Origin of the sequence: Mycolicibacter longobardus (assembly GCF_002102265.1) — a bacterium.
Taxonomy (GTDB): Bacteria; Actinomycetota; Actinomycetes; order Mycobacteriales; family Mycobacteriaceae; genus Mycobacterium; species Mycobacterium longobardum.
In genome coordinates, this window is the sequence record NZ_LQPG01000026.1 from 55,341 (window position 1) to 113,011 (window position 57,671).

The 57,671-nt window shown below is 68.0% G+C and carries 50 protein-coding genes and 2 riboswitches (2 of these 52 cut by a window edge); of the genes, 35 read left to right on the forward strand and 15 right to left on the reverse strand.

The genetic code is table 11. The features are described from left to right. A protein-coding gene (locus AWC16_RS14005; protein ID WP_109561414.1) for a molybdopterin-dependent oxidoreductase crosses the window boundary here: on the reverse strand, positions 1-931 show its 5' portion. 872 nt of this gene lie to the left of the window's left edge; 931 of the gene's 1,803 nt are visible here — the first part of the coding sequence; it begins with the start codon at positions 929-931; its stop codon lies off the left edge, out of view. Between the two features lie 496 nt (positions 932-1,427). On the opposite strand from AWC16_RS14005, the gene eccB reads away from it, so the two are divergent. The 20 genes from eccB to AWC16_RS14105 all read left to right on the forward strand — a co-directional run bounded on the left by eccB (position 1,428) and on the right by AWC16_RS14105 (position 24,579). Continuing rightward, on the forward strand, positions 1,428-2,939 hold the full coding sequence (gene eccB / locus AWC16_RS14010) for a type VII secretion protein EccB (RefSeq protein WP_085265354.1): 1,512 nt from the start codon (positions 1,428-1,430) through the stop codon (positions 2,937-2,939). Then, positions 2,936-7,150, forward strand: coding sequence for a type VII secretion protein EccCa (gene eccCa, locus AWC16_RS14015; protein ID WP_085265355.1), 4,215 nt, complete (start codon positions 2,936-2,938; stop codon positions 7,148-7,150). The genes eccB and eccCa overlap by 4 nt, the downstream gene beginning before the upstream one ends. Positions 7,151-7,515: 365 nt before the next feature. Next, entirely contained in the window at positions 7,516-7,815 is a 300-nt protein-coding gene (locus AWC16_RS14020; protein ID WP_085265356.1) for a PE family protein, read from the forward strand. Between the two features lie 220 nt (positions 7,816-8,035). After that, positions 8,036-8,332 (forward strand): WXG100 family type VII secretion target, encoded by a 297-nt coding sequence (locus AWC16_RS14025; protein ID WP_085265357.1) that lies wholly within the window; start codon positions 8,036-8,038, stop codon positions 8,330-8,332. Between the two features lie 20 nt (positions 8,333-8,352). Further along, the gene (locus tag AWC16_RS14030; RefSeq protein WP_085265358.1) at positions 8,353-8,637 is read left to right on the forward strand and encodes a WXG100 family type VII secretion target; all 285 of its coding nucleotides are present in this window, start codon (positions 8,353-8,355) and stop codon (positions 8,635-8,637) included. A 164-nt stretch (positions 8,638-8,801) separates the two neighbouring features. Next, positions 8,802-9,701: an ESX secretion-associated protein EspG gene (locus tag AWC16_RS14035; RefSeq protein WP_085265359.1), complete on the forward strand. Its 900-nt coding sequence runs from the start codon at positions 8,802-8,804 to the stop codon at positions 9,699-9,701. A gap of 186 nt (positions 9,702-9,887) precedes the next feature. After that, on the forward strand, positions 9,888-11,399 hold the full coding sequence (gene eccD, locus AWC16_RS14040) for a type VII secretion integral membrane protein EccD (RefSeq protein ID WP_085265454.1): 1,512 nt from the start codon (positions 9,888-9,890) through the stop codon (positions 11,397-11,399). Continuing rightward, entirely contained in the window at positions 11,377-13,200 is a 1,824-nt protein-coding gene (mycP, locus tag AWC16_RS14045) for a type VII secretion-associated serine protease mycosin (RefSeq protein ID WP_085265360.1), read from the forward strand. Before eccD ends, mycP begins: the two co-directional genes overlap by 23 nt. Next, complete coding sequence (gene eccE, locus AWC16_RS14050; protein ID WP_085265361.1) at positions 13,197-14,360, forward strand: type VII secretion protein EccE; 1,164 nt, start codon at positions 13,197-13,199, stop codon at positions 14,358-14,360. The genes mycP and eccE overlap by 4 nt, the downstream gene beginning before the upstream one ends. Positions 14,361-14,392: 32 nt before the next feature. Next, complete coding sequence (gene eccA / locus AWC16_RS14055) at positions 14,393-16,183, forward strand: type VII secretion AAA-ATPase EccA (protein WP_109561415.1); 1,791 nt, start codon at positions 14,393-14,395, stop codon at positions 16,181-16,183. A gap of 327 nt (positions 16,184-16,510) precedes the next feature. Then, positions 16,511-16,810: a PE family protein gene (locus AWC16_RS14060; RefSeq protein ID WP_085265363.1), complete on the forward strand. Its 300-nt coding sequence runs from the start codon at positions 16,511-16,513 to the stop codon at positions 16,808-16,810. Between the two features lie 51 nt (positions 16,811-16,861). Next, positions 16,862-17,158: a WXG100 family type VII secretion target gene (locus tag AWC16_RS14065; RefSeq protein ID WP_085265357.1), complete on the forward strand. Its 297-nt coding sequence runs from the start codon at positions 16,862-16,864 to the stop codon at positions 17,156-17,158. Between the two features lie 20 nt (positions 17,159-17,178). Continuing rightward, a complete protein-coding gene (locus tag AWC16_RS14070; RefSeq protein WP_085265358.1) occupies positions 17,179-17,463 on the forward strand; it encodes a WXG100 family type VII secretion target in 285 nt (94 codons plus the stop codon). A gap of 194 nt (positions 17,464-17,657) precedes the next feature. Continuing rightward, positions 17,658-17,845, forward strand: a riboswitch (M-box (ykoK) riboswitch). A gap of 440 nt (positions 17,846-18,285) precedes the next feature. Next, positions 18,286-19,479 (forward strand): PPE family protein, encoded by a 1,194-nt coding sequence (locus AWC16_RS14075; RefSeq protein ID WP_085265364.1) that lies wholly within the window; start codon positions 18,286-18,288, stop codon positions 19,477-19,479. 21 nt (positions 19,480-19,500) lie between these two features. Beyond that, positions 19,501-20,214, forward strand: a complete 714-nt coding sequence (locus tag AWC16_RS14080) for an MgtC/SapB family protein (RefSeq protein ID WP_085265365.1) — start codon at positions 19,501-19,503, stop codon at positions 20,212-20,214. Positions 20,215-20,307: 93 nt separating this feature from the next. Next, on the forward strand, positions 20,308-21,231 hold the full coding sequence (locus AWC16_RS14085; RefSeq protein ID WP_085265455.1) for a sterol desaturase family protein: 924 nt from the start codon (positions 20,308-20,310) through the stop codon (positions 21,229-21,231). Between the two features lie 112 nt (positions 21,232-21,343). Next, entirely contained in the window at positions 21,344-21,883 is a 540-nt protein-coding gene (locus tag AWC16_RS14090; protein WP_109561416.1) for a LysM peptidoglycan-binding domain-containing protein, read from the forward strand. Positions 21,884-21,989: 106 nt separating this feature from the next. Continuing rightward, positions 21,990-22,628, forward strand: a complete 639-nt coding sequence (locus AWC16_RS14095) for an Rv1815 family serine proteinase (RefSeq protein ID WP_085265456.1) — start codon at positions 21,990-21,992, stop codon at positions 22,626-22,628. Further along, entirely contained in the window at positions 22,625-23,131 is a 507-nt protein-coding gene (locus AWC16_RS14100) for a VOC family protein (protein WP_085265367.1), read from the forward strand. The genes AWC16_RS14095 and AWC16_RS14100 overlap by 4 nt, the downstream gene beginning before the upstream one ends. Next, positions 23,128-24,579, forward strand: coding sequence for an FAD-binding protein (locus AWC16_RS14105; RefSeq protein WP_085265368.1), 1,452 nt, complete (start codon positions 23,128-23,130; stop codon positions 24,577-24,579). Before AWC16_RS14100 ends, AWC16_RS14105 begins: the two co-directional genes overlap by 4 nt. A 70-nt stretch (positions 24,580-24,649) precedes the next feature. Here AWC16_RS14105 and AWC16_RS14110 read toward each other — a convergent pair whose 3' ends face one another. Further along, complete coding sequence (locus tag AWC16_RS14110) at positions 24,650-26,584, reverse strand: ABC transporter ATP-binding protein/permease (RefSeq protein WP_085265369.1); 1,935 nt, start codon at positions 26,582-26,584, stop codon at positions 24,650-24,652. A 183-nt stretch (positions 26,585-26,767) separates the two neighbouring features. Here AWC16_RS14110 and secA2 point away from each other — a divergent pair, with 183 nt between their 5' ends. From secA2 to AWC16_RS14160, 10 genes are all read left to right on the forward strand, one after another. After that, positions 26,768-29,122, forward strand: coding sequence for an accessory Sec system translocase SecA2 (secA2, locus tag AWC16_RS14115; RefSeq protein WP_085265457.1), 2,355 nt, complete (start codon positions 26,768-26,770; stop codon positions 29,120-29,122). Between the two features lie 9 nt (positions 29,123-29,131). Then, positions 29,132-29,734 carry a CDP-alcohol phosphatidyltransferase family protein gene (locus tag AWC16_RS14120; RefSeq protein WP_085265370.1) on the forward strand — a complete coding sequence of 201 codons (603 nt, stop codon included), beginning with the start codon at positions 29,132-29,134 and terminating at the stop codon, positions 29,732-29,734. Next, positions 29,727-30,659, forward strand: a complete 933-nt coding sequence (locus tag AWC16_RS14125) for a DUF881 domain-containing protein (RefSeq protein ID WP_085265371.1) — start codon at positions 29,727-29,729, stop codon at positions 30,657-30,659. Before AWC16_RS14120 ends, AWC16_RS14125 begins: the two co-directional genes overlap by 8 nt. Positions 30,660-30,729: 70 nt before the next feature. After that, positions 30,730-31,062 (forward strand): small basic family protein, encoded by a 333-nt coding sequence (locus tag AWC16_RS14130; protein ID WP_085265372.1) that lies wholly within the window; start codon positions 30,730-30,732, stop codon positions 31,060-31,062. Positions 31,063-31,067: 5 nt separating this feature from the next. After that, entirely contained in the window at positions 31,068-31,838 is a 771-nt protein-coding gene (locus AWC16_RS14135) for a DUF881 domain-containing protein (RefSeq protein ID WP_085265373.1), read from the forward strand. A 43-nt stretch (positions 31,839-31,881) separates the two neighbouring features. Beyond that, positions 31,882-32,280, forward strand: a complete 399-nt coding sequence (gene gcvH / locus AWC16_RS14140) for a glycine cleavage system protein GcvH (protein WP_109561418.1) — start codon at positions 31,882-31,884, stop codon at positions 32,278-32,280. Between the two features lie 196 nt (positions 32,281-32,476). Then, a complete protein-coding gene (garA, locus tag AWC16_RS14145; protein WP_085265375.1) occupies positions 32,477-32,941 on the forward strand; it encodes a glycogen accumulation regulator GarA in 465 nt (154 codons plus the stop codon). Continuing rightward, on the forward strand, positions 32,941-33,678 hold the full coding sequence (gene ftsR / locus AWC16_RS14150; protein WP_085265376.1) for a transcriptional regulator FtsR: 738 nt from the start codon (positions 32,941-32,943) through the stop codon (positions 33,676-33,678). The genes garA and ftsR overlap by 1 nt, the downstream gene beginning before the upstream one ends. Positions 33,679-33,815: 137 nt before the next feature. After that, complete coding sequence (locus AWC16_RS14155) at positions 33,816-34,310, forward strand: bifunctional nuclease family protein (RefSeq protein WP_085265377.1); 495 nt, start codon at positions 33,816-33,818, stop codon at positions 34,308-34,310. A gap of 233 nt (positions 34,311-34,543) precedes the next feature. Beyond that, a complete protein-coding gene (locus AWC16_RS14160) occupies positions 34,544-35,179 on the forward strand; it encodes a MerR family transcriptional regulator (protein WP_085265378.1) in 636 nt (211 codons plus the stop codon). Between the two features lie 48 nt (positions 35,180-35,227). On the opposite strand, the gene AWC16_RS14165 is transcribed toward AWC16_RS14160, so the two are convergent. Then, on the reverse strand, positions 35,228-35,860 hold the full coding sequence (locus tag AWC16_RS14165; protein ID WP_085265379.1) for a TetR/AcrR family transcriptional regulator: 633 nt from the start codon (positions 35,858-35,860) through the stop codon (positions 35,228-35,230). Continuing rightward, positions 35,857-36,765 carry an oxygenase MpaB family protein gene (locus AWC16_RS14170; RefSeq protein ID WP_109561410.1) on the reverse strand — a complete coding sequence of 303 codons (909 nt, stop codon included), beginning with the start codon at positions 36,763-36,765 and terminating at the stop codon, positions 35,857-35,859. Before AWC16_RS14170 ends, AWC16_RS14165 begins: the two co-directional genes overlap by 4 nt. A gap of 126 nt (positions 36,766-36,891) precedes the next feature. Continuing rightward, positions 36,892-36,989, forward strand: a riboswitch (glycine riboswitch). A 161-nt stretch (positions 36,990-37,150) separates the two neighbouring features. On the opposite strand from AWC16_RS14170, the gene gcvP reads away from it, so the two are divergent. Together gcvP and AWC16_RS14180 are read left to right on the forward strand one after the other, a co-directional pair. Next, complete coding sequence (gcvP, locus tag AWC16_RS14175) at positions 37,151-40,003, forward strand: aminomethyl-transferring glycine dehydrogenase (RefSeq protein WP_085265381.1); 2,853 nt, start codon at positions 37,151-37,153, stop codon at positions 40,001-40,003. Between the two features lie 69 nt (positions 40,004-40,072). Then, complete coding sequence (locus AWC16_RS14180) at positions 40,073-41,101, forward strand: hypothetical protein (protein ID WP_085265382.1); 1,029 nt, start codon at positions 40,073-40,075, stop codon at positions 41,099-41,101. A 14-nt stretch (positions 41,102-41,115) separates the two neighbouring features. On the opposite strand, the gene AWC16_RS14185 is transcribed toward AWC16_RS14180, so the two are convergent. The 6 genes from AWC16_RS14185 to AWC16_RS14210 form a co-directional block, all read right to left on the reverse strand. Next, entirely contained in the window at positions 41,116-43,242 is a 2,127-nt protein-coding gene (locus tag AWC16_RS14185) for a substrate-binding domain-containing protein (RefSeq protein ID WP_085265383.1), read from the reverse strand. 68 nt (positions 43,243-43,310) lie between these two features. After that, a complete protein-coding gene (locus tag AWC16_RS14190) occupies positions 43,311-45,509 on the reverse strand; it encodes a malate synthase G (protein WP_085265384.1) in 2,199 nt (732 codons plus the stop codon). 30 nt (positions 45,510-45,539) lie between these two features. After that, positions 45,540-46,439 carry a 3-methyladenine DNA glycosylase gene (locus AWC16_RS14195; protein WP_085265385.1) on the reverse strand — a complete coding sequence of 300 codons (900 nt, stop codon included), beginning with the start codon at positions 46,437-46,439 and terminating at the stop codon, positions 45,540-45,542. Beyond that, positions 46,432-47,493: a hemolysin family protein gene (locus AWC16_RS14200; RefSeq protein ID WP_085265386.1), complete on the reverse strand. Its 1,062-nt coding sequence runs from the start codon at positions 47,491-47,493 to the stop codon at positions 46,432-46,434. The genes AWC16_RS14195 and AWC16_RS14200 overlap by 8 nt, the downstream gene beginning before the upstream one ends. Beyond that, a complete protein-coding gene (locus AWC16_RS14205; RefSeq protein WP_085265387.1) occupies positions 47,486-48,832 on the reverse strand; it encodes a hemolysin family protein in 1,347 nt (448 codons plus the stop codon). Before AWC16_RS14205 ends, AWC16_RS14200 begins: the two co-directional genes overlap by 8 nt. Positions 48,833-48,856: 24 nt before the next feature. Further along, positions 48,857-50,296 (reverse strand): GuaB1 family IMP dehydrogenase-related protein, encoded by a 1,440-nt coding sequence (locus AWC16_RS14210; RefSeq protein WP_085265388.1) that lies wholly within the window; start codon positions 50,294-50,296, stop codon positions 48,857-48,859. A gap of 181 nt (positions 50,297-50,477) precedes the next feature. On the opposite strand from AWC16_RS14210, the gene AWC16_RS14220 reads away from it, so the two are divergent. Beyond that, the gene (locus AWC16_RS14220) at positions 50,478-51,359 is read left to right on the forward strand and encodes an alpha/beta fold hydrolase (protein WP_409370669.1); all 882 of its coding nucleotides are present in this window, start codon (positions 50,478-50,480) and stop codon (positions 51,357-51,359) included. Here AWC16_RS14220 and gndA read toward each other — a convergent pair. Genes gndA through AWC16_RS14235 form a run of 3 tightly spaced genes read right to left on the reverse strand, consistent with a single transcriptional unit; the run spans position 51,356 to position 54,230 of the window. Further along, positions 51,356-52,804 (reverse strand): NADP-dependent phosphogluconate dehydrogenase, encoded by a 1,449-nt coding sequence (gndA, locus tag AWC16_RS14225; protein ID WP_085265390.1) that lies wholly within the window; start codon positions 52,802-52,804, stop codon positions 51,356-51,358. The two genes, AWC16_RS14220 and gndA, sit on opposite strands and share 4 nt — an antisense overlap. 56 nt (positions 52,805-52,860) lie before the next feature. Continuing rightward, positions 52,861-53,799: a M56 family metallopeptidase gene (locus tag AWC16_RS14230; protein WP_085265391.1), complete on the reverse strand. Its 939-nt coding sequence runs from the start codon at positions 53,797-53,799 to the stop codon at positions 52,861-52,863. Between the two features lie 14 nt (positions 53,800-53,813). Then, the gene (locus tag AWC16_RS14235; RefSeq protein ID WP_085265392.1) at positions 53,814-54,230 is read right to left on the reverse strand and encodes a BlaI/MecI/CopY family transcriptional regulator; all 417 of its coding nucleotides are present in this window, start codon (positions 54,228-54,230) and stop codon (positions 53,814-53,816) included. 136 nt (positions 54,231-54,366) lie between these two features. Here AWC16_RS14235 and AWC16_RS14240 point away from each other — a divergent pair, with 136 nt between their 5' ends. Next, positions 54,367-54,780, forward strand: coding sequence for a PaaI family thioesterase (locus AWC16_RS14240; RefSeq protein ID WP_085265459.1), 414 nt, complete (start codon positions 54,367-54,369; stop codon positions 54,778-54,780). Here AWC16_RS14240 and AWC16_RS14245 read toward each other — a convergent pair. Together AWC16_RS14245 and AWC16_RS14250 are read right to left on the reverse strand one after the other, a co-directional pair. Next, positions 54,777-56,162, reverse strand: a complete 1,386-nt coding sequence (locus AWC16_RS14245; RefSeq protein WP_085265393.1) for an NAD(P)/FAD-dependent oxidoreductase — start codon at positions 56,160-56,162, stop codon at positions 54,777-54,779. The two genes, AWC16_RS14240 and AWC16_RS14245, sit on opposite strands and share 4 nt — an antisense overlap. 118 nt (positions 56,163-56,280) lie before the next feature. Further along, the gene (locus tag AWC16_RS14250) at positions 56,281-56,952 is read right to left on the reverse strand and encodes an SDR family oxidoreductase (protein WP_085265394.1); all 672 of its coding nucleotides are present in this window, start codon (positions 56,950-56,952) and stop codon (positions 56,281-56,283) included. A 256-nt stretch (positions 56,953-57,208) separates the two neighbouring features. Between AWC16_RS14250 and modA the strand changes: the two genes are divergently transcribed. Continuing rightward, a protein-coding gene (modA, locus tag AWC16_RS14255; RefSeq protein ID WP_085265395.1) for a molybdate ABC transporter substrate-binding protein crosses the window boundary here: on the forward strand, positions 57,209-57,671 show its 5' portion. 293 nt of this gene lie beyond the right edge of the window; only the first 463 of its 756 coding nucleotides appear in the window; it begins with the start codon at positions 57,209-57,211; the stop codon falls past the right edge of the window.

Here is a 57,671-nt window from a genome sequence, read left to right on the forward strand (position 1 = left end):
CCAGCACCACGAAGTGCAGCGACCGGGCGATCTGCAGGTTCAGCCGCAGGTGCTTGCTGATCAGGCCGAGCCGCTGGGACAGCGCCGGTGACATGCCGAGCGCGGTGATCAACGCTGCCGGGGCGGCGATGAACACCGTGACGAAGTAGGAGATCAGCTGCAGCGCGTTGTAGTTGGTCCAGGTGTGGTCGTCCGGCCAGTCCAGCGACATGTACTGGATCATCACCGACCCGGCATGCGGGATGACGTCCCAACTGGTGGGCACGATGCGCCGCCACTGCCCGGTGGTGAACAGCAGGACGTAGAAGACCGCTCCGTTGAGCAGCCAGAGCACGCCCAGGCCCAGATGCCACCAACGGGCCAGGCCGATCGAATGCCGGAAGCCCGGCAGCCCGAACTGTGCCGGCAGCGCCACGGTGTCGGAGTTGGCCGTCCAGTACGGGTCGTCCGGCACCGGTGGGCCAACTCGCAGCCACTCGTCCTTGCCGGGGGTGGAGTTGCGGCTGAAGTACAGCCGCGGGTGGTCGCAGAGGATCTGGATACCCGCTCGGATGATGAAGATCATCATGAAGAGGTTGAAGAAGTGCGTCCACCCGGCCCAGGCGGGCAGACCACCGTCGACCTCCGTCGACGGGCTGCTACCCGGGTACCGGGCGATGAACTCCTCCACACCCGGCATGTGCCGGATGCCCTTGCCGATCGCGATCATCGCGATCAGTCCGACGAAGCCGATCGGGACGAGCCACAGTAGGTTGAACCACTTGTCCCGGCCGATACGCAGGTGCGGGGCGACGGCCCGGCGGGTCAGGTCGAACCCGCCACCGTAGGTCTCGAGGTCGACTGTGTCGTCGTGATTCTTGTGAATCTCCGCCCGGTAACCCTGTTCCAGCTCCTGTGGGCTGAGCTGGCCCCCAGCGCCTTTTCCGTCGATGGTCGTCACTCCTCGACGCTACCGCCGAAAGGCACGTGACACGATATTCTGACATCAGATACGCAGGCCGCTGGCAGGAAACTCAGGTATCGCAAGTTCGGACTTTTCACGAGATATCCTCCGCTGATGCGGGTTGCGTCGCCGCCTGCTCGGGTGGCCCGTGATCGGGCGCCTCGCGGTGGTTCGCCTTGGGCGATCGAGGCAATCTCTCGGGGCCCGGGCGCCGGGGCGTGTGCGGCGCCGTACGGGTGCTCTCATGCGAATCTCGCGTTTTACAGACCGTTCATATAGTGCATCCATAATTCGAGGTAGAACCGGCGAAACGAATTCCGCCATCGCCACCAGATTGCAATCTGGGCGGCGGGCAGTTGCTGCGTAACACGGCTAGCATGCGCAGTGGAGAAACTTGTGACCAGGCAGGGGTAGATGACGACCAATAGGGCAGCGGCATGGCGCCGTAAGCGCGCAGTGCGGCAGGCGGGGGTTGAGGCACACCGTGGCTGACGAACACCGGGGTCCCGGCTACGGCCTGGGCCTGTCGACGCGTACCCAGATGACCGGGTACCAGTTCCTGGCGCGACGTACCGCGATGGCGTTGACCCGCTGGCAGGTTCGGATGGAAGTGGAACCCGGCCGGCGGCAGTCGCTGGCGGTGGTCGCTTCGGTGTCGGCGGCCGCGGTCGTCTGTCTGGGGGCGCTGCTGTGGTCGTTCCTGAGCCCGTCGGGCCAGATGAACGAATCGCCCATCATCGCCGACCGCGATTCGGGTGCGCTCTATGTGCGAGTCGGCAACACCTTGTATCCGGCACTGAATCTGGCTTCGGCCCGGCTCATCGCCGGGCGGCCGGACAATCCGCACAAGGTGCGTTCCACGCAGATCGCCGAGCAACCGCACGGCCCTCTCGTCGGGATCCCGGGCGCGCCGTCGGACATCCTGCCGACCACGCCGTCGTCGTCGTCGTGGCTGATCTGCGACACCGTCGCCAATGTCCAAGGCGTCGGGGCGCCTTCGCCGGTGACGGTGACGGTGATCGACGGCAGCCCGGATCTGAACTCCCGGCGCAGGGTGCTCGACGGCCCGGACGCGGTGGTGCTGCGTTACAACAATGATTCCTGGGTGGTCCGCCAGGGCCGCCGCTCGCGCATCGACGCCGCCGACCGCGCGGTGCTGCTGCCGCTGGGACTCACCCCCGAACAGGTCGACCATGCCCGGCCGATGAGCCAGGCACTGTTCGACGCGTTGCCGGTGGGCCCGGAGTTGGCGGTGCCGTTCGTGCCTGACGCCGGCCAGCCGCCCGCCTTCCCGAACGCCCCGGGTCCGGTGGGAACGGTGTTCACCACACCGCAATTGGCTGGGCCACAACAGTATTCGGTGGTGCTGATGAACGGTGTACAGACCGTCTCGCCGGTGGTGGCCCGCATCCTGCAGAACGCCGGGGCAACCGCGGGCGGTGCGCCGGCGGTGGTGGCGCCGCCGGAGCTTGCCAAGATGCCGGTGGTCACCGGGCTGGACCTGTCGGCTTACCCGGACGGACCACTTCAGGTCGTCGACATGAAGGAGAACCCGTCCACCTGCTGGTGGTGGGAGCGCTCCAACGGCGACAGCCGGGCCCGGGTTCAGGTGGTGTCCGGCCCCACGATTCCGGTGTCGCAGAAGCAGATGTCGCGGGTGGTGTCCCTGGTGAAGACCAACGACAACAACATGCCGGAGGCCGACCGGGTCTACTTCGGATCGGGCTACGGTAATTTCGTCGCGGTCACCGGCAACGACCCGGACGCCTCCACGCGGGAATCGCTGTGGTGGTTGTCGTCCTCGGGTGTGCGATTCGGAATCCCCGGCGACGACGAGCGCAAGGCCCTGGGCCTGGTCGGCGAGCCGGCGTTGGCCCCGTCGGTGGCGCTGCGCCTGCTGGCGCACGGTCCGACCCTGTCTCGCCAGGATGCGCTGGTACGTCACGACACCCTGCCCACCGATATGAGCCCAGCAGAATTGGCGGTGCCCAAGTGAAACGTGGATACGCCCGGCCGACGCCGGAGCGCGCTCCGGTGGTCAAACCGGAGAACATCGTCTTGCCGACGCCGTTGAGCGTGCCGCCGCCGGAAGGCAAGCCATGGTGGCTGGTGGTGGTCGGGGTGCTGGTCGTCGGCCTGCTGGTGGGCATGGTCGCGATGACGGTGGCCAACGGCTCCCGGATGTTCCTGGGCGCCGGCTCCATCTTCCCGATCTTCATGATCGGCGGCATCGCGATGATGATGTTCGGCGGCCGCTTCGGTGGTGGCGCCCAGCAGCTGAGCCGGCCCAAGCTCGACGCGATGCGCGCCCAGTTCATGCTGATGCTGGACCGGCTGCGGGAGTCGGCCGCGGAGTCCGCCGACAGCATGGACGCCAACTACCGGTGGTACCACCCGGCGCCCTCCACGCTGGCTGCTGCGGTGGGGTCGTCGCGGATGTGGGAGCGCCAGCCCAACGGCAAGGACCTCAACTTCGGGCTGGCCCGGGTCGGGGTCGGGATGACGCGGCCCGAGGTCACCTGGGGCGAGCCGCAGAACATGCCGACCGACATCGAGCTCGAGCCGGTGACCGGAAAGGCGCTGCAGGAGTTCGGCCGCTACCAAAGCGTGGTTTACAACCTGCCGAAGATGATCTCGCTGCTGGTCGAGCCCTGGTACTCGCTGGTCGGTGACCGCGAGCACGTGCTCGGGCTGATGCGCGCGATCATCTGCCAGCTGGCCTTCTCGCACGGGCCCGATCACCTGCGCATGATCGTGGTGACTTCTGATGTGGCGCAGTGGGACTGGGTGAAGTGGCTGCCGCACTTCGGCGACCCCCGCCGCCAGGACGCCGCGGGCAACGCCCGCATGGTCTACCGCTCCGTGCAGGACTTCGCCACCGAGCACGGCGACCTGTTCTCCGGACGCGGATCGTTCATGCCGCGCCACGCCAGCTCGTCGGCGGAGACGCCGACGCCGCACCATCTGATCGTCGTCGACGGCATCGACCCGCAGTGGGAGTACGTCAACACCACCGAGGGCATTGACGGGGTGACGTTCTTCGACCTGACCGGCGCCCCGGAGTGGCGGGGCGTATCGCAACGGGTCCTGCGCTTCGACGACAAGGGCATTGTCAACGCGCTGCCGCGTGACCGCGACACCTGGATGGTGATCGACGACAACGAATGGTTCTTCGCCCTGGCCGACCAGGTCGACCAGACCGACGCCGAGCAGTTCGCGCAGCGGATGGCGCACTGGCGGCTGGCCGCGGCCTACGAGGAGATCGGCCAGAAGGTGACGCACCACATCGGTGCGCGCGACATCATGTCCTACTACGGCATCGAGGACGCCGGGCGGATCGACTTCAACCAACTGTGGGCGGACCGGCGCGCGGTGGGAGGCAAAGGCCGGCTGCGGATTCCGTTCGGCAACCGCTCCGACAACGGCGAACTGCTGTTTCTGGACATGAAGTCCCTGGACGAGGGCGGAGACGGTCCGCACGGGGTCATGTCCGGGACGACCGGCTCGGGTAAGTCGACGCTGGTGCGCACCGTGATCGAGTCGCTGCTGTTGGCCCACCCGCCGGACGAGCTGCAGTTCGTGCTGGCCGACCTCAAGGGCGGATCGGCGGTCAAGCCGTTCTCCGGCGTGCCGCACGTGTCACGGATCATCACCGACCTGGAAGACGACCAGGCCCTGATGGAGCGCTTCCTGGAAGCCATGTGGGGTGAGATCGCCCGGCGAAAGTCCATGTGCGACAACGCCGGTGTCGACGGCGCCAAGGAGTACAACGAGATCCGGTCCCGGATGCGGGCACGCGGGGACGAGAGCCTGCCGCCGCTGCCGATGCTGGTTGTGGTGATCGACGAGTTCTACGAATGGTTCCGCATCATGCCGACCGCCGTGGAGGTGCTGGACTCGATCGGCCGGCAGGGCCGCGCCTACTGGGTGCACCTGATGATGGCGTCGCAGACCATCGAGAGCCGCGCCGAGAAGCTGATGGAGAACATGGGTTACCGGCTGGTGCTCAAGGCGCAGACCGCCGGGGCGGCCCAGGCCGCCGGGGTGCCCAACGCGGTGAACCTGCCGGCCAAGGCTGGGCTGGGTTACTTCCGCAAGAGCGGTGAAGAGGTCATCCGCTTCCAGGCCGAGTTCCTGTGGCGCGACTATCACCGCGGCGGGATGCTCGACGACGAGCAGATGCCGTTGACCCACGCGGTCGACTACATCCGGCCGCAACTGTTCACCACCGAGTTCACTCCGCTCGAGGTCAGTGTCAGCACACCGGAGATCGAGGCGCCCGAGGAGATCCCGGCGATCGACTCCAAGCCCGCCGCCGCGGGAGCCGAGGTCGCCGAGGAAGAGGACTTCATCCGGACCCCCAAGGTCGGCACGGTGATCATCGACCAGCTGCGCCAGATCGACTTCGAGCCCTACCGGCTGTGGCAGCCGCCCCTGGACATCCCGGTGGCCATCGACGACTTGGTGAACCGCTATCTGGGCCACCCGTGGCAACAGGACTACGGCACCCGTAAGGACCTGGTGTTCCCGATCGGGCTCATCGACCGGCCGTACAAGCACGACCAGCCACCGTGGACGGTGGATACTTCCGGTCCCGGTGCCAACGTGCTGATCCTGGGCGCCGGCGGTTCGGGCAAGACGACCGCATTGCAGGCACTGATCTGCGCTGCCGCGTTGACCCACACGCCCGAACAGGTCCAGTTCTACTGCCTGGCCTACAGCGGTACCTCGCTGACCACGGTCGCCGGACTGCCGCACGTGGGCAGCGTCTGCGGGCCGACCGACCCCGACGGGGTACGCCGCACGGTGGCCGAACTGCTGGCGCTGGTGCGGACCCGCAAGCGCAGCTTCCTCGAAAACGACGTGGCGTCGATGGAGGTCTTCCGCAGGCGCAAGTTCGACGGTGCCCCGGGGACAGTGCCGAACGACGGTTTCGGTGACGTCTACCTGGTGGTCGACAACTACCGGGCGTTGTCGGAGGACAACGAGGTTCTGGTCGAGCAGGTCAATCAGATCATCAACCAGGGGCCCTCGTTCGGTGTGCACGTCATCGTCACCGCCGATCGCGAATCGGAGTTGCGCCCGCCGGTCCGCAGCGGCTTCGGATCCCGGGTCGAGCTGCGCCTGGCCGCGGTGGAGGACGCCAAGCTGGTGCGCTCCCGCTTCGCCAAGGATGTCCCGGTCAAGCCGGGGCGGGGCATGGTCGCGGTCAACTACGTGCGACTCGACAGCGACCCGCAGTCCGGTCTGCACACCCAGATCGCGCGGCCCGCGATGGCCGACACCGACCAGCGGGTGTTCGAGTCCGACAGCGTCTCGGCCGCGGTCAGCCAGGTCGCGGTCGGCCGGGTGCGCCCGGTGCGGCGCCTGCCGGCGCGGTTCGGGCTGGACGAGGTGCGGGCGGTCGCGGCCAACGATCAGCGCGAAGGCGTGGGCGCCGGCGGCATCGCCTGGGCGATCTCCGAGCTCGATCTGCAGCCGGTCTATCTGAACTTCGCCGAGAACGGCCACCTGATGGTGACCGGGCGTCGCGAATGCGGGCGGACCACCACCCTGGCCACCATCATGAGCGAGATCGAGCGGCTCTACGCGCCCGGCGCCAGCAGCGCGCCGGCGCCCAGCCCGGACGGTCGGCCGTCCGCGCAGGTGTGGCTGATCGACCCGCGCCGTCAGTTGCTGACCACGCTGGGCCCGGACTACGTGGAGAAGTTCGCCTATAACCTGGATGGCACCGTGGCGCTCGTAAACGAGTTGGCGGCCACGCTGGCCAACCGCGAGCCACCGCCGGGTCTGTCGGCCGAAGAGCTGCTGTCGCGGACCTGGTGGAGCGGGCCGGAGATCTTCTTGATCATCGACGACATCCAGCAGTTCCCGCCCGGCTTCGACTCGCCGTTCCAGAAGGCCGCGCCCTGGGTGACCCGCTCGGCGGACGTGGGCCTGCACGTGATCGCCACCCGCACGTTCGGCGGCTGGTCGTCCGCGGGGGCCGATCCGCTGCTGCGGGCCCTGCACCAGGCCAACGCGCCGCTGCTGGTGATGGATGCCGACCCCGACGAGGGCTTCATCCGCGGCAAGATGAAGGGCGGTCCGCTGCCTCGCGGCCGTGGCCTGCTGATGGCCGAGGACACCGGAGTGTTCGTGCAGGTCGCCGCCACCGAACTGCGGCGGGCAGCGACGCATGAGCGCGCGGCCAGCCCAGCTGGCTGAGCTGGGGTTTCCCGTGACCGCTGTGGCCCGCGCAACAGGGCCACGGCGGTTGCTGGCGGGGTCACACCCGGCGCGGCCGGGTCGGATTCGGCGCGTCCGGATTTTTAACCGGCTCCCGGGTGGCCCCGGTGTTCGGGCCCTCGGTATGCGCACTGCCGGACCGGAAAAGTAGCAACGTGTTTAACCAGGTTGACCTGGTTATATCGGCCGGCCCCGCCGGTGTTCCGTTGCCCGATTGTTAGCCAAGGTGAACAATTGTTATCACCAGATGAACAGTCGGCATAGTGGGCCGTGTCGGTCGCTTACAGCCTCTAGGATCGGAGGCAGAGTGATTGCTGACCCGCGATCCGAGGAGGAATTTCCAAATGTCGTTTGTGAATGCGCAACCCGAAGCGCTGTCGGCCGCGGCCGGGAGCCTGAGCGGTATCGGGTCGGCGTTGAATGCGCAGAACGCGGCCGCTGCCGCCCCGACCACCGGCGTGGTTCCGGCCGCTGCTGACGAGGTCTCGGCCCTGACCGCCGCGCAGTTCGCCGCTCACGCGACGATGTACCAACAGGTCAGCGCTCAGGCTGCGGCAATCCACGAGATGTTCGTGGCCACCCTCAACAGCAGCGCAACCTCCTACGCGGCCACCGAGGCCGCCAACGCTGCCTCGGCGGGCTGATTGACCAGGACCGTATCGCCGGCTATCGGGCTGCGACGACGCCGTCCCGATTCGATGGGCGTTCTAGCGCGATCGAAGATTTCACCGGCTACGGGCTGATCGAAGGGGGAACCATTCATACGTTCAAGGCCGGTCGTCGGTTACCGACCTAGCCGGCAGGAAAATCCTGCAACCGCACAACCAATCAGAAACAACGAACTTCAGATAAGGAGACACAACAGTGGCAACACGTTTTATGACGGATCCGGACGCGATGCGTGCGATGGCGGGTCGTTTCGATGTGCATGCGCAGACCGTTGAGGATGAGGCCCGTCGGATGTGGGCGTCCTCGACGAATATCTCCGGCGCTGGCTGGGGTGGTCTGGCCGAGCGGACGTCGATGGACACCATGGGTCAGATGCAGACGGCGTTTCGCAACATCGTGACGATGTTGCACGGGGTGCGTGATGGCCTGATTCGTGACGCGAACCACTACGAGCAGCAGGAAGCTGCCTCGCAGCAGATCCTGGGCAGCTAGCAGAAAAGGGGAATCGAGCTATGTCTATCAACTATCAGTTCGGTGATGTGGATGCCCACGGTGCGCTGATTCGTGCGCAGGCGGCTTCGTTGGAGGCTGAGCATCAGGCGATCGTGCATGATGTGCTGGCTGCCGGGGACTTCTGGGGTGGTGCGGGTTCGGTGGCCTGCCAGGAGTTTGTGGCGCAGTTGGGTCGTAACTTCGCGGTGATCTATGAGCAGGCCAATGCTCATGGTCAGAAGGTGCAGACCGCCGGCAACAACATGGCCAACACCGACGCCTCTGTCGGTTCCAGCTGGGCCTGAGCGCCTCGCAGTCCGCAGCGCGGCAGCACACCCGATCAACGGGGTGTGCTGCCGCGTACTGCAATTTGTGGGTGGTGCCGAGCGTCGCGGCGCCGTCGCGTGATCCAATAGCCAAGTACTCGACGAGCTAATTGCAGCGAACGACCTGGTAGAGGAGGGTAGTGATGGACCCGAGCACCCGCACCGACATCACCGTCAACGTCGAGGGCTTCTGGATGCTGCAGGCGCTGCTGGACATTCGCCATGTCGCGCCCGAATTGCGTTGTCGACCTTATGTTTCCACCGATTCAAACGACTGGCTGTCCCAGCATCCCGGGATGGCGGTGATGCGCGAGCAGGGCATTGTCGTCGACGACAAGGTCAATGAGACGGTCGCCGCGCGGATGCGGGTGCTGGCTGCACCGGACCTCGAGGTGGTCGCGCTGCTGTCGCTGGGCAAACTGCGCTACGGGGTCATCGAAGCCGATGACCAGGAGCCCGGTACCCGCGACATCCCTGACAACGAGTTCCGGGTGCTGCTGGCCCGGCGCGGCGAGCACTGGGTCTCGGCGGTGCGGGTCGGCACCGACATCACCGTTGACGATGTCGCGGTGACCGACGCCTCGTCGATCGCGGCGCTGGTGCTCGACGGCATGGAATCCATCCACCACGCCGATCCGGCCCAGATCACCGCCGTCAACGTGCCCATGGAAGAGATGTTGGAGGCGACCCAGAGCTGGCAGGACTCGGGCTTCAACATTTTCACCGGGGGAGACCTGCGCCGGATGGGTATCAGTGCCGCCACCGTCGCGGCGCTGGGGCAGGCACTGTCCGAGCCGGCGGCCGAAGCCGCGGTGTACGCGCGGCAGTACCGCGACGACGCCAAGGGCCCGAGCGCCTCTGTGCTGTCGCTCAAAGACGGATCAGGCGGCCGCATCGCGCTGTATCAGCAGGCGCGAACCGCGGGATCCGGCGAGGCATGGCTGGCGATCTGCCCGGCCACCCCGCAACTTGTCCAGGTCGGCGTCAAGACGGTCCTGGACACCCTGCCCTACGGAGCCTGGAAAACGCACCGGAGGGTCTAGCGGTCTACTCGGGAAGTGCCGGAGCGCCAAATACCATGTGGCGGACCGAAAAACTGCCGGTAAACACGAATCGTGCGAATAACTTGAAGTGCCTTTAGAATTGGAAAGACTTTTGGAAATGACAAATTGCGAGGCGGCACCGATGGGTTCTCTTGCGTCAGTATTCGTCGATCAGGTGGTGTGGTCGTGACCGCGGCGATCGAGGCCGCGCAGGCAGGCGGCGAAGTCTCCTCGGCGCCGCGGGCTGTGGTGGTCGGGGTCATGGCCGGTGACGGCGTCCAGATCGGAACATTGCTGGACGCCGACGCGCCGGTGTCGGTGATGCTGGACCCCCTGCTGAAGGTGATCAACGGGCGACTTCAGGAGCTCGAGGAACCCGTTCTGGAAGCCGACGGACGCGGTCGCTGGGTGCTGTGCCTGGTCGACGGCACGGCGCTGCGGCCGAACCAGTCGCTGACCGAACAGGAAGTCTACGACGGCGACCGGCTGTGGCTGCGGTTCATCGAGGACCGAGAGCGGCGGTCGCCGGTTATCGAACACATCTCCACCGCGGTAGCGGTGAACCTGTCGAAGCGCTTCGCCCCGGTCGATGCGGCGACAGCGGTGCGCGTCGGGGTGTCGACCCTGGCACTCGGCGTGCTGCTGGCCACCGGACTGCTCGCGGCCTGGCGCTACCATCACGACACCTGGCTGACCGCCGGATTCAGCGCCGGGCTGGCCGTGCTGGTGTTGATCGCCGCCGCGCTGATCCTGATTCAGGCCCGCAACGCGGCCGAACGGCGGGTTGGCGACATCCTGCTGGCCAGCGGTCTGGTTCCACTGGTGGTCGCGGCTGCGGCCGCGGTACCCGGCGAGGTGGGCGCCGCACACGCCGCGTTGGGATTCGGTGTCGCCGGCATCGCCGCGCTGTCGGTCATCCGGCTCACCGGACGGCAGTTGGCCACCTACTCCGCCGTCGCGGTGATCAGCGTCGCGGTGATGTTCGGCGGCGTGCTGCGAATGCTGTTCCTGACCGGCGCGGTGACCCTGATGACCTGCGTGTACCTGGTATGTGTGCTCGCCTATCAAGGGGCGCCGTCACTGTCTCGGTGGCTGGCCGGCCTGCGGTTGCCTGTCTTCCCGTCGGCGACCAGCCGCTGGGTGTTCGAGGCTCGCCCGGACCTGCCGACCACGGTGGTGACCGCTCCCGGCGCCCCGCCGGCCCTGGAGGGCCCGGAGTCGGTCCGCGAGGTGGTCCTGCGCGCCGAACGGGCCCGGTCCTTCCTGACCGGGCTGCTGTCCGGACTGGGCGTGCTGATGGCGGTATGCGTCACCGGACTCTGCGATCCCCACTCGGACCGGTCCTGGCTGCCGGTGTTGCTGGCCGGTCTGACGGCCGGATTCCTGGTCTTGCGGGGCCGTTCCTTCCGGGACCGCTGGCAGGCGGTCACCGTCACGCTGACCGGCCTGGTGATCGTCGCGGCCGTGGTCGTGCGCTTCGTGGTGGTGCAGTGGACGCCGACGACCCTGGTGGTCGGCGTAGCCGTGTTGGTGCTGGTCCCGATGTTCGGGCTGCTGTCCGCGGTGATCGTGCCGAACACCATCTACAGTCCGTTGTTCCGCAAGTTCGTCGAGTGGATCGAATACCTGTGCCTGATGCCGTTGTTCCCGCTGGCACTGTGGTTGATGAATACCTATGAAGCCATCCGGTACCGCTAGGGGCGGGCGTCGGCTGCGGCGCACCGCGGCCGCCGGCGCCGCGATGATCATGATGGCCAGCGGGTCGTTGGCCGGGATGCCGGCCGCCGGTGCGGTCGACCCGCCGGGGATCGATCCGGCGGCGTTGCCGCCCGACAGCCCCCCCGGACCGCCGCAGACGATGCGGCAGACCTCGTATTGCACTGAGGTCGGCGTGCTGCCGGACACCGACTTCCGGGTGCAGCCGGCCTATATGGACATGCTGAACCTGCAGGAGGCCTGGAAGTTCGGTCGCGGGGGAGGCGTGACGGTCGCGGTCATCGACACCGGCGTGACCCCGCATCCGCGGCTGCCGAACCTGATCCCTGGCGGCGACTACGTGATGGCCGGAGGCGACGGGCTGTCGGACTGCGATGCGCACGGCACGCTGGTGGCGTCGTTGATCGCCGCGATGCCGGACAACGGGGTCACTCCGCTGCCACCGCCGCGGCAGACCCGCCGGCCGCCGTCGGTTCCCACCAACGAACCCACGCCGACGCCAGTGGCGCCGCAGACGACGATCATGGTGATGCCGCCGCCTGCACCGCCGCCGGCACCGCCACCAGCCGAGGGAGAGGAACCAGCCCCCGGCGGAGGCCCGGCTCCCGCTCCCGCCCCGGCCCCGGCCCCGGCCCCGGCTCCGGCGCCCGCTCCGGCTCCTGCGCCCGGCCCGGCTCCGGGCCCCGGCGGTGCGGCGTCCTCGGCCCGCACCGCGGACCATGCCGCCGCAGGTGCCACCCAACCGGCCGGCTTCTCCGGACGGGCACGGGTGGCGCCGGTGGACTTCCGCGCACCGAGTGCACCGCCACCGCCCGGGGCGGCACCCGATGCGTTCAGTGGGATCGCCCCCGACGTGCAGCTGATCGCGATCCGGCAATACAGCACGGCCTTCGGCCCCAAGGAGCCGTTCGGGGACGGACAGGACCCGCAGTTGCGGGAGAAGACCGATGGACTGCGCACCATGGCCCGGGCGATCGTCCACGCGGCCAACATGGGCGCGCAGGTCATCAACATCTCGCAGGCCATCTGCATGAACGTGCGAACCATGCTCGATCAAGCCGATCTGGGCGCGGCCGTGCGCTACGCCGCCGTGGAAAAGAACGTGGTGATCGTGGCCGCCGCCGGGGACACGAGTTGGCGGGACTGCAAGCAGAACCCGACCTACAACGCCATGCGCCCAGACGACCCGCGCGACTGGAACGGTGTCAACACCGTGGTGACGCCGGCCTGGTACGACGAGTACGTGCTGACGGTCGGCGCGGTCGACTCGGCCGGTGCGCCGCTGAGCAAGTCGAGTGTGGCCGGCCCTTGGGTGTCGATCGCCGCACCCGGTACCGACATCGAAGGACTCTCACCTCGCGATGACGGACTGATGAACGCGGTCGACGGCCCGGAGAACTCCCTGCTGGTTCCCTCCGGAACCAGTTTCTCGACCGCGATCGTGTCCGGTGTGGCGGCCCTGGTGCGGGCCAAGTACCCGGAACTGTCGTCGCACCAGGTGATCAACCGGTTGATCCGGACTGCCCGCCCGCCGGCGCGCGGGGTCGACAATGTGGTCGGTTACGGCATCGTCGACCCGGTGGCGGCACTGACCTGGGACGTGCCCGACGTTCCGGCTCAGCCGCCGGAGCGGTTGTCGGCGCCGCTGCAGGTGCCGCCGATGCCGCCCGAGCGTGACATGACCCCGGCCTGGGTTGCCGGCGCCGGCCTGTTGGCGGCGCTCGCGGCGGCAGGCATAGCACTTGGAGTGGCAGCATTGCGACGATCACGTAGGAACCGATGAAGGCACAGCACGCACTAGGTCTGAACCTGTCCTGGACACGGGTCACCACGGTATTCCTGATCGACATCGGGATCCTGGTCCTCGCCGGCCACTGGCCCGGCGACGCAATGGCTGCCGACTACGCGTGGTGGTCAGGGGTCGGTGTTGCCGTGCTGGTGACGCTCATCTCGTTGGTCACCATCCGGCAGGTGCCGATCAGCACGATCTGGGCGGCCTGGTTGGCCGATCAGTTCACCGACCCGGAAACGGTGCTGAACCGCGGCCGCACCCCCGCGGTCGACCATCACCGCCGCTTCGGGCGTGAGACGATCGGCGTCCGCGAACACCAGGGCCGGCTGGTGTCGATGATCGCCGTCGCAGGGCGGCCGGGTCCGGCCAGCGGCCGGCACCGTCGCAGTTCGGAGCCGACGACGCTGCCGCTGGAGCGCCTCGCGGCCGGGCTGCGCCAGTTCGACATTCGGCTGGACAGCATCGACGTGGTCTCGGTGGGGACCCGCAGCGCGCCCCGCGACTCCGACGAAGCCGAAGAGAATCCGTCGATGCCCGATCAGCGCCGCACCTGGGTTGTGCTGCGAATGGACCCGCAACACAACGTCAACGCGGTGGCGGCACGCGACTCACTGGCCGCCACCCTGGCGGCGGCCACCGAGCGGTTGGCCGAAGAGATCGACGGACGCCAGCTCAGCGCCCAAGTGGTCCGCGCCGACGAATTCGACGCCGTCGACGAAGCCGTGCTGGCGGGCCTGGAAGCCGCGCACCTGCGGCGCCGGTTGTTCCGCGCACGCCCACCGGGCCACGTCACCAACTTCTGGGTGTCGCCGGCTGACATCACGGCGGAGAACATCGAGCATCTGTGGTACCCCGAGACCGACACGACCGTGGTGACGGTGCGCCTCGCCCCCGATGGCGGCCGCACGACTGCGGTGTCGGTCCTGGCTCGGTACCACGGTGCCGACCGGCCGAGTCGAGACATGCGGGCCGCCCTGAACCGGTTCGTGGGCCGAGGTCAGCTGCAGGCGGTCTGTGCCAGTCTCCCGGCGCCCACCGCGCATCGGCGCATGTCGGTGCCGGGGCGGGTTCTGCAGAGCGGCGAGCACCTGCCGGTGTCGGTGGACGTGGTCGACGAGTACATACCTGCGGCGGCCGGGACGCACCCGTGACCGGTCCCCAAACGACCGACGCGCGCAACGCGATGGTCGCGGGCATGCTGGCCTCCGGGATCTCGGTCAACGGGCTGCAGCCCAGCCACAACCCGCAGGTCGCGCTGCAGATGTTCACCACCGCCACCTCGATCGACCCGACTATGTGCGACGCCTGGCTGGCCCGGGTACTGGCCGGTGACTCCGACATCGAGGTGCTGGCTCAGGCCTGGGCGACGGTGCGCACCTTCGGCTGGGAGACCCGGCGACTGGGTCTGTCCGACCTGGAATTCCTGCCGGAGGTCTCCGACGGGATGTTCCTGCGGCTGAGGATCAACAGCGTGGAGTCGTTGGCCGCCGCCTACGCGGCCGCCCTGGCCGAAGCCAAGCGCTATGCCGAAGCGGCGGATCTGCTCGACGGTATCGAGCCGCGGAACCCGTTCGAGACCGAGTTGGTCAGTTATGTACATGGCCTGCTGTACTTCCGGACCGGTCGCTGGCCGGATGTGCTCAAGCAGTTCCCGGCGGCGGCACCGTGGCGTCAGCCCGAGCTCAAGGCGGCGGCCGCGGCGATGGCCACCACGGCACTGGCCGCGCTGGGGGTGTTCGAGGAGGCGATACGGCGCGGACAGGAAGCCATCGAAGGCGACCGGGTGCCCGGAGCCACCAACGTGGCGCTCTACACGCAGGGCATGTGTATGCGGCACCTGGGCCGTGAAGACGAAGCCGCCGAGTTGCTGCGCCGGGTCTACTCGCGCGACTCGAAGTTCGTGCCGGCCCGCGAAGCGCTGGACAATCCGGACTACCGGCTGGTGTTGACCGACCCGGAGACCATCGAGGCCCGTACCGACCCGTGGGACCCGGACAGCGCGCCCACCCGAGAGCAGGCCGAAGCGAACCGGCATGCCGAAGAGGCCGCCCGGTACCTGGCCGAAGGCGACGCGGAACTGGCCGCCATGCTCGGCATGGAGCAGGCCAAGCGGGAGATCAAGCTGATCAAGGCGACCACCAAGGTGAATCTGGCGCGCGCCAAGATGGGGCTGCCGGTTCCGGTGACCTCCCGGCACACCCTGTTGCTCGGTCCGCCCGGCACCGGCAAGACCTCGGTGGCGCGGGCCTTCACCAAGCAGTTGTGCGGCCTGACGGTGCTGCGTAAACCGCTGGTGGTGGAGACCAACCGGTCCAAGCTGCTGGGCCGCTACATGGCCGACGCGGAGAAGAACACCGAGGAACTGCTCGAGGGGGCGCTCGGCGGTGCGGTGTTCTTCGATGAGATGCACACCCTGCACGAGCGCGGCTACAGCCAGGGCGACGCCTACGGCAACGCGATCATCAACACCCTGCTGCTCTACATGGAGAACCACCGCGACGAACTGGTGGTGTTCGGCGCCGGCTACGCCAATGCCATGGAGAAGATGCTCGAGGTGAACCAGGGCCTGCGGCGCCGGTTTTCGACCGTGATCGAGTTCTACAGCTATACCCCGCCGGAACTGCTGGAACTGACCAAGATGATGGGGGCGGAGAACGAGGACGTGGTCAGTGACGAGGCAGTCGAGGGGCTGCTGCCGTCCTACACGAAGTTCTACGCCGACGAGAACTACTCCGAAGACGGCGATCTGATCCGCGGTATCGACGTGCTGGGCAATGCGGGATTCGTCCGCAATGTCGTGGAGAAGGCGCGTGACCACCGCAGCTTCCGGCTCGACGACTCCGAACTCGATGCGGTTCTGTCCGGTGACGTCACCGATTTCAGCGAGGAATGGCTGCACAAGTTCAAGGAATTGACCCGCGAGGACCTCGCCGAAGGGCTCAGCGCGGCGGTCGCCGAGAAGAAGCCGTCCTAAATCTACAGCGGTTTGGCAGTTGATTCACAGCGCAGGGTCCCCTCGTCCGAGTTGACGCCCGTTGGTACCGGTGCCACCATTGCGCAGGTAGAGGCCGGTGCTCTCGCCCGGTCCAGGCGTTGGTGTGAGGAGGTGAGGACGAGACTTGTGTCCCGGTGATTGTGCCAACCTGGGATCGGTGACGGTTTCGTTCCGACCCGGCTTCGGCGCCGTTTTCAGTACCTGAATCATGTTGAGCCCGCTCCGGTATGGCCGTTGGCCTGGTGGCCGGTTGCGTGCCCGTTGAGCGTGGCCGTTGGTGGCCGGCAACTTTTGAAGGAGAGCCCCATGACCTTTGTGAACACCCAACCGGAGGCGCTGACCGCGGCTGCGGGCAACCTGGCCGCCATCGGTTCGGCGCTCAGCGCGCAGAACGCTGCAGCTGCAGCCCCGACCACCGGAGTGATTCCGGCTGCAGCCGATGAGGTTTCGGCGCTGACCGCGGCGCAGTTCGCCGCGCACGCCAACATGTACCAGGCCATCAGCGCCCAGGCCGAGGCCATCCATCAAGCGTTCGTCGCCACGCTGAACACCAGCGCCAACACCTATGCGGAGACCGAGGCGGCCAACGCCGCGTCGGCCGGATAGTTCCAAACACACCTGAGCCACAATAACTTTCACGAAACCAGGGAGAAGACCATGGCAACACGTTTTATGACGGATCCGGACGCGATGCGTGCGATGGCGGGTCGTTTCGATGTGCATGCGCAGACCGTTGAGGATGAGGCCCGTCGGATGTGGGCGTCCTCGACGAATATCTCCGGCGCTGGCTGGGGTGGTCTGGCCGAGCGGACGTCGATGGACACCATGGGTCAGATGCAGACGGCGTTTCGCAACATCGTGACGATGTTGCACGGGGTGCGTGATGGCCTGATTCGTGACGCGAACCACTACGAGCAGCAGGAAGCTGCCTCGCAGCAGATCCTGGGCAGCTAGCAGAAAAGGGGAATCGAGCTATGTCTATCAACTATCAGTTCGGTGATGTGGATGCCCACGGTGCGCTGATTCGTGCGCAGGCCGCTTCGCTGGAGGCTGAGCATCAGGCGATCGTGCATGATGTGCTGGCCGCCGGGGACTTCTGGGGCGGCGCGGGTTCGGTGGCCTGCCAGGAGTTTGTGGCGCAGTTGGGTCGTAACTTCGCGGTGATCTATGAGCAGGCCAATGCTCATGGTCAGAAGGTGCAGACCGCCGGCAACAACATGGCCAACACCGACGCCTCTGTCGGTTCCAGCTGGGCCTGAGCGCCTCGCAGTCCGCAGCGCGGCAGCACACCCGATCAACGGGGTGTGCTGCCGCTGTTGTGTTTTAGGGGCCATCGATTTGTGGCCGAGGACAAGCTGTTTCGTCTCCGGCGTGGAACGCCGTCCAGCAAGTTGCCGGCGCTTCGGCGATCCGGATTGACCCCTGCCACCCACCTGGTGCACTATGGACCTTGCAAGCACCTCGTTAGGTGAGGCGTCTGCATGGATATAGGCCACTGACCCCGAACGTCGAAAGACGCCCCGGGTCAGGACAGCTCCTCCCGGATTAAGGGTTGAGCCCAAGTGGCTTCCGGAGCCTGCATGGTTTTCGCAGGTCAGGACACGCCGTGCAGTGCCGAAGCTCTGACGAGAGGGGTGCGGAGCTCGGCTGTCGCCGGGTGGACTTCACCTCGCTATGCATATGTGCAGGCACCCGCGCGTGCCCAGGCCGAGAGGAGGTGAGAGCGACATTGAGTCCGAGTGATAGTTCCTATCCGAGATCGATGTTCGTCTCCTTCGATCTCGGTACTGCTTTCACCATCTGATTCACACCGGCGCTGACTCGTCGACTGGCGTGACGTTCCCGAGCGGGACGCGCCAGGCTTCGGCATGCCCTGAAATCGCTTGACAGCTCGATCTTTTCATCGAGCAAGCGATCGACTTGGCATGCCCGGCTCCGGTATGTCGCCATGACCGGCCGCCCCGATCTTCCTTGCCGTCTGACGTACGGCCGCAACGCATATCGGTTATCGACCGTGCCCGCACATCCCACCAAATACCAGCCACTGATGGCGAAACCACCGATGAAAAAGGAGCAATGTCATGGACTTCGGAGCCTTTCCCCCGGAAATCAACTCGGCCCGCATCTACACCGGCCCCGGCTCGGGACCGCTGATGGCCGCCGCCGCGGCCTGGGACAAGTTGGCCGCCGAGCTCAGCTCGGCCGAGGCCGGCTACCAGGCAGTGATCAACGGGCTTGTCAGCGAAGGCTGGATGGGTCCGGCATCCAACGCGATGGCCGCCGCGGCCGCCCCCTACGTGGCGTGGATGGGCGCGACCGCTGCCCAGGCGGAACAGGCCGCCATGCAGGCGAAAGCGGCGGCCGCGGCGTTCGACGCGGCACACTCGATGACGGTGGCGCCGCCGCTGGTCGTCGCCAACCGGTCCCAGCTCGCCACGCTGGTGGCCACCAACGTCCTCGGCCAGAACGCCGGCGCGATTGCCGCGACCGAGGCGCACTACGGGCAGATGTGGGCCCAGGACTCCTCGGCGATGTACGGCTACGCGGCCGCGTCCGCATCGGCCACGAAGGTCACGCCGTTCACCCCGCCGCATGAGGTTGCCGACCCCGCGGCGCAGGGTGCGCAGCAGGGTGCGGTCGCCCAGGCGGCCGGTTCGGCGGCGGCTTCCAACGCGCAATCCACGCTGGCCCAGGCGATCTCGACGACGCCGAGCACGTTGGAGGGCCTTGCCGCGCCGGTGCAGCCGCCGACAACGGGCGGCGAGGTGATCGGCGTCGGTGACCTGAGCAACGCGATGACCAACTTGATGAGCAGCTCGTTCAGCCCGATGGGCATGGCCGGCATCACCCAGGCCGGAGCGGACATCGCCGTCATCCGCGGTGCCATGCTGGCCGCTGCCGACCCGCTGGGCCTGGGTGCGGTCGACCCGATGGACATGCTGCTGCCGGGTATGAGCCACATCTTCGGACCCGGTGGCTTGGGTGCCGGGCTGGGCGCGAACGGTATCGGCGCGGCGTCGGCGAGCATGGGCCAGGCGGGCTCGGTCGGTGCGCTGTCGGTCCCGCAGTCGTGGGCCGCGTCCGTCCCGACCACCGCGGCGCCCGGCAGCTCGGTCGCGGCCACCGGTTGGACGGTCGCTGCGCACGCACCGGAGGCTGGTGCCGCCGGTATGCCGGGTGTGCCGATGGCCGCCGCCGGGCAGGGCCGCGGATTCGCCGCTCCTCGGTACGGCTTCAAGCCCACGGTGATGGCTCGGCCGGTGGCAGCCGGCTAGCGATGTGACATCGTTGAGGTCATGCAGACGCTGAGCGTCGCCGAGTTCACACTGCGGCTGGCTGTCGGGCTGGGTTGCGGTGCACTGATCGGGCTGGAACGGCAGTGGCGCGCGAGGATGGCCGGGCTGCGTACCAATGCGTTGGTGGCCGCCGGCGCAACGCTGTTCGTGCTGTACTCGATCGCTGCGGATGACACCAGCTCCACCCGGGTCGCGTCCTACGTGGTGTCCGGGGTGGGATTCCTCGGCGGCGGGGTGATCCTGCGGGAGGGGTTCAACGTTCGTGGCCTGAACACCGCGGCCACGCTCTGGTGTTCGGCCGCGGTCGGAGTACTGGCGGCGGCCGGCAACCTGTCGTTCGCGCTGATCGGTACCGGCGCGATCGTCGGCACGCATCTGTTGCTGCGACCGTTGGGCCGGCTCATCGACCGCGACCAGCACGTCGAGGAGGACGAACCGCAATCGCCCTACGAGGTGCAGGTGATCTGTCGGCCCAAATCCGAGAAGTATCTGCGCGCCCAGATCGTGCAGCACACCGCCGGCAACGACCTGGTGCTGCGCGGAATCCACACCGGACGTTCCGGCGACGACAACATCGCGCTGACCGCCTCGATGTTGTCGGACAACCGGGCACCCGACCGGCTCGAGCGCCTGGTCGGTGAACTGTCTCTACAGCCCGGGGTCTACGCGGTGCACTGGCATTCCGAGGACCAGGCGCCGCTGTCACCGGACTGATCGCCGATCGCGTTCTGGCGGTGGTGGCAAGCGCGGCGGAGCCGGGCGCAGCGGGCCGCCGCGATGTCTAGGCTGATACCGGAGGTGAGCGAGGTGGAAGCGATCGCAGACATGTGGTCGGTGCTGCCCGCGCCGATGCGCGACCCGGTTTTATTCGCCGTGCCTTTTTTCCTGCTGCTGCTGACCCTGGAATGGTTCGCGGCCCGCAAACTCGAGGAGTCCGAATCGCAGCGGGCACCTGCCGGTGCCTATCGCCGCGACGATGCCTGGGCGAGCATCTCGATGGGCCTGGTCTCGGTGGCCACCACCGCCGGATGGAAGTTCGTCGCGCTGATCGGCTACGCCGCGATCTACACCTATGTGGCGCCATGGCACCTGTCGCCGGCGCGCTGGTACACCTGGGTGATCGCGCTCGTCGGCGTGGACCTGCTCTACTACTGTTATCACCGCATCGCCCACCGGGTCCGGCTGATCTGGGCGACCCACCAGGCTCACCACTCCAGCCGCTACTTCAACTTCGCCACCGCACTGCGCCAGAAGTGGAACAACAGCGGCGAGATCCTGATGTGGATTCCGTTGCCGCTGTTGGGTATTCCGCCCTGGATGGTGTTCGCAAGTTTTTCGGTGAGCTTGATCTACCAGTTCTGGGTGCACACCGAACGGATCGACAAGCTGCCGCGCCCCATCGAATTCGTATTCAACACGCCGTCGCATCACCGGGTGCACCACGGAATGGACCCGGAGTATCTGGATCGCAACTACGGGGGCATCCTGATCATCTGGGACCGGATGTTCGGCACCTTCACTCCCGAGCGGTTCCGCCCGCACTACGGGCTGACCAAACAGGTCGACACCTTCAACATCGTGACGCTGCAGTTCCACGAGTACCGGTCGATGATCGCCGATGTGCGCGCAGCCACCCGGTGGCGCGACCGGCTGGGCTACGTGTTCGGGCCGCCGGGGTGGCGGCCCCCAGTCGCGGGAACGGCCGGAACCGGAACCGCACTGACGTATTGATAAGCGCACCGGCGGGTGTTCGCATAGGCTGGCGGCGTCGCATCCGAGCGACGACGCCCGGCGGTATGAGCCGCGGCGTGCCGATTTAGAAGGGGACAACGTGGCACAGAGCTTGGGAGACACGCTCACTGCAGGGAAGAAGCTCGTCAAGGGCGAGTCGCTGACCTCCAAGAACGGGGCATACACCCTGACACTGCAGGACGACGGCAACTTGGTGTTGGCCGCGCGTGGCAAGGCTGTCTGGGCGTCGGGCACCAACGGCAACGACGTGGTGCGCGCCGAGGTGCAGTCCGACGGCAACTTCGTGCTGTACACGGCGGACAAGCCGATCTGGCACACCGACACCAAGGGCAAGAAGGACGTCAAGCTGGTCCTGCAGGACGACCGCAACCTGGTGCTGTACGCAGCCGACGGCGCGGCCTGGTCCACCAAGACCGAGACCGACGCCCCGCCGCCCGAGGAGGCCAAGGCCGAAGAGGCTGCGCCTGCCGAGCCAGCAGCGCGCACGTACACCGTGGTCTCGGGTGACACGCTGTTCGCCATCGCCGAGCGGTTCTACGGTGACGGCAACAAGTACCCGGAGATCGCCAAGGCCAGCGGTATCGCCAACCCCGACCTGATCCACCCCGGTCAGGAGTTGACGATCCCCTGATCGCCGCGCTGCGCAGGTGATCATGGTGGCTAGGTGCCGGGCCGAAACCGGCCCTCAACGACAGGAGTCGACGGTGCGCGGGCTGGTTGTGCGGGTGCTCGTGGTGATGGCGGCGATCGGCGGGATGGTGTCCGGCACCGGCGGGACGGCTCGAGCCGATCGGGTGCTGGTGTATCCGGGGATGGAGATCCACCAGGACACCCATATCTGCACGCTCGGTTATGTCGACCCGGTCCTGCGCGTCGCGTTCACCGCCGGCCATTGCCGCGGCAACGGTGCCGTCACCGACCGTGGCGGAAAGGTCATCGGCACCCTGGCGGCGTTCCGCGACAACACCCCCAACGGCGCGACCGTCAACAGCGACCATGTGATCGCCGACTACGAGGCGATCGTGCTGGCCGACGACGTCGACGTCAACGACATCCTGCCCGGCGGTGTGCAACTCCAGCCCGGCCCGGCCGACGGTGTGTCGCCCGGCGACCCGGTATGCCACTTCGGCATCATCACCGGTGAGACCTGCGGAACCGTCCACCGGGTCAACAACGGATGGTTCACCATGGGCGATGGAGTCCACAGTCAACAGGGCGACTCCGGTGGCCCGGTGTACATCATGCTCGGCCCCGGTACGGCCGGGATCGTCGGTCTGTTCAACAGCGTCTGGGGCGGCTACCCTGCGGCGGTGGCGTGGTCGACGATCTCCCAGCAGATCCGCGAAGATGTAGGCGTGCCGGCCCCGCTGCCATGACCCCGATGCCGCGCCCACCCATCCAGATCGCCTGGGTCACCAGCGATCTGGCGGCCACGGAATCGACCCTGACCGCGCTGCTGGGCGTGCGGAAGTGGCTCCGTATGCCGGGAGTGCACTTTGCTCCCGACACCTGCAGCTACCTGGGCGAGCCGGCGGACTTCGTCGCGGACATCGCCCTGAGCTACCTCGGTGACATGCAGTTGGAGCTGATCGCACCGGTGAACGGGCACAGTCTCTATCAGGATTTCCTCTCCGACCAAGGGCCGGGTCTGCACCACATCTGCATCGAGGCCGAGGACCCCGAGAACTTCGAAGCTATGCTGAGTGACGCCGTCGAGCAGGGCGCCCAGCTGGTCGCCCGGGGCGTGATGCCAGGGGGCATGAGTTTCGCCTACGTGTCGGCTGCCGACGCGGGTGTGCCTTACCTGGAGATCGCCTACATCCCGGCCGAGATCCGATCCGTCTTCGACTACATCAAACAGGAGCAGCGGCGCCAATGAGCACCCAGATACCGGAAACCATCAGCGCTGACGCAGTCTCGTCGTGGTCTGACGACGTCGATGTGGTGGTGATCGGTTTTGGTATCGGCGGCGGTTGCGCGGCGGTGAGCGCGGCGGCAGCCGGGGCCAAGGTGCTGGTGCTGGAGCGCGCCGCCGAGGCCGGCGGCACCACCGCGATGGCGGGTGGGCACTTCTACCTCGGCGGCGGCACCGCCGTTCAGGAGGCCACCGGGCATCCCGACTCGGCCGATGAGATGTACAAGTACCTCGTCGCAGTCTCCCGCGAACCCGAGCACGACAAGATCCGGGCCTACTGCGAGGGCAGCGTCGAGCATTTCAACTGGTTGGAAGACCTCGGATTTCAGTTCGAGCGCAGCTACTACCCGGAGAAGGCGGTGATCCAGCCCAACACCGAAGGGCTGATGTACACCGGCAACGAGAAGGTGTGGCCGTATCTGAATCAGGCCGTTCCGGCGCCGCGTGGGCACAAGGTCCCGGTGCCCGGCGACACCCAGGGAGCCAAGATCGTGATCGACCTGCTGCTCAAGCGGGCCGAGAGCCTCGGGGTGGAAATCCGCTACGAAACGGGCGCCACCGGTCTGGTCACCAATGACGCGGGTGCCGTCGTGGGCGTGACGTGGAAGCATTTCGCCGAAAGCGGTGCGATCAAAGCGAAGTCGGTGGTGATCGCGGCCGGCGGGTTCGTAATGAACCCGGAGATGGTCGCCGAGCACACGCCGAAGCTGGCGGAGAAGCCGTTCGTGCTCGGCAACACCTACGACGACGGCCTGGGCATCCGGATGGGGGTGTCGGTCGGTGGCGCTACCAAGCACATGGACCAGGTGTTCATCACCGCGCCGGTGTATCCGCCCTCGATCCTGCTCACCGGGATCATCGTCAACAAGGACGGCAAGCGCTTCGTCGCCGAGGATTCGTATCACTCACGCACGTCGGGCTATGTGATGGACCAGCCGGACAGCGCGGCGTTCCTGATCGTCGACGAGACCCATCTGCGTAAGCCGCAGGTGCCCTTGGTGCCGCTGATCGACGGCTGGGAGACCGTGCCGGAAATGGAAGCCGCACTGGGCATTCCGGAGGGAAACCTGGTGGCGACCCTGGACCGCTACAACACCTACGCGGCCCGCGGCGAGGACCCGGACTTTCACAAGCAACCGCCGTTCCTGGCCGCGCAGGACACCGGGCCGTGGGGCGCGTTCGACCTGTCGCTGGGCAAGGCGATGTACGCCGGTTTCACCATCGGGGGGTTGGCGACCTCGGTGGACGGCGAGGTGCTGCGCGAAGACGGCCAGCCGGTACCGGGCCTCTACGCCGCCGGTGCCTGTGCGGCCAACATCGCCCAGGACGGCAAGGGCTACGCCAGTGGCACTCAGCTGGGGGAGGGCTCGTTCTTCGGCCGTCGGGCCGGCGCCCACGCGGCGCGCCGCTAGCGCGAGCAGACATAGAGTCGCCCAGAAAGGCCTGCGGAGACACGATTCTGCGTCTGCTCGCCGCAGAAAACTAGGCCGGGGACAGTTCCCAGCGGCCCTGCCCGAGCAGCTCCAGCACATGCCGGTGGTGCTGGCGGACCGTGTGCCGGTGGCTGACGCTGACCAGGATGGTGTCGGGAAGCTCGGTGCGCAGCAGGCGGTACAGCGTCAGCTCCAGCCCCTCGTCGAGCGCGGACGTCGACTCGTCGAGGAACACCGCCTTGGGTCGGGTCAACAGAATTCGGGCGAACGCCACCCGCTGCTGCTCGCCGGGGGAGAGCACCTTGGCCCAGTCCTCGACGTTGTCGAGCTGGTCGATCAGGTGCGGAAGCATGACCTTGCCCAGCGCATCCACCAACGCGATGTCGGAGATCTCCTGCGGTGCCAGCGGATAGGCCACCACGGTCCGCAGATCACCCAGGGGGATGTAGGGCAGCTGCGAGATGAACATGGTCGCGTTGGCCGCTTCCGGGCGGCGCAGGGTGCCCGACGCGTACGGCCACAGCTGGGCCAGGCTGCGCAACAGGGTCGTCTTGCCGCTGCCCGACGGTCCGGCGATCATCAGCGCGTCGCCGATGCCCAGGTGTACGTCCAGCGCTTCGATCAGCGGGTCGCCCGCCGGACTGCGCACCTCGACGCCCTCGAGCGCCACCGTGCCGTCGGGACTGGGCTTCACCAGCAGCTCGGGCAGCTCGCGGGCCTCGCGGTTGGCCTCCACCAGCCCGTGCAGACGGATGATCGAGGCACGGTAACCGGCGAAGTTGTCGTAGGCGTTGCGGAAGAACGACAGGGAGTCGGAGATGTTGCCGAACGCGGAAGCGGTCTGCGCCACCCCGCCGAACATGATCTGGCCGTCGAACAGCCGCGGCGCCTGGATAACCCAGGGCAGCGGCACGATCGCCTGGCTCACCGACAGGTTCCAGCCCGCGAACCCGATGGTTCGGTTCACGAACTTCAGATAGTTGTCGACGATGGCCGAGAACCGCGCCCGCAGCTGAACCCGCTCGGCGAGCTCGCCCCGGTAGAACGCCACCGATTCGGCGGCGTCGCGCACCCGCACCAGCGCGTAGCGGAATGCGGCGTTGGTGAGCTCGTTGCGGAAACTCAGCCGGATCAGGGGCCGGCCGATCCAGAACGCCACGATGGTCGCGATCGCGACGTAGACCAGGACGATCAGGAACATGGCCCGGGGAATGTCGACTCCCAACACCGTCAGGGTGCCCGAGAGGTTCCACAGGATGGCGGTGAACGACACCACCGTCACCATGGACTGCACGGCGCCGAACAGCAGGGTGCCGCCGGTGCCGTTGGCCGGCGCATTCGGATTGGCGCCGTTGCCCGCGGTGAAGATGTCGATGTCCTGCTGAATACGCTGGTCGGGGTTGTCGATCGCGCCTTCGATGGCCTCACCCACGGCCGGGTCGAGCGGCGTCTTGACGAAGTGGGCGCGATAGTAGGCCCGCCCGTCCAGCCAGTCCCCGGTGAGCCGTTCGGTGAGCCAGATACGCCAGTTCACCATGAAGTGCTGGGTCAGGTAGATGTCGAGCATCACCCGCGCGACGTGCAGCACTGCCATCAGGCTGAAGATGCCGATCGACATCCAGAACCCATGCACGCCAGACTGTTTGATGGCGTCGTCGCCGCCGGCGGCACCCTGGAACGCGGTCTGCAGCGACGAGTACATGTCGTTGCCCTGGAAGCTGAACAGCACGTTGAGCCGGACCGCGGTGATCACCGACAGCAGCAGCACGCCCAGCATCAGCCAGACCCGGACGCTGTCGCGTCCGGTGAAGTAGGCGCCGCTGATCTCCCAGAACTGGCGTCCCCAGCGCGTGCTCACCCGCAGCAGCGCCCCCACGGCCAGCACGCTGACGGCGCTGATCGTCCAGGCCACCGCGATCCACAGCAGCGAATCGGGCAGCGCATGGGCCCAGTCGATGGACGGCTGGAACAGCTTCGAGTCCACGGCTACGTCTCCTTGCCGTCCCTACCGCGCGAACGGCGTCGCGGCCGGTATCCGAGTTCGAGAAAATCCCGTGCGAACCTACCGCAGGGGCGTGGCATCGCGCCGGATATGCGCCGCCGCGGCAACCCGGCAGGCGCGGTGCCCCCGGCTGATCAGGCGGCGGCCACCGCGTACCGTTGTGCTGTGGCTAACACCTCGAAAACTGCCTCCGGGACCACGCGTGCAAAATCCGGCCGGTTGAGCGGAAAATTCTGGAAACTGCTGGGCGCCAGCACCGAGAAGAACCAGAGTCGCTCGATGGCCGAGGTCGCGGCCGCCGCGGATTACGCGAAGAAGGCCGCCGGCCTCGACGACGAGCAGCTGCGCAAGGCCGCGCAACTGCTCAACCTCAAGGATCTGGCCGACGCCGCGGACATCCCGCAGTTTCTGGCGATCGCCCGGGAGGCCGCCGAACGCAGTATCGGCGAGCGTCCGTTCGACGTTCAGCTGCAGGGCGCGCTGCGGATGCTGGCCGGCGATGTGGTCGAGATGGCCACCGGTGAAGGCAAGACGCTCTCCGGTGCGATCGCCGCCGCCGGATACGCGATCGGCGGGCGCCACGTGCACGTCGTCACGATCAACGACTACCTGGCCCGCCGTGACGCCGAATGGATGGGGCCGCTGCTGACCGCGCTGGGAGTCACCGTCGGCTGGATCACCGCCGACTCCACCTCCGCCGAACGCCGGGCCGCCTACCGCTGCGATGTCACCTACGCGTCGGTCAACGAGATCGGCTTCGACGTGCTGCGTGACCAGCTGGTCACCGACGTCGAGGATCTGGTCTCGCCCAACCCCGACGTGGCGCTGATCGACGAGGCGGACTCGGTGCTCGTCGACGAGGCGCTGGTGCCGCTGGTGCTGGCCGGCACCACCCACCGCGAGACGCCGCGGATGGAGATCGTGGAGCTGATCGGGCGGCTCACCCCCGGCGTGGACTACGACTCCGACGAAGACCGGCGCAACATCCACCTCACCGAGGTCGGGGCACGCAAGGTCGAGAAGGCGCTCGGCGGTATCGACCTGTACTCCGAGGAACACGTGGTGTCCACGCTGACCGAGGTCAACGTCGCCCTGCACGCCCACGTGCTGCTGCAGCGCGACGTGCACTACATCGTCCGCGACGGCAAGGTGCAGCTGATCAACGCCTCCCGCGGCCGGATCGCCGCCCTGCAACGCTGGCCGGACGGCCTGCAGGCCGCGGTGGAGGCCAAAGAGGGCATCGAGACCACCGAGACCGGCGAGGTGCTCGACACCATCACGGTGCAGGCCCTGGTCAACCGGTACCCGACCGTGTGCGGCATGACCGGCACGGCGCTGGCCGCCGGCGAACAGCTGCGGCAGTTCTACCAGCTGGGCGTGTCGCCGATCGCGCCGAACATGCCGAACATCCGGGAGGACGAGGCAGACCGCGTCTACATCACCGCGGCGGCCAAGAACGACGCGATCGTCGAGCACATCGTCGAGGTACACGCCACCGGCCAGCCGGTGCTGGTCGGAACCCACGACGTCGCCGAGTCCGAGGAACTGCACGAGCGCCTGCGCAAGCGCGGGGTCCCGGCGGTGGTGCTCAATGCCAAGAACGACGCCGAAGAGGCCACCGTGATCGCCGAGGCCGGCAAGCTCGGTGTGGTCACCGTCTCCACCCAGATGGCCGGGCGCGGCACCGACATCCGGCTCGGCGGATCGGACGAGACCGACCACGACCAGATCGTCGAACTGGGCGGGCTGCACGTGATCGGAACCGGACGGCAACACACCCAACGCCTCGACAACCAGCTGCGGGGCCGCGCCGGCCGTCAGGGCGACCCGGGGTCCTCGGTGTTCTTCTCCAGCTGGGAGGACGAGGTCGCCGCGACCAACCTGGAAGCCAACAAGCTGCCCACCGAGACCGATGAGGACGGCCGGATCCTCAGCCCCAAGGCCTCCGGGATGCTCGACCACGCGCAGCGCATCGCCGAGGGCAAGCTGCTCGACATCCACGCCAATACCTGGCGGTACAACCAGCTGATCGCCCAGCAGCGCGCCATCATCGTGGAGCGGCGCAACGCGCTGCTGTCCACCCCGGCGGCCCGCGAGGAGCTCGCCGAGTTGACCCCGCAGCGCTACGCCGAGCTGAAGAAGCAGCTGGGGGAGGACGCCGACGCCAAGCTGGAGAAGATCTGCCGGCTGATCATGCTCTACCACCTGGACCGTGGCTGGGCCGATCACCTGGCGTATCTGGCCGACATCCGGGAGAGCATCCACCTGCGCGCGCTGGGCCGGCAGAACCCGCTCGACGAGTTCCACCGGATGGCCCTGGACGCCTTCGCGTCGCTGGCCGCCGACGCCATCGAAGCGGCCCAGCAGACCTTGGAGACCTCGGATTCCATCGAATCCGAGCCCGGTATCGACCTGTCGAAGCTGGCACGGCCCACCTCGACGTGGACCTACATGGTCCGGGACAACCCGCTGAGCGACGACAGCATGGACGCGCTGAGCCTGCCCGGGATCTTCCGCTAGGGGGTCGGTATGCCTGCCGGGTCCGGCACCGATCGAACCCAAGACCGGGTGCTCACGGTGCCCAACGTCATCAGCCTGGCCCGTCTGGGCCTGATCGGTGTCTTCCTCTATCTGATGCTGGTCGCGCGGGCCGACGGGCCGGCGGTGGCGACGCTGATGCTCAGTGGCGCTTCGGACTGGGTCGACGGCAAGCTGGCCCGGCTGCTGGATCAGTCCTCGGCGCTGGGAGCCCTGCTCGACCCGGCGATCGACCGGCTCTACATGGTGGCGATACCGATCGTCTTCGGTGTGCGCGGCATGGTGCCCTGGTGGATCATCGGCACCCTGCTGGCCCGCGACGTGCTGCTGGCCGCGGTGTTGCCGGTGCTGCGCAGCCGGGGACTGATCGCGCTGCCGGTGATCTACATCGGCAAAGCCGGCACCTTCGCGCTGATGTCGGCGTTTCCGCTGATCCTGCTGGGGCAGTGGGACGCGCTGTGGAGCCGGGTGGTGCTGTCGGTGGGATGGGCCTTCCTGATCTGGGGTCTGGGCATGTACCTGTGGGCATTCGTGCTGTATCTGATCCAAGTCAGGCTGGTGGTCCGCACGATGCCGAAGGTCCCCGGTGGCTGACCCGTTCTTCGCGCTGAGCGGTTATGACTCCCAGGGCGGCCGGGGCGCCCACGAGGCCGGCGCGCCGCAGACATTCGCGGTGCCCTCACTGCTGCGCTCGCTGCTCTCAGAACATCTGGACCCCGGCTATGCCGCCGCGGCCGCCGAGCGCGAACGCCGGGAAGGGGATGAGCCCGCGGAGACCGCGCGGACCGCGAGCTGGCTGTGGGAGGCGCTGGCGGCGCTGCTGGTGGCGACGGTGTTCGCCGTAGCGGTCGCCCAGGCCCGGTCCGTGGCGCCCGGGGTGCGCGACGCCCAGCAGGTGCTGGCCGCCAACGTGCGGTCGGCCGAAGCCGTCACCGGCCGGCTCGCCGACAAACGTGACACCTACGCGAATCGCGTCGACGAGCTGCGCCGGCACCGACTGGCCGACGACGCCGAAGGGCAGCGGGTGCTGGCCGGCCTCGACGCGCTCAGTCTGGAGGCCGCCAGCACCCGGGTGACCGGGCCGGGTCTGACCGTCACCGTGACCGATCCCGGGGTGGGGCGAAACCTCTCCGATGCCTCCAAACAACGGGTGTCGGGCAGCCAACAGATCATCTTGGACCGCGACCTGCAGCTCGTCGTCAACTCGCTGTGGGCCAGCGGCGCCGAGGCGATCGCGGTCGGCGACGTCCGCATCGGTCCCAACGTGACGATCCGGCAGGCCGGCGGCGCCATCCTGGTCGACAACAAGCCGATCAGCAGTCCCTACACGCTGCAGGCCATCGGCCCGCCCCGCGAGTTGCGCGACGCCTTCGACCGCACCCCGGGCCTGTACCGGCTGCGGCTGCTGGAGATGTCCTACGGAGTGGTGGTGCGCGTCGACGGCCGGACGGCCGACCTGACGCTACCCGCGGGATCGGTCCGAGATGTCCGGTTTGCCAAACAGATAGGGGAGTCGTGACGCAAGCTTGCGCTGCGGGCCATGACGCCGTCGGTGTCGGTCCGGTTCAGCAGACTGGAGTGGGTTCTCGATGATCGGTATCGCCGCACTGATCGCCGGCATCGTGCTGGGACTGGTTTTTCATCCCAGCGTGCCGGAGGTGGTCCAGCCCTACTTGCCGATCGCCGTGGTGGCGGCATTGGATGCCGTGTTCGGCGGCCTGCGCGCCTACCTGGAGCGGATCTTCGACGCCAAGGTGTTCGTGGTGTCGTTCGTGTTCAACGTCCTGGTCGCGGCGTTGATCGTCTACGTCGGCGACCAGTTGGGGGTCGGCACCCAATTGTCGACCGCGATCATCGTGGTGCTGGGCATCCGCATCTTCGGCAACGCCGCGGCGCTGCGGCGACGGCTTTTCGGGGCCTGACGGGCATGAGTAGCACCGATCCGGCGCACGGCCGGCACGAGCGGCCAGAGTCGCCCGAGCCGAACGGTGCTCCGCGGCAGCGCGGCCGCTCCGGGTTGTTGTTCAGCGTGCTCGCGACGCTGCTGTGCCTGCTGCTGGGGGTGGCGATCGTCACTCAGGTCCGCCAGACCGACTCCGGAGACGCGCTCGAGACGGCACGGCCCGCCGATCTGCTGGTGCTGTTGGACTCGTTGCGCCAGCGCGAAGCCGCACTCAACACCGAGGTCGCCGAACTGCAGCAGACCCTCAACGCGCTGCAGGAGTCCGGCAGCTCCGATCAGGCCGCCATCGACAACGCCCAGGCCCGGCTGGCCGCCCTGGCGATCATGATCGGCACCGTCGGTGCGGTCGGGCCCGGCGTCGTGATCACCGTCGACGATCCGGCCCGGGGCGTCGCGTCCGAGACGATGCTCGACGTGATCAACGAGCTGCGGGCGGCCGGTGCGGAGGCGATGGAGGTCCGCGACGCCATGAAGGCGGTGCGGATCGGGGTGGACTCGTGGGTTGCCGGCATGCCCGGGGCCCTGGAGTTCGACGGGACGGCTCTGACGCCACCGTATTCCGTTCTGGCGATTGGCGATCCCCCGACCCTGGCCGCCGCGATGAACATTCCCGGCGGGGCGGTCGACAGCGTCAAGCGGCTCGGCGGCGCCATGGGAGTCCAGCAGGCCGACCACGTGGAGGTGACCGTGTTGCGGCAACCGAAACCACGCCAATACGCTCAGCCAGTCAAGTGAGCCCGACAGCGCAAGGAGCACAATCACCGTGAGCTCGGAAAATTTGGTCCCATCCGACCTGCACTACACCGCCGAGCACGAATGGGTTCGGCGCACCGGCTCCGACACCGTCCGGGTGGGTATCACCGATTTCGCGCAGGCGGCACTGGGTGACGTGGTCTTCGTGCAACTGCCCGGCGAGGGCACCCAGGTCACCGCGGGTGAGGCCTTCGGTGAGGTGGAGTCGACCAAATCCGTCTCGGATCTCTACGCGCCGATCACGGCCTCGGTGATCGCGGTGAACGCCGATCTGGAGGCCAACCCGCAGCTGGTGAACTCCGATCCGTACGGGGCCGGCTGGTTGCTGGAACTTCAGGTGGCGAACGCGGATTCGGCGGCCTTGGACCAGAGTCTGTCGGGGTTGCTGACCGCCGAGGCCTACCGCGCGACGCTGGCCGAATGACGATTGCTAGCCTGCCTGCCGGGACGAGCGGGCATCCGCCCGACACGATCCCGCCGTGCGGGGGACATGACGGACCGCTGCGCGGTACGGTCGACTCAACGATTCAGGGTTCGGCGCAAGAGATGTCCGGCGGACGCGACCAGGTAGCACCACAGCGGCCAGTGAGGAGTAGCGGGTGACGGAGAAGGACCCGGCAATGGGGCAAGACCAGGCAGGCGACGAGGTCACCGTGGAAACCACATCGGTTTTCCGTGCTGACTTCCTCAACGAACTCGACGCCCCCGCGCAGGCGGGCGGTGAGAGCCTGACCTCGGGCGTGGAAGGGCTGCCCGTGGGATCGGCGTTGCTGGTCGTCAAGCGCGGTCCCAACGCCGGATCGCGTTTCCTGCTTGACCAGCCGGTCACCGCAGCCGGCCGGCACCCCGACAGCGACATCTTCCTCGATGACGTCACGGTCAGCCGCCGTCATGCCGAGTTCCGGCTGGAGGGCAACGAGTTTCAGGTCGTCGACGTCGGCAGCCTCAACGGCACCTACGTCAACCGGGAGCCGGTCGACTCGGCGGTTCTGGTCAACGGCGACGAGGTCCAGGTCGGCAAGTTCCGCCTGGTGTTCCTGACCGGCCCGAAGACCGGTGAGACTGAGGCCGGGCCGGGGAGCTAGTGAGCGCGCCTGACAGCCCTGAACTGGCTGGGATGTCGATCGGAGCGGTGCTGGATCTGCTCCGACCGGATTTTCCTGATGTCACGGTCTCCAAGATTCGCTTCCTGGAGACCGAGGGGCTGGTCATGCCGCAGCGCGCGGCGTCGGGCTACCGGCGATTCAGCGCTTACGACTGCGCCCGGCTGCGTTATGTGCTGACCGCGCAACGTGACCACTACCTGCCGCTGAAGGTGATCAAGGCGCGCCTGGACGCCGAACCGGACGGCGCGCTGCCGTTGGCCGAGTCGCCTTACTCGGTGCCGCGGCTGGTGCCGGACGCCGGTGAGCCCGGCCATAACGGGACGGCGCTGCCGGCGCCGCCCAGGCAGGTCCGGCTGAGTCGGGAGGATCTGCTGGAGCGCTCGGGTGCCGATGACATCCTGCTGACGGCACTGGTGAGATCGGGTGTGATCACGCCCGGCCCCGGGGGTCTTTTCGACGAGCACGCCGTCGTCATCGTGCAATGCGCGCGCGGGCTGGCCGAATACGGCGTCGAGCCGCGGCACCTGCGGGCGTTCCGCTCCGCGGCCGACCGGCAGTCCGACTTGATCGCCCAGATCGCCGGGCCGCTGGTCAAGGGGGGCAAAGAGGGCGCGCGTGACCGCGCCGACGACCTGGCGCGCGAGGTTGCGGCGCTGGCGATCGCGCTGCACACCGCGCTGCTCAAGTCCGCGGTACACGACGTCCTGCACCGCTGAGGACTAGACTCGCCTCGGCGGCTTGTTGTGTGACACGCGGTTGTCCGGCCGGGGGTTCGCAGCGAGTCATACTGGGACACAGGGACTTGGGACAACAGGGACTTGGGACACAGGCGAATGCGGAGGGCTGACTGGAGATGGGTGAAGTACGCGTAGTCGGCATTCGCGTCGAGCAGCCGCAGAACCAGCCGGTGCTGCTGCTGCGTGAAGCCAACGGTGATCGATATCTGCCGATCTGGATCGGGCAGGCCGAAGCCGCCGCCATCGCCCTGGAGCAGCAGGGCGTGGAGCCGGCCCGGCCCCTGACCCACGACTTGATCCGCGACCTGATCGGTGCGCTCGGGCACACCCTCAAAGAGGTTCGAATCGTCGACCTGCAGGAAGGCACGTTCTACGCCGACCTGATCTTCGACCGCGACATCACGGTGTCGGCGCGGCCGTCGGACTCGGTGGCCATCGCGCTGCGGGTGGGGGTGCCGATCTACGTCGAGGAGGCGGTGCTGGCCGAGGCGGGCCTGCTCATCCCCGACGAGAGCGACGACGAGACCGATGGCGCGGTGCGTGAGGACGAGGTCGAGAAGTTCAAGGAGTTCCTCGATAGCGTGTCGCCCGACGATTTCAAAGCAACCTGACTCGGCGCGGCGGCCTCAGCCCCGTCACAGATACGTCTCATCTCTCTGCGGCGAGGACGACACGCCCACGCGAAAGCATGGTGTGCAAAACCCGGCCCCCATACTTGAACCACGGCGGGAACAACTGCACGGCAGCTCGTCGGACGGCGTATGCTCACGACCAACTCGGGCAAGAGCAAACGCGGCCACCGGCCAGCCAGTGGCAACGAGCGCGATCGGCGAGAGGAAGCATCGTGGGCGACCAACCGGGGCAGGAACAACTGGACTTCACGGGGCAGTCCGACGTGGGTGAGCGTGAGGCCGCAGTGACCGCCTCAAGCGCCGGCGAACCCGTGCAGGCCGGATTGTTCCCCGATGACTCGGTCCCCGACGAACTCGTCGGCTACCGCGGGCCCAGCGCCTGTCAGATCGCCGGCATCACCTACCGCCAGCTGGACTACTGGGCGCGCACGTCGCTGGTGGTGCCCTCGATCCGGGGCGCGGCCGGCTCCGGAAGCCAGCGCCTGTACTCGTTCAAAGACATTCTGGTGCTCAAGATCGTCAAGCGACTGCTCGACACCGGCATCTCCTTGCACAACATCCGGGTCGCCGTCGACCACCTGCGTGAGCGCGGGGTCCGGGATCTGGCCAACATCACCCTGTTCTCCGACGGCACCACCGTCTACGAATGCACCTCGGCCGAGGAGGTCGTGGACCTGCTGCAGGGCGGCCAGGGCGTGTTCGGCATCGCGGTGTCGGGCGCGATGCGGGAGTTGACCGGCGTGATCGCCGACTTCCCCGGTGAGCGCGCCGACGGCGGCGAGTCGATCGCCGCGCCCGAGGACGAACTGGCCAGTCGCCGCAAGTTCCGCGACCGCAAGACCGGCTAGGGTTCAAGCTCCTTACCGTAGATCGAACCCCGTTGGGGTGCAACGCTTTTATCCGACTGCGCGTTCCGCCATCGGCGTGAGGACTTCCTGGGCGAAGAGTCGCAGCGCCGCATCGTCACGGAAATCCGGATCGGTGGACGGCATCGAGATGTAGGTGAGGAACAGCCGGGCGAACACGTCGGCCACCCAGCGCACCGACCGGCTGGGACTGCCGGGGGCATCGCCGTGGATGTAGTTGGCGATGAACGCCGATCCCATCGCGAGTAGGTCCTTGGAATCGGCGGCCGGCAGCGGCCCGAACTGCCCGGCCCGGCTCAACATCGGATGTTCGCGGGCGAAGGTGATGGCGGCCACGAAGGCCTCTGCCACGCCGTGGTGTGGGTCGGGTGTGTTCTCGATGGCGTCGGCGACGGTGGCGAGAAAGCGCTGGGTCTCCCGACGGATCAGCGCCTGGATCAGATCTTCACGCCGGGGATAGCGGCGGTAGGCGGTCATTCGCGACACCCCCGCGCGCCGCACCACGTCTTCGATGGTGATGCGCCGCAGTCCCACTGTCGCGGCTTCTTGGACGGCGGCATCGAGAATGCGCTGCGCGGTCGGGTCGGTGGCGTGTTCGGCGGGCGACCCGGCTGATCCGGTGAAGGCCTGGCCGATGACACTGACGAACTGCGGGTCGATCATGGTTTGGCCGCCGTCGTGAAACCGACACCGTCGGCGCGCTCCCGCGCCAACCGGGCATAGGGGGGAAGTCCGTAGGCCCACCGGATCCGGCGGGCGTCGAACTGCAGCGCCGGGCCGACGAGCCGCCGGGCCAGGCTGGAAGGGCGGTCGAATCCGGTGAGTTCACGCGCCCATCGCGGGGCGTAGCTCATGCCGGCGTACATCGCGAATCGGTGCAGTGCACGGTCGACGGGGGCGGGTAGGTCGGGATAGAAGGGTGCGGTGAGTAGGAACTCGATGAACTCGCGGGTCTGAGCGTTGACGCTGAGTTGCGGGCGCATTCGGCGCACGTAGTCGTCGAGTTCCGCCATGTTCGACGGCACCCACTCGGCGCCGGCCATGCGACCGATCACCGCCTGCTCGGCGAGGTATTGATCACGTTCGTGCGGCGTCAACCGCCGATTCGTGCGCTCGAACACCCGCATGATCATCCACGGGATGCAGGTGTGCACCCAGGCGAGCAGTTCGGGGTCCAGCGCCCGGTATGCCACGCCGTCGGGCCGGGTGCCTGTCACGTGCGAATGGATCGACTTGACCTGTTCGATCAGGTGGGTCGCGGCTTCGGTATTGCCGAAGGTGGTGGTCAGCACATAACCGAGGGTGGTGCGGGCGCGCCGGAACGGGTCCTGACGGTACGTCGAGAGATCCTGCACGCCGGCGATCACCGACGGATGCAGGATCTCCAGCACGATGGCCGGCAACCCGGCCTGCGCCACCGCGGCCAGATCCGCGTTCACCTCCCAGGACACGCTGCCCGGCCCGATCAGGCCTGGATCTCCCGGCTGACCGCCGTAAACGTCGGGATCGTCATGACTTCCGGCGATGTTCTGGAACTCGTCGACGATGCGCTGTCGCAGCGTGCCCATCTCAACCCCTGTTGGTATGAATGTGACATTTCTAGTCTTAGATATACCAGAATGGCGAGGCCGTCCCCAGTGCATTTGCGCCGGATCCCGACGGCCGGCGCCCGGCGGGTAGCATTGGGTCCGCATCAGCCCCGCGCGGGAGAGTTCCGTGGCAGCCAGCCGCGGACGCCGAAGGAGCAATACCTCTCCGTCAACCTCTCAGGCACCCGGACCGCGCGGGCATCGATGCCTCTGGAAAGCGGTGATGCCCGTTCGGGTTCACCCGCCCATGGGGAAAGGCGCCCGGATCGACCGGTGCCGAATCTCTCAGGCGCCCGGGTCGGGCAGACGACAGAGGGGGAGGACACCAGTTCGTCTCGCAGTCGTCCAGCGCCGAGGAGTCCCCGTGTCCGCCCCCTTTGAGCACACCGAGTTCAGCTTTGTCGACCGGCATATCGGACCGGACAGCGCCGCGATCACCGCGATGCTCGCCACCATCGGTGTCGGATCGCTGGACGAACTGGCCGCCAGGGCGGTGCCCACCGGGATCCTCGACGCGTTGAGCGCCGACGGCGTCGCGCCCGGGCTGGAGGCACTGCCGGCCGCCGCCACCGAGACCGAGACGCTGGCCGAGCTTCGGGAATTGGCCGACGCCAGCACCGTCGCGGTGTCGATGATCGGCCAGGGCTACTACGACACGCTCACCCCACCGGTGCTGCTGCGCAACATCATGCAGAACCCGGCCTGGTACACGGCCTACACGCCGTACCAGCCGGAGATCAGTCAGGGCCGGCTGGAGGCGCTGCTGAACTTCCAGACCATGATCGCGGATCTGACCGGGTGCGAGATCGCCAACGCCTCGATGCTCGACGAGGGCACCGCCGCCGCCGAGGCGATGACGTTGATGCACCGTGCGACTCGGGGCAACTCCCATCGGCTGTTGGTGGACACCGACCTGTTCGCCCAGACCGCGGCGGTGCTGGCGACCCGGGCCGAGCCGCTGGGCATCGAGATCGTCACCGCCGACCTGCGCGAAACGCTTCCGGCGGGTGACTTCTTCGGGGTGATCACGCAGTTGCCCGGGGCCTCGGGCCGGGTCACCGACTGGTCGGGGTTGATCGAGGCCGCGCACGAGCGGGGTGCCCTGGTCGCGGTCGGTGCCGATCTGCTGGCATGCACGCTGATCACCCCGCCGGGCGAGATCGGCGCCGACGTGGCCTTCGGCAGCGCCCAGCGGTTCGGGGTGCCGATGGGCTTCGGCGGCCCGCACGCCGGTTACCTGGCGGTGCACTCCCGCCATGCCCGCCAGCTGCCGGGCCGGCTGGTCGGGGTGTCGGTCGACGCCGACGGTTCGCCGGCCTTCCGGTTGGCTCTGCAGACCCGCGAGCAGCACATCCGCCGGGACAAGGCGACGTCGAACATCTGCACCGCGCAGGTGCTGCTGGCGGTGATGGCCGCGATGTATGCCAGCTACCACGGCGCCGAAGGCCTGACCGCGATCGCGCGGCGAGTGCACGGTCAGGCGGAGAAGATCGCCGCCGCCCTCGGCGAGGCCCTGGTGCATGACAAGTACTTCGACACCGTGCTGGCCCGGGTGCCCGGGCGCGCCGACGAGATCGTCGCGGCCGCTCGGACCGCCGGGATCAACCTGTGGCGCGTCGATGCCGATCATGTCTCGGTGGCCTGCGACGAGGCCACCACCGACGCGCACGTGGCCGCGGTGCTGGAGGCCTTCGGGGTCGGTCCCGCCGAGCCCGTGTGCGCCGGCATCGCCACTCGCACCTCGGAATTCCTGACCCACCAGGCATTTCGCCGCTACCGGACCGAGACCGAGATGATGCGCTACCTGCGCACCCTGTCGGACAAGGACATCGCGCTGGACCGCAGTATGATTCCGCTCGGCTCCTGCACCATGAAGCTCAACGCCGCGGCGGAGATGGAGTCGATCACCTGGCCGGAGTTCGGGCGTCAGCACCCGTTCGCGCCGGCCGGTGACGCCGCCGGGTTGCGTCGGCTGATCGCCCAGTTGGAGACCTGGCTGGTGGCGATCACCGGCTACGACGCGGTGTCGCTGCAACCCAACGCCGGCTCGCAGGGCGAGTACGCCGGCCTGCTGGCGATTCACGCCTATCACGCCAGCCGTGGCGAGTCGCACCGCGACATCTGCCTGATCCCGTCCAGCGCGCACGGCACCAACGCCGCGTCGGCGGCGCTGGCCGGGATGCGGGTGGTTGTCATCGACTGCCGCGACGATCCCGGTCATGCTGGCGATGTCGACCTCGACGATCTGCGCGCCAAGGTCGACGAGCACGCGGCGAACCTGTCTGCGCTGATGATCACCTACCCGTCCACCCACGGGGTCTACGAGCACGACATCGCCGAGATCTGCGCGGCCGTGCACGACGCCGGCGGACAGGTGTACGTGGATGGGGCCAACCTGAACGCGCTGGTAGGGCTGGCCCGGCCCGGAAAATTCGGTGGCGACGTCAGTCACCTGAATTTGCACAAGACCTTCTGCATTCCGCACGGCGGGGGCGGCCCGGGTGTCGGTCCGGTGGCGGTGCGCGCGCACCTGGCGGAGTTCCTGCCCGGACACCCGCTGGCCCCGGAGTTGCCGGGCGGGCACCCGGTGTCGGCGGCCCCCTACGGGTCGGCGTCCATCCTGCCGATCACCTGGGCCTATATCCGGATGATGGGCGCCGACGGCCTGCGCGCGGCGTCACTGACGGCGATCGCGTCGGCGAACTACATCGCCCGCCGCCTGCACGAGCACTACCCGGTGCTCTACACCGGTGAGAACGGCATGGTCGCCCACGAATGCATCCTGGACCTGCGGCCGATCACCAAGGACACCGGTGTGACGGTCGATGATGTCGCAAAACGGTTGGCCGACTATGGTTTCCACGCACCGACCATGAGTTTCCCGGTTGCCGGAACCCTGATGGTGGAGCCCACCGAAAGTGAGAGTCTGGCCGAGATCGATGCGTTCTGCGAGGCGATGATCGCCATCCGTGGCGAGATCGACCGGGTGGGCGCGGGCGAGTGGACCGTCGAGGACAACCCGCTGCGCGGAGCCCCGCACACCGCGGCATGCCTGATGGTCGACAAGTGGGAGCATCCCTACACCCGCGAGCAGGCCGCTTACCCGTTGGGGCTCGGCTTCCGGCCGAAGGTGTGGCCCCCGGTGCGCCGGATCGACGGGGCGTTCGGCGACCGGAACCTGGTCTGTTCGTGCCCCCCGGTGGACGCCTTCGCCTGAGCGCAAGCTAAAAAGAGTCTAGGATCGCCTTACTTAATTCATGGTTGAGGCTAGTACCTAGGAGGACTCGTGCAGAAGTCCGTTTCTCGCTCCTGCGCCACAGCCGGCATCGCCCTGGTCGGTGCCGGGATCGTCGCGGTCGCACCGGTCACGGTGTCGCCAATGGCCTCCGCGGTCTCGCCTGCCGTGGCGCTGACCGCCTTCTACGACGACATGGATCTCGGCGGCGTGATCGACCAGGTCCGTCTCGGCACTTTGACCCTCGGGGGATTGCTGAGCGGTCTGGGGCTCAGCGACGAAGGCATGGGGGACCTGCTGAAGCTGGCCACCAACGTCGGCACTCTGGGCGAATTGCTGGACTTTTTGGGCATGGGTGACTTGGGGTTGAGCCCCTACAGCCTGACTGCCCTCCTGGGGCTGGACACCGACCTCTATCTCGACTTCTACCAGAACCTCGACCTGGACCTCGAGCTCGACAACTTCAGGCTCGTCGACGTGCTGAGCGGGTTCGGCATCAGCCCCGAGATCCCGCTCGGTCTGGGCCAGTTGCTCGTCGGTCTCAGCGACGGCAGCCTGGCCGACGCACAACTTGGCAGCCTGCTGTCGGACGTCGGCCTGTTGCCGGCAGTCCTCGGTTTGCTCACCTCGACGGGAGACCCGCTGTTGACCAGCCTCGTCAGCGGTCTGCTGGGCGCCGATGACCTGGAAGCCTTCCTCAACAACGTCACCTTCGGCGATCTGTTGGGCGGCTTGAGCATCGGCGAGCCAGTCAGTTCGCTGCTGGCCAATCTGGGTGGTGCCGTCCTGTCCGTCGGCAACCTGACCGTCGGCGGCATTCTGGTAGATCTCGGCGTCGCCGATTCCACAGCCGGCCTGACGTTGAACGATCTGTCGGGTGGGCTGGGCGGTGTACTGATCGGGGGTCCGCTCGGACTGGAGATCACCGGGTTGTTGAACGGTCTGGACCTGGGTGGACTGGTCGGCTTTCTGGGGCTCGATGACCTGTCGCTCAACCTGGGCGGCCTTGTCGGGGACTGGGTGAACCCGTACCTGGCGGACCTCCTCGAGGGACTCGCTCAGGTCCTAGTTCAGGGCTGAGTAGGGCACAGACCTCAGTTCATCAGCGAGTTCAGTGCGCCGGCCAGTTCGGGGGAGCTCGCCCCGCGCAGGTTCTGGTAGGTGCCCCCGGAAAGTTGGGCCACCGATTGCCAGGTCGCCCGGTCCGGGTCGGCCCCGAAGTCGATGACGTTGACGGCGACCGGGCGTTCGGGGTCGGTGTTCTGCCGGATGAACTCCTGCAGCCCGGGTCCGTCCAAAGTGCGGTCGGTATGCGGGCCGGCGGTGATGACCAGGATCGAATTATTCTGGCCAGCACTGTAATTGGCCAACGCCTGGGTGTAGATCAGCCGCAGCGTGGTGAAGGAGACGGCGCCGCCGGATGTCGAACTCAGCTCGTTGAGCTCGCTGGTCAGGGACGCCGCCCGGGTTCCGCCGTTGACCTGTTCGTCCAGCGGTCCGCCGGTAACCACGTTGCGGCCCTCCACGCCGTCGAATGTCCACAGGCCCACCGAGGAATTCGCCGGCAGCGCCTTGATCCGCTGGTCCAGTGCGGCGATCACATGGGCCAACCGGCTCTTGCCGCCCTCGTCGGTGGTCATGGACAGGTCGAGCATGAGCGTGACCGCCGCACTACCCGGAAGGGTGGTCAGTGCATTGGCCAGGGTGGCTCGCGTCGCATCGTCGCCCACCGACAAGGTGTCCGACATCGCCGGGAACTTGGTGACGTCGCTGCTGGGCGCCGCGACGCCTTCGACACGGAAGCCGGCCTTGGCCAACTCGGCCAGCTGGTCCGGCTTCCGGGCGAACCGGGCGAACTCGCTGGCCGCACTGACCTGCTCCTGTGACAACCACGAGCCGGCGAGCAACACGGTGGGGTAGTCGGCGACCGGCACCGGCCCCGGGGGCAGCCAGAAGCCCAACGCGCTGGCCGGATCTGACAGCGATTGACCGCGGGTGAACAGCTGCTGTTCGGTGGTCACCACCGCATGCACCGGCGCGGCGGCCAGATCCCCTTGGCGGAGCAGTACGTTCATCGCCTCGGCAAGTGAACTGTCGGCGAGCTGAGGCTGGGCGCCGGCCAGCCGGTGCACCGCCCCGATCCCGTCGGTGGCGGGTGCGCCCTTGGGGGCGGCGCCGGCCGCTACCGCCTCGCCGGCGAGGAAGGCGGCGTCGCCGTTGCCGCCGATCGGCAGTGCCAGCCGCAGCGGGCCCCAGCCGGCCAGTCCGATCCGGCCCAGTGCGTCGGGTTCGGTCTGCAGGTCCGGCAGACTCGCCCAACTCTGTTTCTGCAACGCGGTTTTGAGCTCGGGTCGGATCGCCAGCAGCACCGGCGAGGTGACCAGGGAGCGGCTGTCGCTGACGGTTTCCGCGCCGGCGGATGCTTGCAGCCGCGCCGCGGAGACCGAACTGCCCGGAACCCACAGCGCCGGGCGCTGGCCCAGCTGCGCCGGCCAGTCGCCGATGAAGCCACTGACGACGGCATCGGAATCCACCGGCTTGACCTGCACTGACACGCAGCGATCACCCACCGGCTTGGCGGTCTTGTTGAACCGGTCGGCGAAGCCCTGCATGTGGTCGGCGATCGATGGATCGGCGACCACGGCAACCGTCAGATCACCGTCGGCGCAGTTGCCGGCGGCGTCGGCAGAGCGATGCGACAACGAGTTGCCGAAGAAGCGCCACAGGATCACCGCGCCCACCAGGACGACCACCGTCACCAGCGCGGCGATCACGCCGACGCTGACACCGCGCGGACCCCCCGAGTCGTTGCGGTGCCGGCGCCACAGCTCCAGGTCGCGGTGGCCGCCGCGCGGCTCCTCCCGATCAGTCGGCGGCAGCTCATCAGCCCGACCGCCCACCGCCGCGAAAGGACCTGTTCGGTAACGTGATTCGTCCTCCGGGCCGCCGCGGCGCATGTACTGAGCCGGGTCGGCCTCGTCAAACCCGGGGTCATAGCCCCCGTCATAGCCCGCGTCGTATTCGGGCTCATATTCCGAGTCGCCCGCAAAGGTGTCGTCGTAGAAGGCGTCCTGGTAGTCGTCTACGTACTCGTCGTCGTCCGGGTCGCCGAAACCGAAGGGATCGGGAACACCCGGGTCGTCGCGGCCGAAGTCCGGCCCCTCGCGGTCGAACGCGTCGTCGCCGAAATCGTCGGAGCCGGGGAAACTGTGCTTACCCACGGTGGGTGCGTCCTCTCCGCCTGGTCAGCTGTCCGGCCACGGTTATTTCCACTCAGGTCTGCGCAGGGTCAGACACCGGCCCGGGCTTTGAACTCACGCCGCCGCCGATGCAGGATCGGCTCGGTGTAGCCGTTGGGCTGTGTAGTTCCGGACAGAATCAGTTCGCGCGCGGCCGCGAACGCGATGTTGTCATCGAAATCCGGTGCCATCGGGCGGTAATTCGGGTCACCCGCATTCTGCCGGTCCACCGCGGGAGCCATCCGCTCCAGGCTGGACTGCACATCATCGGCGGTGATCACCCCGTGCCGCAACCAGTTCGCCAGCAGCTGCGACGAAATCCGCAGCGTGGCACGGTCTTCCATCAGAGCCACATCGTGGATGTCGGGCACCTTCGAGCATCCCACGCCCTGATCGATCCAGCGCACCACGTAGCCGAGGATCGACTGGCAGTTGTTGTCGACCTCCTCGCGGATCTCGTCGGGCGCCCACGCCAGGCCCTCCGAGAGCGGGATGGTCAACAGCTGATCGATGGTGGCGCGGCGCTTTCCGGCCAGCTCCTGCTGCACCTCGAACACATCCACCTGGTGGTAGTGCATCGCGTGCAGGGTGGCGGCCGTCGGCGACGGCACCCAGGCGGTGCTCGCACCGGCGCGCGGGTGGCCGATCTTCTGGGCGACCATGTCGGCCATCAGGTCGGTCATCGCCCACATGCCCTTGCCGATCTGGGCGTGACCGGGCAGCCCGGTGGCCAGACCGGCGTCGACGTTGTTGTCCTCGTAGGCCAGGATCCACGGCTGCGACTTCATGGTCGCCTTGCGCACCATCGGCCCGGCCTCCATGGAGGTGTGGATCTCGTCGCCGGTGCGGTCCAGGAAGCCGGTGTTGATGAACACCACCCGATCCGCGGCGGCCTTGATACAGGCCCGCAGGTTGACCGTGGTGCGCCGCTCCTCGTCCATGATCCCGATCTTGAGGGTGGCCTGCGGCAGGCCCAGCACGTCCTCGACCCGGCTGAACAGCTCGGCGGTGAAGGCCACCTCGTCGGGGCCGTGCATCTTCGGCTTGACGATGTAGATCGACCCGGTGCGGCTGTTGACCAGCGGCCCGTTGCCGTCGGAGGCGCTCAGGCCGTGCATGGCGATCAGACCGGTGAACAGCGCGTCCTGAATGCCTTCGAACACCTCTGTGCTTTCGCCGCCGTCGGCGCCGATGACGATGGCGTCGTTGGTCATCAGGTGGCCCACGTTGCGGACGAACATCAGGCTGCGGCCCGGCAGGGTCAAGGTGCCGCCGTCCCGGGAGGTGAACTCACGGTCGGTGGCCAGGGTGCGGGTGAAGGTCTTGCCACCCTTGCTGACCTCCTCGGCCAGATCGCCGCGGTTGAGGCCCAGCCAGTTGCGGTAACCCAGCACCTTGTCCTCGGCGTCGACCGCGGCCACCGAGTCCTCGAAGTCCATGATCGTGGTGACCGCCGATTCGAGCACCACGTCTTTGATGCCGGCGGCGTCGGTCGCCCCGATCGGTGATTCCGGGTCGATCAGGATCTCGATGTGCAGCCCGTGGTGGGACAGCAGCACCGACGACGGAGACTCCGTGGAGCCGAGATAGCCGACGAACTGATCAGGATCGGCCAGGCCGACCGAGAAGTCGTCGCCGAGAGTCGCCAGCAGTTGGCCGTCATCGATCTTCAGGCCGGTGATGTCGGACCACCCGCCGGACGCCAGCGGGGTCGCGCCGTCCAGGAACTTGCGGGCATAGGCGATCACCTTGTCGCCGCGAACCGGGTTGTAGCCGGTTCCCTTCTCCGCGCCGTCGTCCTCGCTGATCACGTCGGTGCCGTACAGCGCGTCATAGAGCGAACCCCAGCGGGCGTTGGCGGCGTTGAGGGCGAACCGGGCGTTGAGCACCGGCACCACCAGCTGGGGGCCGGCCTGCACGGCGATCTCGTCGTCGACGCCGGCGGTGGTGACGGTGAAGTCCTCCGGCTCGGGCAGCAGGTAGCCGATCTCGGTGAGGAAAGCCCGGTAGGCCTCGGTGTCCAGCGGCTCGATCACCCGGTGGCGGTGCCACTTGTCGATCTGCGCCTGCAACTCGTCACGACGGGCCAGCAGCTCCTGGTTCTTGGGCGTCAGGTCGGCGACGACCTTGTCCACGCCGGCCCAGAAGCTGTCCGGGTCCAAGCCGGTGCCCGGCAGCGCCTCGTCGGTGATGAAGTCGTACAGCGTGCGAGCCACCCGCAATTCGCCCACCGACACGCGGTCCGTCATGATTTCCTCCCTCATAGCCAATCCACCACCTTACCGGCCGACAGCGCGGCTCTCTGCATCCTTGACCGCGGCCAACCGGTCACACCGACTGAGCAGGGCGGCCCGCAGCGGTGCGGCGCGCTGGGCGATTGTGCCTTGGTGCCGGACGTATTCGGCACGGCCGGCCGGGTTTTCGATCGGTATGGGCGCATAGCCATAGCCGCTCAGGTCGTACGGGCTGGCCCGCATGTCGAGCTCGCGCGCGTCGGCGGCCAACTGCAGGCAGTCCAGCAGCAGCTCGGAATCGATCAGTGGTCCCAGCTTGTAACACCACTTGTACAAGTCCATGTTCGCGTGCAGGCAACCCGGTTGCTCCCAATCGGTTTGGGTGGCCCGACGGGGTGCGCCGGCGTTACGCGGCGCCGCCGCGGCGGTGAAGAAACGGAACGCGTCGAAGTGCGTGCAGCGCAACGGTGTTGACTCGACCACCCCGTCCACCTCGGCCGCGGAGAGCCGCAGCGGAACGTGGCCGTGCCGGACCGCGTCGCTGCGATACACCATCGCCCACTCGTGCAGACCGAAGCAGTTCAGCTGTGCCGGCCGCGCAGCGGTGGCGCGCAACAGACTTGCGATGAACGTCACGGTGTCGGCCCGCTCACGCGCGAAGCCCGCGTCCACGCGCACCGTCCCGTCGGCCACGGTGTACCCGCGGCGCCCGCGATAGTCGCGCAGCGCGGCCGCGCCGGTGAGGGCCACCCAGAAGCCGGGATTCCAGCTGCGCAGCTGCCGTGGCCGCAGGCTGTAGTAGCTGAACAGGAACTTCGGCACCGGGTCGCCGGCGGAGATCCGGCGTAACCGGGGCGCCAGGAAGCCCTCCAGGCGCAGCCGGTACGCCTGGGCCCTGGCCTGCCACTGCGCGGCGTCCAGCTCGGATTCGACCAGGTCAGACACGATGCGTTCCGTCGCGGACGGTGCCGACGACGTCCTGGACCATGTCCTCGAGGGTCACCATCGCCACCGCCGTGCCGTCGGCGGCGACCGCCAGGGCCAGATGACTGTTACTGCGCCGCATCCGCGACAACGCGTCGGCCAGCGGCAGCGAAGCGGGAACCCGGGGCAGCGGCCGGACGGCGGCGATATCCACAACAGCCTCAGCTGCCTCAGCAGCCCCTTCGCTGAGCGCCAGCACGTCCTTGATATGCAGGTAGCCGACGTATTCGCCCTGGTCGACGACCGGGAACCGCGAGTAACCGGTCTGGGCGAAGGCCTTCTCGACGGCGGCCAGGGTAGGCCCGCGGCCGGGGGCCGCCGCCGGCACGGCACGGATGTCGCCGACCGGCAGCGCAACGTCAGCGACCACCCTCGTGCGGATCTGCAGCGCGCGGGTCAACCGGGTGTACTCCTCCAGATCCAGCAGGCCCGCCGAGACCGATTCGGCGATCATCTCGCTCAATTCGACGGTGGACACCGTGATCTCCAGCTCGTCCTTGGGCTCGACCCGCACGGCGCGCAGTGTGACGTTGGCGCACCAGTTGTAGAAGACGATGAACGGCCGAGCAGCCGCCATGTAGACCAGATACGGCGGGATCAGCAGCATCGCCGCCGTCTCGGGGCCTGCCAGGGCGATGTTCTTGGGCACCATCTCGCCCAACAGCACATGCAGCGTCACCACGATCGTCAACGCGACAATGAACGCCACGGTGTGCAACAGCGCGTCGGGGATTCCCACCAGCCGGAACGCAGGCTCGAGGAGATCGGCGACGGCCGGTTCACCGATGCGGCCGAGCAGAATCGAGCACACCGTAACGCCCAACTGCGCCCCGGCCAGCATTCGTGACAGCTGCTCGCCGGCCCGGATCACCGTGACCGCGCTTTGCCTGCCCTGTTCGGCCAGCGCCTCGAGCCGGTCGCGTCGCGCTGATATCAGCGAAAACTCGGCGGCGACGAAGAAGGCGTTCGCCGCGAGCAGCAGCACGGTCAACGCGACGTTGAACAGATCAGCCATCGGCGTGCCCCAGCCGGGTGAGCACCAGCAGGTCGATACGCCGGCCGTCCATCCGGACCACCCGCGCCAGCCAGCGGGGCGCGTGCCCGGACAGCTCGTCGGGGTTGAATGCGGTCAGCTCGACGGTCTCGCCGGCCGCCGGAATGTGGCCCAGTTCCTGGAGCACCAGCCCGCCGATGGTCTCGTAGGAACCCTCCGGCGCGCGGTAGCCGGTGGCCGCAGCCACCTCGTCGATGCGCAGCAGGCCCGACACCTGCCAGCCACCGCCGGACGCGACCACGTCCGGGGTGGCGTCGTCGTGTTCGTCGCGGACATCGCCCACGATCTCCTCGATGAGGTCCTCCACGGTGACCATGCCCGCGGTGCCGCCGTACTCGTCGACGACCATGGCCGCCTGCTGTCCGTTGGCCCGGATCTGTTCCATCACCGCGTCGCCGTCCAGGGTGGACGGCACCACCGCGACGGGTTGGGCCACAGCCGTCACCGGGGTGGCGGCCCGATCGGCGACAGCCACCGCGAACACCCGTTTGACGTGGACGATGCCGACCGTGGCGTCCAGGTCACCGTCGACGACCGGGAACCGGGAGAAACCGGTGTCGATAGCTGCCGCGACGAGGTCGGCAACGGTATCGCCGGCCTGCAGGCTCACGATCTTGGATCGCGGCGTCATCAGCTCCGCGGCGGTCAGCGCGCCGAACCGCAGCGACCCCCCCACCAGGGCCGCGGTGGTCGGGTCGAGGGCGCCGCTGCGCGCGGAATTGCGCACCAGCGACGCCAGCTCCCTCGCCGAGCGAGCCGACGCCAGGCGCTCGGCGGGCTCGATGCCGAGCCGCTGCAGGATCCGGTTCGCCGTCCCGTTGGTCACCTTGATCGCGATCGCGAACAGCCGCGAGAACAGCAGTTGCGGCCCGGCTACCGCCCGGGCGATCGGCAGCGGGCGCGCCACCGCCAGGTTCTTGGGCACCAACTCGCCGAAGACCATCGACACTGAGGTGGCGATCACCAGGGCCAGCAACAACGCCACCCCGGCGGCGGTCCGATCGGACAGGCCCAGCGCCTCCAGCGGGGGGCGCAGCCACCGGGCCAGCACCGGTTCGGCCAGATAACCCGTGGCCAGCGTGGTGATCGAGATACCCAGCTGGGCGCCGGACAGCTGGAATGACAGAGTGCGATGAGCCTCTTGGATGTAGGCATCACGACGGCCGCCGCGACGGGCGTTGGCCTCCACGGCGCTGCGTTCCAGGGTGGTCAGCGAGAACTCGGCGGCGACGAATACCGCGGTGCCCAGGGTGAGGACCGCGAATGCCAACAGGCTGCCCACAGTGACTATCAGGCTCATCGGATGCTCATCGCGGTGTGGAGCTCACCACCCGAACGGCAGTGGATGGCCCTCGGCGAAACCGGCGGCCGACTGCACCCCGAGCACCACCCGCTCATGCAACTGAGCCAGGTCGGTCGCACCGACGTAGGTGCAGGTGCTGCGGAGACCGGAGGTGATGTGGTCCAGCAGGTCCTCGACGCCGCCGCGGTCCGGGTCCAGATCCATCCGCGAGGTTGAAATCCCTTCCTCGAACAGCGCCTTGCGAGCCCGGTCGAACGCGCTGTCGGCGGCAGTGCGGGCGGCAACGGCGCGTTTGGAGGCCATGCCGTAGCTCTCCTTGTACGGCCTGCCCTCCCGGTCGAACATCAGGTCGCCGGGGGACTCGTAGGTGCCGGCGAACCAGGAGCCGATCATCACGTTCGACGCTCCCGCGGCCAGCGCCAGGGCGACGTCGCGGGGATGGCGCACCCCGCCGTCGGCCCACACGTGGGCGCCCAGCTCGCGTGCCGCGGCCGCGCAGTCCAGCACGGCGGAGAACTGAGGCCGACCCACCCCGGTCATCATCCGGGTGGTGCACATGGCACCGGGCCCGACGCCGACCTTGACGATGTCCGCCCCCGCGGCGATCAGGTCCCGGGTGCCCTCCGCCGACACGACGTTGCCGGCCACCAGGGGGACGCCCGGGCCCAGGGCCGCCACCGCGCTGATCGCCTGCAACGCCTTCTCCTGGTGCCCGTGCGCGGTGTCGATCACCAGCACGTCCACCCCGGCGTCCAGCAGGGCGGTGGCCCGGACCGTGACGTCGCCGGTGATGCCGACCGCTGCGGCGATGCGCAACCGGCCGGACGCATCGGTGGCGGGGGTGTAGATCCCGGCCCGGATCGCACCGGTGCGGGTCAGCACACCGGCCAGGGTGCCGTCGGGGTTGGTCAGCACGGCGATGGGGACCGGCGCGTGCTCCAGCAGGTCGAAGACCTTGCGCGCCTCGGTACCGACCGGCGCGGTGACAAGGTCCGACAGTGCGACGTCGCGGACCCGGGTGAAGCGGTCCACACCCTCGCAGCAGGCCCTGGTCACCAGGCCGGTGGGCCGGCCGTCGACGGCCACCACCGCCGCGCCGTGCGCGCGTTTGGTGATCAGGGCCATCGCGGCGGACACCGAATCGTCGGGGGAGAGCAGGACCGGGGTGTCGGCGACCAGGTCGCGGCTCTTCACGAATGCCACGGTTTGGCGGACGGCCTCGATCGGCAGGTCCTGGGGCAGCACCACGATGCCGCCGCGCCGGGCCACGGTCTCGGCCATCCGCCGGCCGGCAACCGCGGTCATGTTGGCGACGACCACCGGGATGGTGGTGCCCGAGCCGTCGACGGTGGCCAGGTCGACGTCGAGGCGCGAATCGACGGCCGACCGGTTGGGGACGATGAAGACATCGTCGTAGGTCAGGTCGTAGGCGTGGTGGTCGTACCCGCTCACGAACTTCATCGGGCGACCACCACCGGATTGTCGGGTTCCGACGAGCCCATCTGTTCCCCTCCACACGTCGCGGGCCGCGGTCCGCCCACCACCGGGCGGTACGGTTTCGGCCCGGTCAGCAACGGTACCGCCAGCGCGACGGTGCAGACCACTTGGCGGGCGCTCCGGCGGTGCAGCGTCGCGGTGCACAATGGCCTCGATGACCATGACGACATTGCCGAGCAGCGTGCGCGACTGGCGGGACGGTGGCCGGTGGGTGTCGACCGCCGCGGGCCGGGTGTTTGTGCGATCAGGTGCGGGGGAAGGGCCTACTGTGCTGCTGCTGCACGGTTTTCCGACCTGCTCCTACGATTTCCGGTCGGTCATCGCCCGGCTTGCCGGCCGGTCCTGGCTGACGATGGACTTCCTCGGGTTCGGCCTGTCGGACAAACCGCGTCCGCATCACTACAGCCTTTTGGAGCAGGCTGATCTGGTGCAGCAGGTCGTGTCGAGCATCACCGGTCCGGTGGTGCTGGCCGCGCACGACATGGGCACCTCGGTGGCCACCGAACTTCTGGCCCGCGACCTGGACGGCACGCTGGGCTTCGACCTGCAACGAGCGGTGCTCTCCAACGGCAGTGTGATCTTGGAGCGGGCCAGCCTGCGGCCGATCCAGAAGGTGCTGCGCGGCCCGTTCGGCGGAGTCGCCGCGCGGTTGACCAACCGGCGCAGTTTCGTTCGCGGGTTCGGCCGGCTGTTCAGCGCCGATCATCCGCTGGCTTCCGACGAGGCCGCCGCACAATGGGCCCTGCTGACCCACAACGGGGGCCATCGGATCGCGCACCTGCTCTCGGCCTACCTGCACGAACGGGTCCGGTATGCGCAGCGCTGGCACGGCGCAGTTCGCGAGTGGCCCAAGCCGCTGGGCTTCGTGTGGGGACTCGGCGACCCGGTCGCCACCACCAATGTGCTGGACGGTCTGCGGGAGCTGCGCCCGGGCGCCGACGTCGTCGAACTTCCCGGGCTGGGCCACTACCCGCAGATCGAAGACCCGCAGGCCTACACCGATGCCGTGCTGCGCCTGCTGGCCTAGGCCGGTACTTCGCTGCGGTCGGCACTCCACAGCGTGTGGAACTTGCCCGGCATATCCACCCGCCCGTAGCTGTGCGCGCCGAAGTAGTCACGCTGAGCCTGGGTCAGGGCGGCCGGCAGTCGCTCGGTCCGGAGGCCGTCGTAGTAGGCCAGGGCCGAGGAGAAACCGGGCGCCGGGATACCCAGACTGACCGCCGTGGTCACCACCCGCCGCCACGAGTCGATGGCAGCCTCGACCGCGCTGCGGAAATACGGCGCGGCCAGCAGGCTCACCAGGTCGGCGTCGGTGTCGAAGGCCTCTTTGATGCGGTTGAGGAACTTCGCGCGAATGATGCAGCCGCCGCGCCAGATGGTCGCCAGATCTCCCGGGGTGACATTCCAGCCGTGTTCGGCACTGCCGGCCTGAATCTGGTTGAAACCCTGCGCATAAGCGACGATCTTGGACGCGTACAGCGCCTGGCGGACGTCCTCGGTGAACCGGGCCGCATCGGCGGGGAGCTCCCCGAGCGATCCGGAGGCCAGGCCCGCCGCGGCGCGGCGCTGGGGGACCGAGCCCGACAGCGCCCGAGCGAACACCGCCTCGGCGATGCCGGTCACCGGAACGCCCAGGTCCAGCGCGGATTTCACCGTCCAGCGGCCGGTGCCCTTCTGCTCGGCTTCGTCGACGATGATGTCGACCAGCGGCTTGCCGGTCTTGGCGTCCACCTGACGCAGTACCTCGGCGGTGATCTCGACCAGGTAGCTGTCCAGTTCCCCGGCGTTCCACTCGGTGAACACCTCGGCGATCTGCGGCGCCGACAATCCCAGCCCGTCGCGCAGCAACTGGTACGCCTCGCCGATCAGCTGCATATCGGAGTACTCGATGCCGTTGTGCACCATCTTGACGAAGTGGCCCGCCCCATCCGGCCCGATGTGGGTGCAGCACGGCACCCCGTCGACGTGCGCGGAGATCTCCTCCAGCAGCGGGCCCAGCGATTCGTAGGACTCCTTGGGGCCGCCGGGCATGATCGAGGGCCCGTTGAGCGCGCCCTCCTCGCCGCCGGAGATACCGGCCCCGACGAAGTGCAGGCCGCGAGCGGCCATCGCCTTCTCCCGGCGGATGGTGTCGGTGTAGAGCGCGTTGCCGCCGTCGATGATGATGTCGCCGGGCTCCATCGCGTCGGCGAGTTCGTTGATGACGGCGTCGGTCGGGTCGCCGGCCTTGACCATGATCAGCACCCGGCGCGGCTTTTCCAGGGCGGCAAGGAATTCCGGGATCGACTCGCTGCGCACGAAGTTCCCCTCGGAACCGTAGGCGTCCAGCAGCGCGTCTGTTTTGGCGACCGACCGGTTGTGCAGGGCGACGGTGTAGCCATGGCTGGCGAAGTTGCGCGCGATGTTGGACCCCATGACGGCCAGACCGGTCACTCCGATCTGGGCGGTGCCGACAACCTTCGACGCGCTCATATATTCGCCTTTCGGTGGTAGAGGATCCCGATCCGAGGTACGCCGGGCGGCGTGGGTTACCTCGCGATCAGTCGGTGCAGTTCGGTCAGCCACGGTACCGCCAGCGCGACCGTGGGCACCGTCAGCACCCCGGCGGCGGCCGTATAGGCAGCGGCCGCCACGGCGCGGCTGTTGCCCCGGCCCGAAAGTCGCTGCACCCGCAGCACCGTGTTGGGGCCGCCGGCCGCCAGCGCGCCGGCGGGGACGGCGGCCGAAGCGCAGGTCACCAGGGCGCGGGCCAGGGGAGGAGCGCCGGCAACCCGGACGGCGGCGTCGTCGGCGAGCAGTTCGACCAACAACCGGACCGCGTCCAGGGCGCTGGCACTACGCACAAACCGCGGAAACGCGGTGTGCACCGCCGTGAAGGCTTCCAACACCAGGTCATGCCGGGCGCGCAGATGGGCCTGCTCATGACACAGCAGGGCGGCCAGCTCGGTGTCGCTGAGCGCGTGCAGCGTCCCGGAGCTGAGCACCACCCGGCTACGCATCCCGGGCAGACAGTAGGCCAGCGGCTGCATCACCTGCAGGATCCGCAGGCCGCTGGTGCGCACCGCCGGAGCGCCGTCGGTGACGCCGACCAGATCGACCAGCATGCGGTGCCGGGCCCGGCGCTGCCGGGTGCCGATCGCGAGCCGCAACACGGTCAACGTCAGGCGCAGCCCGACCATCAGCGTCAACGCGAAGACCGCGGTGTAGAAGGTCCACAGCGGCCAGCCCAGACGTTCGATGGACCCGAAGATCGTGGATGTGGGCCGGCCATCCGGGCCCGGCATCAGCAGGCGGGTCGCGGTGGCCAGACCTGCGCTGAACGCAGATAGAACCGCGGCGATCGCAACGGCCTGCCAGAGCACCATCGCGGCCCGCGGAGCGCGTAGCGGCCAGTCCGCGCGCGCCAGCAGGGCGGGTACCGGCCCTACGAGCAGCAGCGCGACGATGGTGAAGGCCAGCGCGGACACGCTGCCAGTCTCCCTCAGGACGCGGGTCGGCCGCCAGCCGGGAGGCCGATGCGATGTTTGGCTTCCAGCTCATCGAGGGCGCGCCGCAGTGCCGCGGCCTCGTCGACGCCGACACGCTCGACGAAATGCACCAGCGCGGCACGGCGGTCTCCGGAGTCGGCGGCCTGGTCGAGTGCCTCCACCATCAGCCCGGCGACCAGCTCATCGCGCCCTCGGACCGGTGTGTAACGGTGTGCGCGGTCATCGCGGATCTGCGACACCAGATTCTTCTTGGCCAGTCGCTGCAGGACGGTCATCACGGTGGTGTAGGCCAGGTCGCGCTGAACGGACAGCGCTTCATGGACCTCGCGCACCGTCTGGGACTCCGGCGTGGACCACAGATGATCCATCACCGCTCGTTCCAAGTCCCCTAAGTGGGTCTGTTTCGCCATGTCGTTATCAACTCCCCGGGCAACGGACCAAGCCTACCCTTATTTACTACCGGCTGTCGTATGGGAAAGCTGTGGGTCTGCTCGGCGCAGCAGGTGTGAACGTCGCCGCGATGTGGGGATCGTGTACAACCATGGCATGGCTGTCACCGGCTTCCCGCCCCAGTTCGCCGCACCCTTCGACAGCGAGATTGGCCTGGTCTACACCGATATCGGCCCCGACGGTGCGCGCGCCGAACTGGAGCTGCAGCCCAAGCTGTGCCAGCCGGCGGGGATCGTGCACGGCGGCGTCTACTGCTCCATCATCGAAAGCGTCGCCAGTGTCTCAGGTCACAGCTGGCTGACTGCGCAAGGCGGTGATCCGGACGGTTCTGTCGTCGGCGTCAACAACAACACCGACTTTCTGCGGGCAGTCTCGTCCGGAACCGTCTACGCCGAGGCCACTCCGATCCATCGTGGCCGTCGCCAGCAGCTGTGGCTGGTGACGATCACCGATTCCGACGAGCGGGTGGTCGCGCGGGGCCAGGTCCGGTTGCAGAACCTGCCCGGTTAGCTGACCGCGCGGTCGACACCGCGCTGTGCCTCGGCCGCCAGCATTTCGAGCTGTTCGAGCCGGGTGCGGGCAAAGGCCTGCTGCTCGGTGATCGCCAACTGACCCCTGCCGGTGCTCAAGAACGTGAGGTTCCACGACAGCAGCGTGCTCACCTTGTTCTTGAACCCGACCAGGTAGATCAGGTGCAGTACCAGCCAGGCCAGCCAGGCGATGAACCCGCTGAACTCCAACGGCCCGATTTTGCTGACCGCGGAGAACCTGGACACGGTGGCCATCGAGCCCTTGTCCAGGTATTGGAACGGTTCCCGGTCGGCCGGGTTCGCGCCGCCGAGCTCGGCTTTGATGGTGTTCGAGACGTGCTTGGCGCCCTGAATGGCGCCCTGCGCCATGCCGGGGACGCCGTCGACCGCGGCCATGTCGCCGATGACGAAGACGTCCGGGTGACCCGGCACCGACAGGTCCGGCAGTACCTTGACCCGTCCGGCACGGTCGAGTTCGACCGAGGACTGCTCGGCAAGGTCACGGCCCAGCGGGCTGGCCGCGACGCCGGCGGACCACACCTTGCACTGGGATTCGATTCTCCGGATGGTTCCGTCGGCATCCTTGACGCTCAGCCCGTTGCGGTCGACATCGGTCACCATGGCGCCGAGCTGGATCTCGACGCCCATCTTCTGCAGGCGCTCGGCGGCTCGGCGGCCCAGCTTCTCGCCCATCGGGGGCAGCACGGCGGGGGCGGCATCGAGCAGGATCACCCGCGCCTGGGTGGTGTCGATGTGACGGAAGGCCCCCTTGAGGGTGTGGTGGGCCAGTTCGGCGATCTGGCCGGCCATCTCGACGCCGGTCGGTCCGGCGCCCACGACGGTGAACGTCAGCAGCTTCGCCCGCCGTTCGGGGTCGCTGGACCGCTCGGCCTGCTCGAAGGCGCTCAGGATGCGGCCGCGCAACTCCAGGGCGTCGTCGATGGTCTTCATGCCGGGCGCGAACTCGGCGAAGTGGTCGTTGCCGAAGTAGGACTGTCCGGCGCCGGCGGCGATGATCAGGCTGTCGAACGGGGTGTCGTAGGTGTGGCCGAGCACCTCGGAGGTGACGAACTTCTCGGCAAGGTTGATGCGGGTGACGTCGCCGAGCAGCACCTGGGCGTTGCGCTGCCTGCGCAGCACCACGCGGGTGCACGGGGCGATCTCGCCCTCGGAGAGGATCCCTGTCGCCACCTGGTACAGCAACGGCTGGAACAGGTGGTGGGTGGTGCGGGCGATCAACTTGATGTCGACGTCCGCCCGCTTGAGCTTCTTTGCTGCGGTCAGGCCACCGAATCCCGATCCGATGATGACGACCTGGTGGCGTCTGTTCAGCGGCGCAGTGACTTCAGGCTGGGCATTCATGGGAATCCGGTTGCTCCTCGACGGCGACTGCGTTCACCAATACGCTAGTCGACCTAATTCGCGGTCACGGCATCCGCCGGTTGTGGGATTAGCCACTTCCGGTCCGCTGCCGTCGCAGTCAGGCGAAACAGGCCAGCGCCCCGTGGCCGACGTGCAGCGTCTGGCCGGTGATGTGCCGGGACGCCGGCGAGGTCAAAAACACCGCCAGGCGGGCGATCTCGTCGGCCCCGGTGGGCGGGACGCTGGTCAGCCCGTCATAGCCCGGACGGGCGCCGTCTCCAGCGGCGACCACGTTGACGGTGATCCCGCGGGTGCCGAATACGGTGGCCTGCCCGGCGGTCCAATCCGACAGGGCGGCCTTGACCGCTGCGTCGGCGCTGCCGCCGCGGGGGTTCTCCGGCACCACCGAGATGATCGAGCCGCCGGAGCGCAGGTGGTCGCCGACGGTCGCAACCGTCAGCACCGCCGACAGCACGGTGGCGTCGAGCGCGCTGCGCCACGCGTTGGCCTGGTCGGCCAGGGAGTACCCGCGCGGGTCGCCGCCGTGCCAGCGTGGCGCCGGGACGTTGACGATGGTGTCGAGGTGGTGCGGGAACAGGCTGCGGGCCTGCTGCAGGCTGTTGGGATCGGTGTTGTCGCAGACGACGGCTTCGGCGTCGAGTTCCTTGGCGGCGACCTCGAGTTCGGGGCCGCGCATACCCGCGAGCGTCACCTTGTGGCCAGCCTCGCTGAAACCCTCGGCAACGGCGCGACCCAAATCGGTGTCACCACCGGTGACCAGCACATCCATCGGTAGGACCTCCTCTGTTCGCAGCTATGTTACTGGACAGTAGCGGCTTTGTGGGTTAGGGGCGCAACTCGGCACGGACACGATCTGGCCACGGTCGGGGGGCCAGGCACTTCGCCGTGCTTGCGATCGCCGCTGGGTTGATGGCGGGCGACCCGCGCGCCCGGCTTCGCCGTGCTTGCGATCGCCGCTGGGTTGTATGGCGGCGACCCGCGCGCCCGGCTGCGCCGTTCTTGCGATCGCCGCTAGGGTGCGATGCATGGCGCGAACGCGGGCGGCCTGTGCCGCGGTGGCGATCATGCTGGCGGCGGGGACGGCCGGCTGCAGCTCCGGCCCCCAAACGCCGTCGATCACGGTGTTCGCGGCGGCATCCCTGCAGCCGGCGTTCACCGAGATCGCCGAGCAGTACAAAACCGAGTATCCCGGCATGGCGGTGGACTTCAACTTCGCCGGTTCCTCCGATCTGGCCACCCAGTTGACGCAGGGCGCCGGCGCTGACGTGTTCGCCTCGGCGAACACCGCTCAGATGGACAAGGTCGCGCAGGCCGGTCTGCTGGACGGCGCGGCGGTACCGTTCGCCACCAACACGCTGGTGATCGTGACCGCCCCCGGAAACCCGCACCGGGTGCGGTCTTTCGCGGATCTGGCCGGACCCGGGCTGGCCGTGGTGGTGTGCCAAGACCCGGTTCCGTGCGGGGCGGCCACCCACAAGGTCGAAGAAC

Bases quoted from the DNA above. Each gene is read 5' to 3' on its own strand.
- AWC16_RS14130 (WP_085265372.1), top strand. From the start codon at position 30,730: ATGATCGGTATCGCCGCACTGATCGCCGGCATCGTGCTGGGACTGGTT.
- AWC16_RS14030 (WP_085265358.1), top strand. From the start codon at position 8,353: ATGTCTATCAACTATCAGTTCGGTGATGTGGATGCCCACGGTGCGCTG.
- eccA (WP_109561415.1), top strand. From the start codon at position 14,393: ATGGTCGCGGGCATGCTGGCCTCCGGGATCTCGGTCAACGGGCTGCAG.
- AWC16_RS14105 (WP_085265368.1), top strand. From the start codon at position 23,128: ATGAGCACCCAGATACCGGAAACCATCAGCGCTGACGCAGTCTCGTCG.
- AWC16_RS14235 (WP_085265392.1), bottom strand. From the start codon at position 54,230: ATGGCGAAACAGACCCACTTAGGGGACTTGGAACGAGCGGTGATGGAT.
- AWC16_RS14120 (WP_085265370.1), top strand. From the start codon at position 29,132: ATGCCTGCCGGGTCCGGCACCGATCGAACCCAAGACCGGGTGCTCACG.
- AWC16_RS14210 (WP_085265388.1), bottom strand. From the start codon at position 50,296: ATGAAGTTCGTGAGCGGGTACGACCACCACGCCTACGACCTGACCTAC.
- AWC16_RS14240 (WP_085265459.1), top strand. From the start codon at position 54,367: ATGGCTGTCACCGGCTTCCCGCCCCAGTTCGCCGCACCCTTCGACAGC.
- AWC16_RS14060 (WP_085265363.1), top strand. From the start codon at position 16,511: ATGACCTTTGTGAACACCCAACCGGAGGCGCTGACCGCGGCTGCGGGC.
- eccE (WP_085265361.1), top strand. From the start codon at position 13,197: ATGAAGGCACAGCACGCACTAGGTCTGAACCTGTCCTGGACACGGGTC.
- AWC16_RS14245 (WP_085265393.1), bottom strand. From the start codon at position 56,162: ATGAATGCCCAGCCTGAAGTCACTGCGCCGCTGAACAGACGCCACCAG.
- AWC16_RS14100 (WP_085265367.1), top strand. From the start codon at position 22,625: ATGACCCCGATGCCGCGCCCACCCATCCAGATCGCCTGGGTCACCAGC.
- AWC16_RS14220 (WP_409370669.1), top strand. From the start codon at position 50,478: ATGGCCTCGATGACCATGACGACATTGCCGAGCAGCGTGCGCGACTGG.
- AWC16_RS14250 (WP_085265394.1), bottom strand. From the start codon at position 56,952: ATGGATGTGCTGGTCACCGGTGGTGACACCGATTTGGGTCGCGCCGTT.
- AWC16_RS14190 (WP_085265384.1), bottom strand. From the start codon at position 45,509: ATGACGGACCGCGTGTCGGTGGGCGAATTGCGGGTGGCTCGCACGCTG.
- AWC16_RS14205 (WP_085265387.1), bottom strand. From the start codon at position 48,832: ATGAGCCTGATAGTCACTGTGGGCAGCCTGTTGGCATTCGCGGTCCTC.
- garA (WP_085265375.1), top strand. From the start codon at position 32,477: ATGGGGCAAGACCAGGCAGGCGACGAGGTCACCGTGGAAACCACATCG.
- AWC16_RS14035 (WP_085265359.1), top strand. From the start codon at position 8,802: ATGGACCCGAGCACCCGCACCGACATCACCGTCAACGTCGAGGGCTTC.
- AWC16_RS14200 (WP_085265386.1), bottom strand. From the start codon at position 47,493: ATGGCTGATCTGTTCAACGTCGCGTTGACCGTGCTGCTGCTCGCGGCG.
- AWC16_RS14135 (WP_085265373.1), top strand. From the start codon at position 31,068: ATGAGTAGCACCGATCCGGCGCACGGCCGGCACGAGCGGCCAGAGTCG.
- AWC16_RS14165 (WP_085265379.1), bottom strand. From the start codon at position 35,860: ATGATCGACCCGCAGTTCGTCAGTGTCATCGGCCAGGCCTTCACCGGA.
- AWC16_RS14070 (WP_085265358.1), top strand. From the start codon at position 17,179: ATGTCTATCAACTATCAGTTCGGTGATGTGGATGCCCACGGTGCGCTG.
- AWC16_RS14065 (WP_085265357.1), top strand. From the start codon at position 16,862: ATGGCAACACGTTTTATGACGGATCCGGACGCGATGCGTGCGATGGCG.
- AWC16_RS14075 (WP_085265364.1), top strand. From the start codon at position 18,286: ATGGACTTCGGAGCCTTTCCCCCGGAAATCAACTCGGCCCGCATCTAC.
- AWC16_RS14170 (WP_109561410.1), bottom strand. From the start codon at position 36,765: ATGGGCACGCTGCGACAGCGCATCGTCGACGAGTTCCAGAACATCGCC.
- AWC16_RS14080 (WP_085265365.1), top strand. From the start codon at position 19,501: ATGCAGACGCTGAGCGTCGCCGAGTTCACACTGCGGCTGGCTGTCGGG.
- AWC16_RS14095 (WP_085265456.1), top strand. From the start codon at position 21,990: ATGGCGGCGATCGGCGGGATGGTGTCCGGCACCGGCGGGACGGCTCGA.
- mycP (WP_085265360.1), top strand. From the start codon at position 11,377: ATGAAGCCATCCGGTACCGCTAGGGGCGGGCGTCGGCTGCGGCGCACC.
- gndA (WP_085265390.1), bottom strand. From the start codon at position 52,804: ATGAGCGCGTCGAAGGTTGTCGGCACCGCCCAGATCGGAGTGACCGGT.
- AWC16_RS14155 (WP_085265377.1), top strand. From the start codon at position 33,816: ATGGGTGAAGTACGCGTAGTCGGCATTCGCGTCGAGCAGCCGCAGAAC.
- AWC16_RS14020 (WP_085265356.1), top strand. From the start codon at position 7,516: ATGTCGTTTGTGAATGCGCAACCCGAAGCGCTGTCGGCCGCGGCCGGG.